The sequence below is a fragment of the Streptomyces canus genome (assembly GCF_001514145.1).
Lineage (GTDB): Bacteria > Actinomycetota > Actinomycetes > Streptomycetales > Streptomycetaceae > Streptomyces > Streptomyces canus.
This window is the reverse complement of the sequence record NZ_KQ948687.1, coordinates 1-54,423: the sequence shown is the minus strand read 5'-3', so window position 1 is coordinate 54,423 and position 54,423 is coordinate 1. Positions and strand designations below refer to the sequence as shown.

The 54,423-nt window shown below is 69.1% G+C and carries 56 protein-coding genes and 9 pseudogenes (1 of these 65 only partly in view); 35 read left to right on the top strand and 30 right to left on the bottom strand.

Translation table 11 applies throughout. The features are described from left to right. Window positions 1-270, bottom strand: a pseudogene (locus AQJ46_RS49140) (IS701 family transposase); its annotated part reaches 430 nt to the left of the window's first position; the annotation flags it as partial. A 260-nt stretch (window positions 271-530) separates the two neighbouring features. Here AQJ46_RS49140 and AQJ46_RS49135 point away from each other — a divergent pair. Beyond that, window positions 531-1,091: an HAD family hydrolase gene (locus tag AQJ46_RS49135; protein WP_225887647.1), complete on the top strand. Its 561-nt coding sequence runs from the start codon at window positions 531-533 to the stop codon at window positions 1,089-1,091. Between the two features lie 170 nt (window positions 1,092-1,261). On the opposite strand, the gene AQJ46_RS49130 is transcribed toward AQJ46_RS49135, so the two are convergent. Continuing rightward, window positions 1,262-1,633, bottom strand: coding sequence for a winged helix-turn-helix transcriptional regulator (locus tag AQJ46_RS49130; RefSeq protein WP_059211869.1), 372 nt, complete (start codon window positions 1,631-1,633; stop codon window positions 1,262-1,264). A gap of 72 nt (window positions 1,634-1,705) precedes the next feature. Between AQJ46_RS49130 and AQJ46_RS49125 the strand changes: the two genes are divergently transcribed. Further along, window positions 1,706-2,185, top strand: a complete 480-nt coding sequence (locus tag AQJ46_RS49125; protein ID WP_059211868.1) for an ester cyclase — start codon at window positions 1,706-1,708, stop codon at window positions 2,183-2,185. A 217-nt stretch (window positions 2,186-2,402) separates the two neighbouring features. Here AQJ46_RS49125 and AQJ46_RS49120 read toward each other — a convergent pair whose 3' ends face one another. Continuing rightward, window positions 2,403-3,500, bottom strand: coding sequence for an NmrA family NAD(P)-binding protein (locus AQJ46_RS49120; protein ID WP_059211867.1), 1,098 nt, complete (start codon window positions 3,498-3,500; stop codon window positions 2,403-2,405). Between the two features lie 664 nt (window positions 3,501-4,164). Here AQJ46_RS49120 and AQJ46_RS49115 point away from each other — a divergent pair. Beyond that, window positions 4,165-5,043: an alpha/beta fold hydrolase gene (locus AQJ46_RS49115; RefSeq protein WP_059211866.1), complete on the top strand. Its 879-nt coding sequence runs from the start codon at window positions 4,165-4,167 to the stop codon at window positions 5,041-5,043. Window positions 5,044-5,540: 497 nt separating this feature from the next. On the opposite strand, the gene tnpA is transcribed toward AQJ46_RS49115, so the two are convergent. Continuing rightward, complete coding sequence (tnpA, locus tag AQJ46_RS49110) at window positions 5,541-5,942, bottom strand: IS200/IS605 family transposase (protein WP_079072827.1); 402 nt, start codon at window positions 5,940-5,942, stop codon at window positions 5,541-5,543. A 79-nt stretch (window positions 5,943-6,021) separates the two neighbouring features. Between tnpA and AQJ46_RS49105 the strand changes: the two genes are divergently transcribed. Further along, window positions 6,022-7,236 (top strand): RNA-guided endonuclease InsQ/TnpB family protein, encoded by a 1,215-nt coding sequence (locus AQJ46_RS49105; RefSeq protein ID WP_059211864.1) that lies wholly within the window; start codon window positions 6,022-6,024, stop codon window positions 7,234-7,236. A 732-nt stretch (window positions 7,237-7,968) separates the two neighbouring features. Here the strand turns inward: AQJ46_RS49105 and AQJ46_RS49100 are convergent. Together AQJ46_RS49100 and AQJ46_RS49095 are read right to left on the bottom strand one after the other, a co-directional pair. Further along, window positions 7,969-8,814, bottom strand: coding sequence for an RNA polymerase sigma factor SigF (locus AQJ46_RS49100; RefSeq protein WP_059211863.1), 846 nt, complete (start codon window positions 8,812-8,814; stop codon window positions 7,969-7,971). Between the two features lie 195 nt (window positions 8,815-9,009). Then, entirely contained in the window at window positions 9,010-9,456 is a 447-nt protein-coding gene (locus AQJ46_RS49095) for an ATP-binding protein (RefSeq protein WP_059211862.1), read from the bottom strand. 950 nt (window positions 9,457-10,406) lie between these two features. On the opposite strand from AQJ46_RS49095, the gene AQJ46_RS49090 reads away from it, so the two are divergent. Further along, window positions 10,407-10,577, top strand: a complete 171-nt coding sequence (locus tag AQJ46_RS49090) for a hypothetical protein (protein ID WP_057613752.1) — start codon at window positions 10,407-10,409, stop codon at window positions 10,575-10,577. Window positions 10,578-10,821: 244 nt separating this feature from the next. Here AQJ46_RS49090 and AQJ46_RS58160 read toward each other — a convergent pair whose 3' ends face one another. Further along, window positions 10,822-11,253, bottom strand: a complete 432-nt coding sequence (locus AQJ46_RS58160; protein ID WP_318656751.1) for an SDR family oxidoreductase — start codon at window positions 11,251-11,253, stop codon at window positions 10,822-10,824. Here AQJ46_RS58160 and AQJ46_RS49085 point away from each other — a divergent pair. Then, window positions 11,161-11,364: pseudogene (locus AQJ46_RS49085) on the top strand (transposase); the annotation flags it as partial. The gene AQJ46_RS58160 and the pseudogene AQJ46_RS49085 sit on opposite strands and share 93 nt — an antisense overlap. 505 nt (window positions 11,365-11,869) lie before the next feature. On the opposite strand, the gene AQJ46_RS49080 reads toward AQJ46_RS49085, so the two are convergent. Further along, window positions 11,870-12,478, bottom strand: a complete 609-nt coding sequence (locus tag AQJ46_RS49080; protein WP_059211860.1) for a superoxide dismutase — start codon at window positions 12,476-12,478, stop codon at window positions 11,870-11,872. A 244-nt stretch (window positions 12,479-12,722) separates the two neighbouring features. Here AQJ46_RS49080 and AQJ46_RS49075 point away from each other — a divergent pair. Beyond that, window positions 12,723-13,109: pseudogene (locus tag AQJ46_RS49075) on the top strand (SbtR family transcriptional regulator); the annotation flags it as partial. A 60-nt stretch (window positions 13,110-13,169) separates the two neighbouring features. After that, window positions 13,170-13,394, top strand: a complete 225-nt coding sequence (locus AQJ46_RS49070) for a hypothetical protein (protein ID WP_107117503.1) — start codon at window positions 13,170-13,172, stop codon at window positions 13,392-13,394. Window positions 13,395-13,924: 530 nt separating this feature from the next. Here the strand turns inward: AQJ46_RS49070 and AQJ46_RS49065 are convergent. Further along, on the bottom strand, window positions 13,925-15,064 hold the full coding sequence (locus tag AQJ46_RS49065; RefSeq protein ID WP_059211858.1) for a PucR family transcriptional regulator: 1,140 nt from the start codon (window positions 15,062-15,064) through the stop codon (window positions 13,925-13,927). An 87-nt stretch (window positions 15,065-15,151) separates the two neighbouring features. Here AQJ46_RS49065 and AQJ46_RS49060 point away from each other — a divergent pair, with 87 nt between their 5' ends. Beyond that, window positions 15,152-16,207 (top strand): ferredoxin reductase, encoded by a 1,056-nt coding sequence (locus AQJ46_RS49060; RefSeq protein WP_059211857.1) that lies wholly within the window; start codon window positions 15,152-15,154, stop codon window positions 16,205-16,207. 7 nt (window positions 16,208-16,214) lie between these two features. Then, window positions 16,215-17,333, top strand: a complete 1,119-nt coding sequence (locus tag AQJ46_RS49055) for a fatty acid desaturase family protein (protein ID WP_059211856.1) — start codon at window positions 16,215-16,217, stop codon at window positions 17,331-17,333. A 308-nt stretch (window positions 17,334-17,641) separates the two neighbouring features. Here the strand turns inward: AQJ46_RS49055 and AQJ46_RS49050 are convergent. From AQJ46_RS49050 to AQJ46_RS49035, 4 genes and pseudogenes are all read right to left on the bottom strand, one after another. Beyond that, window positions 17,642-18,843 (bottom strand): annotated as a pseudogene (locus AQJ46_RS49050) (permease). A gap of 112 nt (window positions 18,844-18,955) precedes the next feature. Further along, window positions 18,956-19,882 (bottom strand): hypothetical protein, encoded by a 927-nt coding sequence (locus tag AQJ46_RS56425; protein ID WP_059211855.1) that lies wholly within the window; start codon window positions 19,880-19,882, stop codon window positions 18,956-18,958. 103 nt (window positions 19,883-19,985) lie between these two features. Next, window positions 19,986-20,429, bottom strand: a complete 444-nt coding sequence (locus AQJ46_RS49040; RefSeq protein WP_059211854.1) for a hypothetical protein — start codon at window positions 20,427-20,429, stop codon at window positions 19,986-19,988. Between the two features lie 238 nt (window positions 20,430-20,667). After that, window positions 20,668-21,366 carry a TetR/AcrR family transcriptional regulator gene (locus tag AQJ46_RS49035; RefSeq protein WP_225887646.1) on the bottom strand — a complete coding sequence of 233 codons (699 nt, stop codon included), beginning with the start codon at window positions 21,364-21,366 and terminating at the stop codon, window positions 20,668-20,670. 121 nt (window positions 21,367-21,487) lie between these two features. On the opposite strand from AQJ46_RS49035, the gene AQJ46_RS49030 reads away from it, so the two are divergent. Together AQJ46_RS49030 and AQJ46_RS49025 are read left to right on the top strand one after the other, a co-directional pair. Then, the gene (locus tag AQJ46_RS49030; protein WP_063803960.1) at window positions 21,488-22,183 is read left to right on the top strand and encodes a class I SAM-dependent methyltransferase; all 696 of its coding nucleotides are present in this window, start codon (window positions 21,488-21,490) and stop codon (window positions 22,181-22,183) included. An 86-nt stretch (window positions 22,184-22,269) separates the two neighbouring features. Next, complete coding sequence (locus tag AQJ46_RS49025) at window positions 22,270-22,986, top strand: DUF2218 domain-containing protein (RefSeq protein ID WP_059211853.1); 717 nt, start codon at window positions 22,270-22,272, stop codon at window positions 22,984-22,986. A 346-nt stretch (window positions 22,987-23,332) separates the two neighbouring features. Here the strand turns inward: AQJ46_RS49025 and AQJ46_RS49020 are convergent, their stop codons facing one another. Together AQJ46_RS49020 and AQJ46_RS49015 are read right to left on the bottom strand one after the other, a co-directional pair. Further along, window positions 23,333-24,433: a sensor histidine kinase gene (locus AQJ46_RS49020; protein WP_059211852.1), complete on the bottom strand. Its 1,101-nt coding sequence runs from the start codon at window positions 24,431-24,433 to the stop codon at window positions 23,333-23,335. Continuing rightward, a complete protein-coding gene (locus tag AQJ46_RS49015) occupies window positions 24,430-25,110 on the bottom strand; it encodes a response regulator (RefSeq protein WP_059211851.1) in 681 nt (226 codons plus the stop codon). Before AQJ46_RS49015 ends, AQJ46_RS49020 begins: the two co-directional genes overlap by 4 nt. 180 nt (window positions 25,111-25,290) lie before the next feature. Here AQJ46_RS49015 and AQJ46_RS49010 point away from each other — a divergent pair, with 180 nt between their 5' ends. Next, window positions 25,291-26,529, top strand: a complete 1,239-nt coding sequence (locus AQJ46_RS49010) for a DUF418 domain-containing protein (protein ID WP_059211850.1) — start codon at window positions 25,291-25,293, stop codon at window positions 26,527-26,529. A 110-nt stretch (window positions 26,530-26,639) separates the two neighbouring features. On the opposite strand, the gene AQJ46_RS49005 is transcribed toward AQJ46_RS49010, so the two are convergent. Together AQJ46_RS49005 and AQJ46_RS49000 are read right to left on the bottom strand one after the other, a co-directional pair. Beyond that, window positions 26,640-27,167: a DUF4396 domain-containing protein gene (locus tag AQJ46_RS49005; RefSeq protein WP_059211877.1), complete on the bottom strand. Its 528-nt coding sequence runs from the start codon at window positions 27,165-27,167 to the stop codon at window positions 26,640-26,642. A gap of 385 nt (window positions 27,168-27,552) precedes the next feature. After that, window positions 27,553-28,947 carry an MFS transporter gene (locus AQJ46_RS49000; protein WP_059211849.1) on the bottom strand — a complete coding sequence of 465 codons (1,395 nt, stop codon included), beginning with the start codon at window positions 28,945-28,947 and terminating at the stop codon, window positions 27,553-27,555. A gap of 100 nt (window positions 28,948-29,047) precedes the next feature. On the opposite strand from AQJ46_RS49000, the gene AQJ46_RS48995 reads away from it, so the two are divergent. After that, window positions 29,048-29,668, top strand: coding sequence for a TetR/AcrR family transcriptional regulator (locus AQJ46_RS48995; RefSeq protein ID WP_059211848.1), 621 nt, complete (start codon window positions 29,048-29,050; stop codon window positions 29,666-29,668). 323 nt (window positions 29,669-29,991) lie between these two features. Continuing rightward, window positions 29,992-30,948, top strand: a complete 957-nt coding sequence (locus tag AQJ46_RS48990) for a hypothetical protein (protein WP_059211847.1) — start codon at window positions 29,992-29,994, stop codon at window positions 30,946-30,948. Window positions 30,949-30,980: 32 nt separating this feature from the next. On the opposite strand, the gene AQJ46_RS48985 is transcribed toward AQJ46_RS48990, so the two are convergent. From AQJ46_RS48985 to AQJ46_RS48975, 3 genes are all read right to left on the bottom strand, one after another. Next, window positions 30,981-31,388: a hypothetical protein gene (locus AQJ46_RS48985; RefSeq protein WP_159064235.1), complete on the bottom strand. Its 408-nt coding sequence runs from the start codon at window positions 31,386-31,388 to the stop codon at window positions 30,981-30,983. A gap of 316 nt (window positions 31,389-31,704) precedes the next feature. After that, complete coding sequence (locus AQJ46_RS48980) at window positions 31,705-32,298, bottom strand: metallopeptidase domain-containing protein (protein ID WP_263972922.1); 594 nt, start codon at window positions 32,296-32,298, stop codon at window positions 31,705-31,707. Window positions 32,299-32,672: 374 nt separating this feature from the next. Beyond that, window positions 32,673-33,074: a winged helix-turn-helix transcriptional regulator gene (locus AQJ46_RS48975; protein WP_059211876.1), complete on the bottom strand. Its 402-nt coding sequence runs from the start codon at window positions 33,072-33,074 to the stop codon at window positions 32,673-32,675. A 55-nt stretch (window positions 33,075-33,129) separates the two neighbouring features. On the opposite strand from AQJ46_RS48975, the gene AQJ46_RS48970 reads away from it, so the two are divergent. Then, the gene (locus AQJ46_RS48970) at window positions 33,130-34,065 is read left to right on the top strand and encodes an alpha/beta hydrolase family protein (RefSeq protein ID WP_059211844.1); all 936 of its coding nucleotides are present in this window, start codon (window positions 33,130-33,132) and stop codon (window positions 34,063-34,065) included. Between the two features lie 82 nt (window positions 34,066-34,147). On the opposite strand, the gene AQJ46_RS55925 is transcribed toward AQJ46_RS48970, so the two are convergent. After that, window positions 34,148-34,660 carry a hypothetical protein gene (locus tag AQJ46_RS55925; RefSeq protein ID WP_159064233.1) on the bottom strand — a complete coding sequence of 171 codons (513 nt, stop codon included), beginning with the start codon at window positions 34,658-34,660 and terminating at the stop codon, window positions 34,148-34,150. 1 nt (window position 34,661) lies between these two features. Next, the gene (locus AQJ46_RS58140; RefSeq protein ID WP_225887644.1) at window positions 34,662-35,294 is read right to left on the bottom strand and encodes a hypothetical protein; all 633 of its coding nucleotides are present in this window, start codon (window positions 35,292-35,294) and stop codon (window positions 34,662-34,664) included. A 380-nt stretch (window positions 35,295-35,674) separates the two neighbouring features. Here AQJ46_RS58140 and AQJ46_RS56760 point away from each other — a divergent pair, with 380 nt between their 5' ends. Together AQJ46_RS56760 and AQJ46_RS48955 are read left to right on the top strand one after the other, a co-directional pair. Then, window positions 35,675-36,268, top strand: a complete 594-nt coding sequence (locus tag AQJ46_RS56760) for a hypothetical protein (protein ID WP_208617121.1) — start codon at window positions 35,675-35,677, stop codon at window positions 36,266-36,268. A gap of 435 nt (window positions 36,269-36,703) precedes the next feature. Then, the gene (locus AQJ46_RS48955; protein ID WP_225887643.1) at window positions 36,704-37,198 is read left to right on the top strand and encodes a hypothetical protein; all 495 of its coding nucleotides are present in this window, start codon (window positions 36,704-36,706) and stop codon (window positions 37,196-37,198) included. A 239-nt stretch (window positions 37,199-37,437) separates the two neighbouring features. Here AQJ46_RS48955 and AQJ46_RS48950 read toward each other — a convergent pair whose 3' ends face one another. The 3 genes and pseudogenes from AQJ46_RS48950 to AQJ46_RS59300 all read right to left on the bottom strand — a co-directional run. After that, window positions 37,438-37,764, bottom strand: a complete 327-nt coding sequence (locus AQJ46_RS48950) for a DUF1048 domain-containing protein (protein WP_059211841.1) — start codon at window positions 37,762-37,764, stop codon at window positions 37,438-37,440. A gap of 1 nt (window position 37,765) precedes the next feature. Then, window positions 37,766-38,122: a DUF1048 domain-containing protein gene (locus AQJ46_RS48945; protein WP_059211840.1), complete on the bottom strand. Its 357-nt coding sequence runs from the start codon at window positions 38,120-38,122 to the stop codon at window positions 37,766-37,768. After that, window positions 38,119-38,211: pseudogene (locus tag AQJ46_RS59300) on the bottom strand (PadR family transcriptional regulator); the annotation flags it as partial. The pseudogene AQJ46_RS59300 and the gene AQJ46_RS48945, both read right to left, overlap by 4 nt. Window positions 38,212-38,656: 445 nt before the next feature. Here AQJ46_RS59300 and AQJ46_RS58135 point away from each other — a divergent pair. Continuing rightward, on the top strand, window positions 38,657-38,842 hold the full coding sequence (locus tag AQJ46_RS58135; protein WP_225887642.1) for a hypothetical protein: 186 nt from the start codon (window positions 38,657-38,659) through the stop codon (window positions 38,840-38,842). A 214-nt stretch (window positions 38,843-39,056) separates the two neighbouring features. Here AQJ46_RS58135 and AQJ46_RS48935 read toward each other — a convergent pair whose 3' ends face one another. Continuing rightward, on the bottom strand, window positions 39,057-39,389 hold the full coding sequence (locus AQJ46_RS48935; RefSeq protein ID WP_059211839.1) for an ankyrin repeat domain-containing protein: 333 nt from the start codon (window positions 39,387-39,389) through the stop codon (window positions 39,057-39,059). A gap of 229 nt (window positions 39,390-39,618) precedes the next feature. Between AQJ46_RS48935 and AQJ46_RS48930 the strand changes: the two genes are divergently transcribed. The 5 genes from AQJ46_RS48930 to AQJ46_RS56420 all read left to right on the top strand — a co-directional run bounded on the left by AQJ46_RS48930 (window position 39,619) and on the right by AQJ46_RS56420 (window position 44,034). After that, entirely contained in the window at window positions 39,619-40,044 is a 426-nt protein-coding gene (locus tag AQJ46_RS48930; RefSeq protein WP_059211838.1) for a hypothetical protein, read from the top strand. Between the two features lie 246 nt (window positions 40,045-40,290). Continuing rightward, window positions 40,291-41,442: a DNA topoisomerase subunit B gene (locus AQJ46_RS48925; protein ID WP_079072821.1), complete on the top strand. Its 1,152-nt coding sequence runs from the start codon at window positions 40,291-40,293 to the stop codon at window positions 41,440-41,442. Between the two features lie 465 nt (window positions 41,443-41,907). Beyond that, entirely contained in the window at window positions 41,908-42,180 is a 273-nt protein-coding gene (locus tag AQJ46_RS48915) for a hypothetical protein (protein ID WP_059211836.1), read from the top strand. 37 nt (window positions 42,181-42,217) lie between these two features. Further along, complete coding sequence (locus AQJ46_RS48910) at window positions 42,218-42,760, top strand: hypothetical protein (RefSeq protein WP_059211835.1); 543 nt, start codon at window positions 42,218-42,220, stop codon at window positions 42,758-42,760. Next, entirely contained in the window at window positions 42,757-44,034 is a 1,278-nt protein-coding gene (locus AQJ46_RS56420) for a hypothetical protein (protein ID WP_059211834.1), read from the top strand. The genes AQJ46_RS48910 and AQJ46_RS56420 overlap by 4 nt, the downstream gene beginning before the upstream one ends. Window positions 44,035-44,046: 12 nt before the next feature. On the opposite strand, the pseudogene AQJ46_RS59295 reads toward AQJ46_RS56420, so the two are convergent. Then, window positions 44,047-44,391: pseudogene (locus tag AQJ46_RS59295) on the bottom strand (IS1380 family transposase); the annotation flags it as partial. A 262-nt stretch (window positions 44,392-44,653) separates the two neighbouring features. On the opposite strand from AQJ46_RS59295, the gene AQJ46_RS58680 reads away from it, so the two are divergent. The 3 genes and pseudogenes from AQJ46_RS58680 to AQJ46_RS59285 all read left to right on the top strand — a co-directional run. Further along, window positions 44,654-44,776, top strand: a complete 123-nt coding sequence (locus AQJ46_RS58680; protein WP_263972921.1) for a hypothetical protein — start codon at window positions 44,654-44,656, stop codon at window positions 44,774-44,776. Beyond that, window positions 44,761-45,294: a LacI family DNA-binding transcriptional regulator gene (locus AQJ46_RS59290; RefSeq protein ID WP_079072820.1), complete on the top strand. Its 534-nt coding sequence runs from the start codon at window positions 44,761-44,763 to the stop codon at window positions 45,292-45,294. The genes AQJ46_RS58680 and AQJ46_RS59290 overlap by 16 nt, the downstream gene beginning before the upstream one ends. Continuing rightward, window positions 45,204-45,784, top strand: a pseudogene (locus AQJ46_RS59285) (LacI family DNA-binding transcriptional regulator); the annotation flags it as partial. The gene AQJ46_RS59290 and the pseudogene AQJ46_RS59285, both read left to right, overlap by 91 nt. A gap of 225 nt (window positions 45,785-46,009) precedes the next feature. Here the strand turns inward: AQJ46_RS59285 and AQJ46_RS59280 are convergent. Both AQJ46_RS59280 and AQJ46_RS48885 read right to left on the bottom strand, forming a co-directional pair. Beyond that, window positions 46,010-46,234: pseudogene (locus AQJ46_RS59280) on the bottom strand (hypothetical protein); the annotation flags it as partial. After that, window positions 46,171-46,839 (bottom strand): hypothetical protein, encoded by a 669-nt coding sequence (locus AQJ46_RS48885; protein WP_159064230.1) that lies wholly within the window; start codon window positions 46,837-46,839, stop codon window positions 46,171-46,173. The gene AQJ46_RS48885 and the pseudogene AQJ46_RS59280, both read right to left, overlap by 64 nt. 209 nt (window positions 46,840-47,048) lie before the next feature. Here AQJ46_RS48885 and AQJ46_RS58110 point away from each other — a divergent pair. From AQJ46_RS58110 to AQJ46_RS48855, 7 genes and pseudogenes are all read left to right on the top strand, one after another. Next, window positions 47,049-47,255, top strand: a pseudogene (locus AQJ46_RS58110) (hypothetical protein); the annotation flags it as partial. A gap of 484 nt (window positions 47,256-47,739) precedes the next feature. Continuing rightward, a complete protein-coding gene (locus tag AQJ46_RS48880; RefSeq protein WP_059211829.1) occupies window positions 47,740-48,237 on the top strand; it encodes an SRPBCC family protein in 498 nt (165 codons plus the stop codon). Then, window positions 48,230-49,849, top strand: a complete 1,620-nt coding sequence (locus AQJ46_RS48875; RefSeq protein WP_059211874.1) for a phytoene desaturase family protein — start codon at window positions 48,230-48,232, stop codon at window positions 49,847-49,849. Before AQJ46_RS48880 ends, AQJ46_RS48875 begins: the two co-directional genes overlap by 8 nt. A 15-nt stretch (window positions 49,850-49,864) precedes the next feature. Further along, window positions 49,865-50,344, top strand: coding sequence for a hypothetical protein (locus AQJ46_RS48870; protein ID WP_059211828.1), 480 nt, complete (start codon window positions 49,865-49,867; stop codon window positions 50,342-50,344). A gap of 74 nt (window positions 50,345-50,418) precedes the next feature. After that, window positions 50,419-51,303, top strand: a complete 885-nt coding sequence (locus tag AQJ46_RS48865) for an SDR family oxidoreductase (RefSeq protein WP_107117504.1) — start codon at window positions 50,419-50,421, stop codon at window positions 51,301-51,303. An 11-nt stretch (window positions 51,304-51,314) separates the two neighbouring features. Continuing rightward, entirely contained in the window at window positions 51,315-51,803 is a 489-nt protein-coding gene (locus tag AQJ46_RS48860) for an MSMEG_6728 family protein (RefSeq protein ID WP_059211826.1), read from the top strand. 55 nt (window positions 51,804-51,858) lie between these two features. Further along, window positions 51,859-52,713 (top strand): oxygenase MpaB family protein, encoded by an 855-nt coding sequence (locus AQJ46_RS48855; RefSeq protein ID WP_059211825.1) that lies wholly within the window; start codon window positions 51,859-51,861, stop codon window positions 52,711-52,713. Between the two features lie 14 nt (window positions 52,714-52,727). Here AQJ46_RS48855 and AQJ46_RS48850 read toward each other — a convergent pair whose 3' ends face one another. Next, window positions 52,728-53,666: a serine protein kinase RIO gene (locus AQJ46_RS48850; protein ID WP_059211824.1), complete on the bottom strand. Its 939-nt coding sequence runs from the start codon at window positions 53,664-53,666 to the stop codon at window positions 52,728-52,730. Window positions 53,667-54,179: 513 nt separating this feature from the next. Here AQJ46_RS48850 and AQJ46_RS58665 point away from each other — a divergent pair. Continuing rightward, on the top strand, window positions 54,180-54,311 hold the full coding sequence (locus AQJ46_RS58665) for a hypothetical protein (protein WP_263972920.1): 132 nt from the start codon (window positions 54,180-54,182) through the stop codon (window positions 54,309-54,311). Window positions 54,312-54,423: the final 112 nt, after the last annotated feature.

Genomic DNA, 54,423 nt, shown 5'->3' with positions numbered 1-54,423 from the left:
CCACCAGCACCGCATCCTCGTCGCCCAGATGCTCCAGCACGTACTCACGCACGTCACCACGCACGCGGTCGGCATCCCACGTGGCCCGGCCGAGCAGGTGCTGCACGCCATCCGAACTCGCCTCCCCGGCCCACTCGGCGATCGACCAGCAGTTCTTGCGCGGCAGGTCGGATAGCATCCCAGTACCAAGTCCCTTACCCGGCACCGGGGTTCAACCCGCGTGAAACGACCGCTATCTTGCCCATCAGGGCCTCGAACGCCTCCTGCCAGCGGGCAGGGTCTACGCTGCGGCTCGCGGCCACCGCACTATCCTGAAGAGTCCTCACACCTCACCAAGACCACGCAGTGGCATCCTGTTCCGCGACGAACGGCGAGATCACGGAGTCCTGCTGGTACTGGCGCCTGGACCCGCTGGGTTCTGAGGCGGGGATTGCCGGACACCGGCAATGCGCAGAGATCCGCCACGCATGCATGCTGATGTCTGCTGGCAGAAACGGGGGGCGTCAATGGAAGCAACCACAACCCGCAGTGTGGCGCGTGCACGCATGGGATCGGGCCTGGCGGTGACGGTGCTTCTGCTGCCTTTCGGCGGCTACGGGCTGGCCAGGGCGGGGGTAGTCCCCGAAGGCGCACCGATCGTGCTCGGCCTGCTGTCCGTGATCGCCAGCTCCGTCCTGCTACCGGCCCTGTGCGAGGAGCGAGCCCCGTTCCGGCACTCCTCGTCGCACCTGGCTGCGCACACCTTGACCGGCGAACGGTCCGTCGACCTCAACCGGATCACCACCGTGTGGCTGCTGACAACCTTCTCGTACGGCAAAACGTACCGGACCCTGTTGGTGCGCGACGCCCACGGTGTGCGACTGGGTATCACGACCGAGAGAAGCCGCAGGAAGCTGCGCCGAGCGATCGAGAAGGCGGACGCGAACGCCGCGCGAGGTGTCCCCAGACCCCGCGTGAGCCGTGCGGCCCGGGCACATCTGGGCCTTGCCCCAGGGCGAGGGCTCGTCGTCCACACGGTTCTCGCCTTCCTGCTTCTGACAGTGTCCTTGAGCCTGTACCTGGTTGCTGTGCTCCGACTCGGCGGGCAGTAAGTCTTCCCCGTAATGGCTGATGAGCGCACACGGCCACTGCCACGACGACTCAACTCGTGATCACGATCTACGGCTGGAGTACTGGAAGTTTCAGGACACAGCTGTGCGGGTGTCACCAGGAGCTGTGTCACTTTCCCTCCGCTCAGAGCCGGGCAGTCGACGGGCCCTGGTTACCGATCTTCGATGGGGAACGCGCCAGTGCGGGGAAGGTCCTGTTCGGCCCAGGCGCCCATGGCGGCCAGCACGACCTCGAGTCGCGTGCCTGCCGGGGTGAGTTCGTACTCCACGCGGGGCGGGACCTCCGGATAGGCCCTGCGGGTGACCAGCCCTAGGAGTACGAATCGTCGCAGCCGTGAGGACAGGGTCTTGGGGTTGATCCCCGGAAGCCCGAGGCCGAGGCCGTGCAGTCGGGCGCGCAGCTCGGTGAAGCGTTTGGGTCCGGTCAGTGGCTCCCGCACGATAAGCATCGCCCAGGGCCCGTCCAGCACGGTCAGGAACCGGGCGATCGGACATTCCGGCAAAGGGTGATCCAGCACACTCACGCTCTCCCCAATAGTTCATTTGAGGGAACTGATTCCCTCAAGGAATTGCCGGAACAGCCCACACCCCACACCATGCAGGACCTCATGACCGCGATCAGTACGGCCAACACCGCGAGCGAGATGATTCACTCGGCCACGACCACCGCGTTGCGCATCGCCGCGCGCAACCTTGAGCTCTACGACACCGGCAACGTCGCCGGGGCGGACGAGGTGTTCGCCCCCGAAGTGATCGACCACAACCCTGCTGCCGACGCCGCCTCGGGCATCGACGGCATGCGAGTACTGATCGCCGCGGTGCGCGACGGATTCACCGACACGCAGCACCGGATCCTGTTCCAGCAGGAGCTTCCCGGCGGCTGGGCGGTAGTCCACTGGCGGATGACCAGGACGCACACCGGAGACGCCTTCGGGTTCGCCGCCAAGGGCAACCCGGTCGACATCACCGGCACCGACATCGTCCGCATTGTTGCCGGCAAGATCACCGAGATCTACCACGTCGAAGAGCTGCTCAAGCTCACCCAGCAGATCAGCACCGGCGCGCAGCCGGCCTGAAGGTCGAGACCTTCCCGGACCCCGACCCCCGAGCCCTGACCGGCAACCGCCGCCTCGACGCGGTGCACTCGTCCCAGGGGCCAGTCTCCGGGAAAGGCATGACGGCGGACACGAGTGGGGGGCCGGCCATCGGGGCCGGCGGTGTCCCCCTCCCCCAAGATCGCGAACATGCAATTCTTCGCTCAGCGTCTACCGAGTCGCCATACCGCTCGCCCGTCTACAACTTGCCAGTCCTCATATCGGCACTGCTCTTGAGGATCGCAGAGTCGAGGCTCCAGTTCTCCCGTTGGACCCTCTCCCAGAGACTACCTTTACCGAGTTCCCTTCCCAACTGGTCCTCCCGGCGGAACCATTCCTCAGCGCTTCTGATCCTGTTGGGGTGGATTTCGTCGAGCAAAGCGTAATCTCTGGTGATGATTCCATGCTTCCATGTATTCCAGAAGCCAGTGAAATTGTCCCGGAAGCTCATGGTGCTTTTATCGTTGGGATCTGCGTTATAACCGGCAGGCTGATCAGCAATGCCCTTCACGTCCGGCGCGTTCCAATATGTTTCCAGATCCGTGTCGACGTACTGCGCCGGATGCCCGGTGACTTTCTCGAACGCCGCAGCCATGTCGGCATAGGTGATGTGTTCGATGGCGACTTCGAGGTCCATGCCATTCGCGCGCCCCGGATGGTCGAAGAGCCAGCGAACGTAGAAGCCGCAGTCTTCGAGAGCCACGTGAGGAACAGCTCCCTCGCCGAGTGGTACTCGCCAGGTGACGACACCGTCCTCAACGGTGGGCGTCATGGGCGTGAGCGGTGAGATGACCATCTCAATGTAGGGACCTGACGTGAAGACCGCTGCACCCATCCGGTCCCTGTTCTTTTCATTTTGAAACAACACCCATTCGGCCATGCGGCCCTTACCGTCATAATGACCGGTGCGGAACCTCGAGTCGTAGCCGGACTTCTTGAGGGTGTAGTCGAGATTTCCGTAAACGAAGAACTTGATTCCTTCTTCAATCGCTATCTCGTAACTGCGGATCGCCCAGTAAGTCTCCGTTTTCTCACCGGTGTTGAACCCGTCGATGTTGATGAATACACCGTCACAGTCGCGGAAGCCTTCCCGCAGCACGTCCTCGTCGGCGAACGAGCCTTCAAGGAGGGAGACGTTGCCGAGCGCGAGGAGCGCTTGGGCTCGGGGAGAGTTGGAATCGCGGGTGAGAACCCGGACGGAGTATTTCTTGTCGGCGACAAGAGCGCGGACGATGGGCATCCCTTGAGCCCCTGTACCGCCGATCACGAAGATACTGGAGGTGGTGTGAGAAGACATGGAACACGACTCCGAGGTTGACTACGTACGTGATCAGTACGCGATGGACACGGTGCGTTCGAGGCTGATCTCTACATCAGCCCGGCGATCGAGTTCCCTCTGGAAAACCGATCGGTTTCGAGCAGGGTATACCGATCGGTTTCCGAGTGGCAAGCATCTCGGGCGGTAGCGCCTCGAGGACCTCGCGACCCTGGGTGCGGATGGCGCCCGTCACGGTCGGCCGGGACAGGTGCAGGTCACGGGCGGCCTGAATGACCGGAGGCCCGCCCCCCTTCACCCGGCGCCCGGCCGCCGCCCGCAACCCGGGCAAACGCACGTCGGGCCAGGGCCGGGCTCTTCGCAACGGGTTGAACCCATGCAGCCAAACAGCCCACTTCGGACATACGCGCAGACAACAACGCAGAGCTGGACCACCCCCAGCAGCCCTGGAACGCGAACTCGGCGACCACTGCACGGATGACACTTTCGCGCCCCCGCCGTGCACCGACCCTGTTGCTGCGGAAGGCAACCTCAGCCTTGCACGCGGAAACCGATCGGTTTACGATGATGGAAACCGGTCGGTTTCTCGCTGAATCCAAGGGCTGGTCCGTGGTCACGCCCCCTTCGGGCGGGCCCTGTCCGAATCACCCGTCCGCAGCAGTTCACACAAGGGGAAACTGACGAGATGCCCAGCTCAGAGCCACGTCCCACGATTCACATCCCGGGAACCACCAGCCACACCATCGCCCCGCGCGCAGGACACCGCAGCGACGAGGGGACCCTGCGCTACCTCAGAGCGGGCACCGGCGCTCCCGTGGTCCTGCTACACACCGTGCGCACCCAGGCCGAGCACTTCCGCGCCCTCATCCCCCTGATCGCGGACCAGTACACCGTGTACGCCCTCGACCTGCCGGGGATGGGCTACTCCGAGATCGTGCCCGGTGCGTCGTACGACGAGCCGGCCATGCGCGCGGGCGTCAAGCGGCTCCTGACCGAACTCGACCTCCATGACGTGACCCTGGTCGGGGAGTCCATGGGGGCGGTGCTCGCCCTGACCACCGCGGCCGACCTGCCCGAGCGGGTCCGGCGCGTCGTCGCGGTGAACACGTACGACTTCCGCGGCGGTATCGCCCGGTCCAGTCTTCTCGCCCGTGTGGTGGTCAGCGGTGTCCTCACTCCGGGGGTGGGCCCGGTGGTCGCCGGGGTGCAACCCAAGGCCGTCGTCCGCAGGATCCTGCAGGGCGGGCTGGGCGACAAGACCGCGCTGCGGGAGGACTACCTCGACGAACTCCTCCAGGTGGGCAGCCGCCCCGGGTACCCGACCGTCGCCAGGGCCGTGTACCAGAGCCTGCCCAGTCTCATCGCCGCCCGCGCGCGCTACCCCGAGATCAAGGCACCCGTCCACCTCGTCTACGGGGAGCAGGACTGGTCCCGGCCCTCGGACCGGCAGGCCGACAAGGAGCTGCTGCCGGCCGCCGATTTCACGCAGGTGCCGGGAGCGGGCCACTTCATCGCCTTGGAACGGCCCGACCTGCTGGCCGACCTGCTGAACGCGGTGGCGTGACCGCCGCCCGACGTCCTGGCACGCAAAGGAACGGTGCAGAACCGAAGCGCCGTCGAAATTACGTGGCAGTGGGTCGCATCGTCGGCTCGCTCAGTGTCGATGAAGGCCTCCGCGCATGGTGACGTGCCACCAGGGCCGTCGGGGGTATCGGTGGGACGGTCGAAAATGCCGGTCATGGCAGATCGCAGTCCGGTTCTCCGGATCATCACCTCGGCGGCACGGGAGTCCCTGAAGCCGCTCGGCCTGGCCCAGCGCGGGTGGTCGCGGCTGTGGATCGATGATCACGGGTGGTGGCTCGGGGTTGTGGAATTCACTCCATCACGGACCGTCGGCAGCGGTCTGCACGTCGGTGCGATGTGGCTGTGGCAAGACGTGGACCACCTGGCCTTCCATCCCGTGATCTTCGCAGGGAATCCCGGCGTTTGTGCCGGGAGGGAATGCGATCCCAGGACAGGAGGCGCGCAGCGCCGGAGTTCTCTGCGTATGCGGGGTGATGGTCAGGCGGGCCGCTTCTGGTTCTCGATGTAGTCCTTGACGACCTGGAGCGGCGCGCCGCCGCAGGATCCTGCGAAGTACGAAGGTGCCCAGAGGTGGCCGTGCATGATCGCCCGGTTCATCGTGCCGGTGTACTCCTGCCGCAGGTACCGGGAGGAGACGCCTTTGAGGCTGTTGACGAGCTTGGACAGGGCGACCTTCGGCGGGTAGTGCACAAGCAGGTGGACGTGATCGCCTTCGCCGTTGAACTCCCGCAGCTCTGCTTCGAAGCTCTCGCAGACGTCCCGCATGATCTCTTCGCAGCGCGTCAGCATCTCGTCATTGAAGACGCCGCGCCGGTACCTCGTGACGAAGACCAGGTGGACATGAAGGTTGTAGATGACATGACGGCCCCCTGCGAAGATCCGGGTTTGGCTCCCAGCGTAGTGACATAGACCAAGCGTCGTATGATCACGCGAGCTGACTAGGGAGGGGGTGGGCCGGATGATCCGTGCGTACAAGTTCCTCATGCGGCCCACTGTGGGCCAGACGGCTGCGCTCACTGAGATGCTGCGGGATCACTGCTCGCTCTACAACGGCGCGTTGCAGGAGCGCCGGGGCGCCTACCGGCACACCTCGAAGACGAGCCTCACGTACGGGCAGCAGTCCGCGCAGCTCAAGGAGATCCGCTCGTTCGACCCCGAGCGTCAAGGCCGTTGGTCGTTCTCGTCGCAGCAGGCGACGTTGCGCCGTCTCGACAAGGCGTTCGCCGCGTTCTTCCGCCGGGTCAAGTCCGGTGAGACGCCCGGCTACCCGCGTTTTCGTGGGGTGAACTGGTTCGACACAGTGGACTTCCCCAAGGACGGGGACGGCTGCCGCTGGGACTCCACCCCGCACGGCCCCGTGACCCGCGTCCGCTTCCAAGGCGTCGGGCACGTCAAGGTCAACCAGCACCGTGCCGTGGTCGGCGAGGTCAAGACCGTCAGCGTCAAGCGCGAGGGCCGCAGGTGGTTCGTCGTGCTGACCGCCGAGCAGGACCAGCCCGATCCGCTGCCGCCCACCGGCAGCGTGGTCGGCATCGACCTGGGCATAGCCAACTTCCTCGCCGACTCGGACGGCGGCTTTGTGGAGAATCCGCGCCACGGCCGCAGGGCCGCCGCGAAGCTCGAAGCAGCACAGCAAGCCCTGTCCCGGTTCCCGCGCCGCAAGACCAAGGACCGTACCAAGAACCACCAGCGGGCGGTGGAGAAGGTCGCCAAGCTGCACGGCAAGGTCCGCCGCCAACGGCTCGACCACGCACACAAGACAGTGCTCGGCCTGGTCCGTGAGCACGACTTCATCGCGTACGAAGAGCTCACGATCCGCAAGATGAGCAAGGCTCCCGCGCCGAAGCCAGACCCCGAGACGCCGGGCATTTTCCTGCCGAACGGGGCCGCCGCCAAGGCCGGGCTGAACCGATCGATCGCCGATGCCGGATGGGGGGTGTTCCTCGCGATCTTGAACGCAAAGGCTGAGAGTGCCGGGCGGGAAGTGATGGCCGTGGACCCCCGCAACACCTCCCGGCGGTGCCCCGAATGTGGGCACACTGCCAAGGAGAACCGGCCCACACAGCAGAAGTTCCGCTGTCAGGCGTGCGGCCACGACGCGCACGCGGACACGGTGAGCGCGATCAACGTTCTACGGGCCGGGCTGGTCCGTCGCGCCGCCCAACCGGCATAGCGAGAAGCCCCCTCGTTCACGAGGGGGAGGAGTCACGTAGGCGCAGTCCGGACCGGCCTCGAACTGTTTCGCACCGAGGACCAGTTCACGCCGCTGGCACTCGAACTCAGCCGACGGGCGGTGCGAACGTGACCGCGCTGAGGGAGAAGTTCCCGGCTTTGCCGAACGTAGCCCGATACCTGACGTCCAAGCCGGTGCGGCGGGGATTTTTCTGGGACAGCTTCGACGCCGGGATCGCAGCCGCTCTGGTTGGGGGCCCGGACGCGGCCCGCGATCACTTCGAGCGAGTCCTTCAAGAGGATCCGCTGGTCCCGTGGATGCTCGAAGCCCAGGAGAAGGCACGTGAGCGTGGAGCGTGCCCTACTTCCGGGTGGAGCTGGTACTGCCGACGATCGAGGACGGGTTCGCCGACTATGAGCGCCGAACCGGGCAGCGTGATTGAGCCGTCGCCGGCGCCATGATGATGGCCGGCCGCCAGATTGTTCTTCGACAGCGCCGTGTACGCCGGTCAGCGGGCGCACTCCTGGACGGAACTGGAGCGCTGCGCTTCAAGATCCACGAAGGTGCGGTGTTCCTCGCACCGTCATCTCCCGGTGCTGCTCCTGTTTGCCGTGCCCCCGGTCTGAAAACCTGCGGGACGGTGCCGCGAGGGATCAAGTCCGCAGCCTGGTAGCCGGGTTCGAGTCACTCACTGATCCGTGCGGAGCCGGCGGGCTGCGCTACCGGCTCTCCTCAGTGGGTGGTGAGCATACCTTCGCGCAGTCGGGCGAGGGTGCGGGACAGGAGCCGGGAGACGTGCATCTGGGAGACGCCCAGGCGTTCGCCGATCTGCGCCTGGGTGTATTCCTCGACGAACCGCATGTGGATGATCTGCCGGTCGCGCTCGCCGAGTTCGGCGATCAGCGGGGCGAGGGCGTGGAAGTCCTCCACGAGCTCCAGGTCTGTGTCCTGGGTGCCGATGAAGTCCTGCAGGGCGGCTTCGCCGTCTTCGCTGCCGCTGATCGTGGCGTCCAGGGAGGAGGAGTTGTAGCCGTTGGCGGCCAGACGGGCCTCGCGGACCTCGTCCTCGGGCAGGCTCATCAGCTCCGACAGCTCCTTGACCGTCGGGGTGCGGCCCAGTCGGCTGCGCAGTTCCTCGGTGGCGCGGGCCAGCTGGACGCGGGCTTCCTGCAGCCGGCGAGGCACGTGCACGGCCCAGGTGGTGTCGCGGAAGAACCGCTTGATCTCGCCGACGATGTAGGGGATGGCGAAGGAGGTGAACTCCACCTCGCGGGACAGCTCGAAGCGGTCGATCGCCTTGATGAGGCCGATCATGCCGACCTGGGCGATGTCCTCCATCTCCTCCGGCCCGCGGCTGCGGAACCGGCCGGCCGCGAAGCGGACCAGGGACATGTTCATCTCGATCAGCGTGTTCCGCGCGTACTGGTGCTCCGGGGTACCTTCTTCCAGTACGGCCAGCTGCTGGAAGAACAGCTTGGACAGTTCGCGGGCGTCTTTGGGTGCCACCCGGGACGGGTCAGCGACCTCGGGCAGTTCGGCCGTCCGGGTCTGTGCTGCCGCCATGCTCGTGGGCGCCATGCTGTTCCCCTCCAGGTCGTTCCCGCCGCCGCGGCCAGCCGAAGCGGCTGACGACGCACCGCCTACCCTCGCATCCCGCCCCCACTCCCCCACTCCCCCATCATCTCGGTCTGCCAGTGGCTGCAGGGGAATCCCCCGCCGCCGTCACCCTGCGCAGGCGAGGGAAGGCAGTGGGGGCAGGGGGAACGTCGGCCACTACTGAGGGCGGAGCCCGGTGAGGGCACCGCCCAGGTCGTCGGGCAGAGCGATGCGGGCCGTGATGCGCTTGCCGACCGGCTCCCGCTGCACTTCGAAGCCCTGCGCGACGGCCATGACGATCTCCAGGCCGTGCTGCCCGACCCTGCCTGCATCAGCGGCCCGGGCCACCGGCAGCACCGGATCGCTGTCCCACACGACCACTTCCACCACGGCGCCGACGATCCGCAGCTCCATCAGGACCGGCCCGGGAGCGTACTTGCGGGCGTTGGTGACCAGCTCGCTGACCACCAGCTGCGTCAGGTCCATCACACGTGCGGCGACCGGCAGACCGTGCTCGGCCTGGACGCGGGCAAGGAAGTCCACCGCCCGGTGACGTGCCTCGGCGATGCAGGATCCGTCACGGTCCAGAGCAACGGTGTCCTGTATCGGCTGGGCGCCAGGCATCACGCTGCCCTCACCATCGGAGACAGATTCCCTCGAGTCCACCCTTGTTCCACCCCCGTTCCCACGCCTGCACGTACCCGGCACTATGCCGCACATGTCCCGTGGGAACTGGGCAATGGGCCGCACACACGTTTGCCGTACCACCAGGGACGGTGTCGGCGCACGATCGTGTCGGCGCCTTGAGCCCCCATCAGCGAGCACACTCGGCGAGGACACGGTGACAGACACCCACGGAGCAGCCCGGTGGCCCGGCCCACTGTGGATCGGCCACACCGCCGTCGACGGCATCCCTGTGGTCACCGTGCGCGGCGAGATCGACCACCCGTCAAGGACATACTCAACCAAGCCCTGCTGTCCTACAACGGCGCGACGCCGCCGGGGACCGTGCTGGACCTCAGTGGCGTGACCTTCATGAACTCCAGTGGTATCAACGTCCTCATCGCCGCCCACAAGAGCTTGAGGGGCTCTTCACCGACCATGGGACGGCGAAGAGCCTCCAAGGGCTGTAGGCCCAACCCTTGTTGTGCCGGGTGGCCCCCGCGTCCACGCTCACACCTCACGGTCCGTACAGGCGCAGTCGGGCGGCCAGGTCGGTGCCGCAGCCGACTCGGGGATGGCTGCGGCACCGTCCCGCCCAGCCCAGCGGCGCGGCAGGAGGAACACGCCCCGGGGCCTACCGTGCCAGTGCCCCGCCCTCCAGCCACCAGGCTGCGCCGATCGGGTGGACCGCAGCAGACCCGCGGGCTCGTCGGACGTGCGCCAGAAGGGCGTCGAACGTGTCACCTCCCGCCGGTGCCGGCAGCCACGCTGCGTTCAATCCGGTCCCCGCGGTGAGGTGAACGTCGTGGAGAAACTGAGTCCAGTGCCCGCATGAGCGGTGGAGAAACCAGGGAAATCGAGCGTATGTTCTCGGATTCGCCGGGCACGAGGAGCGGCGGAGGTTGATAACTATGGTTCCCCTGCTTGTCGTTCTTCTGCTGGCTCTGATCCTCTTCGGCGCGGGTTTCGCGCTGAAGGCACTGTGGTGGCTCGCGGTCATCGTGCTGGTCGTCTGGCTGCTGGGCTTCGTCATGCGCTCCGCCGGCACGGGCGGCCGCAAGGGCCGCTGGTATCGCTGGTAACCCGCTACTCATCAGCGCCATGGCTGTGGGCTCCGGATGTATCCGGAGCCCACAGCCATGTCCCGGATCGCGACATCTCATCGGGCAAACACGGTAGTTACCACCCTCCCGGGAACCGGGCCTCATCTGGGGCCCGGTGAAGCAGTGGAACCTGCGCCTCCAAACCACCGGGCCCCGCTACGAATCGGCCTGGTGCCGCATCAGGCAGCGTTCGCCTTGTCATGAGGCATCGCTCGGCGGTGTGTCAGGCGAGGGGGCCGAGGGTGAAGCCGCCGTCGGCGACCATTTCTGAGCCGGTGGCGAAGCGTGCCTGGTCCGAGGCGACGAAGAGGATGAAGGCGGCGATCTCGTCGGGGTGGCGTTGCGGGGGATGGCGAAGTCGTCGACGGGGACGAGTGCGGTGCCGTCGGCGCCGCCGCTCCTGTCGGAGGACGACCTCGCGGAGCGCCGCCGCCGCGCGTCCGAGTTGGCCTCGACTTACCGGAGCGAGTTCCTGTGACTCGCAGGGCCGGCAAGCCCGGCACTGGTCGACAGGGTGAAGTTCCCCGCTGAGCTGGACAGCCAGGCCAGATCGCTGGGACCCCTCGTCTACACCCCGACCAACGGCTCCCGGCTCAACCGTATAGAGGCCCAGTTCACCACCCTGGGCTACTTCGCACTCGATGGCACCGACCACGCCACCCACGAAGCGCAGGGCAGCGTGTTCCGCCGCTACATCATCTGGCGGAACGAGCACGCCGCCGACGAACTCCCGCGCTCGGTCGTCAACCGGGTGAACGTTGCCTGATGCGGCACCAGCCGTCGGCCACTTCCTCGTGCCGGTCCGCCGTCCCGGGCACGGACCGGGTCCAGGACGTCTTCCAAGGCGAGCCGCAGGACCCGTCCGAGTCGCCGCACCGTTGGCGGCCCTGGCATGGTGGGTCCCGCAGTTTCGGTTCGATGTTCGGCAGTTGCTTGTCGAAGACCTTCTCGCCGACCGGGGTGAGTCCGTGCCGTGATGGTTCGTCTTGCCGACGTCCAGGCCGAGGAAGTCGCCATCTCCAACGGAGCCTCTCGAGCCCGGTGACACCCTCCAGGTCATCCGTTCGACAGGGGGCACCATTCATGCCGGGCCCGGAGGCCAGCAGCCCTCTGGCGGGACCGTGAAGAAGACAACGGGTGGATTGATCTGACCCAGTCGGCAGTCGTGGTCTGGTTTTCGGCTCTAGTTCTCCGGACATTGGGCGACGACGCAGAGCGCGGGCCGGGAAGCGCGGCGGCTCCGCGGCCCGCTGGTGGCTGGGTGGTGCTGCTCAGGCGCCTGCTGCTGCGGTGTAGCGGGTGGTGACGTCTTCCCAGTTGACCAGGTCCCACAGCTTGGTGACGTAGTCGGGGCGGACGTTCTTGTACTGCAGGTAGTAGGCGTGCTCCCAGGCATCGAAGACCAGCAGCGGGGTGCTGCCCTGGCCGACGTTGCCGTGATGGTCGTAAACCTGCTCGACGATCAGGCGCTTGCCGAGGGGCTCCCAGGCCAGCACGCCCCAGCCGGAGCCCTGCACGGACGCGGTCGCGACGGTGAGCTGCTTCTTGAACTGCTCGAAGCCGCCGAGGTGTTCGTCGATGGCGTCAGCGAGGACGCCGTCGGGACGGTCGCCGCCGTCCGGGGAGAGGTTCTGCCAGAAGATCGAGTGCAGGACGTGGCCGGAGAGGTTGAAGGCATAGGTCTTCTGCAGTCCGACCAGGCCGGTGGGCGTGATCTGGTCCTTGTCGCGGATCTCGGCGAGCTGCTCGAGGGTGTCGTTGGCGCCCTTGACGTAGGCGGCGTGGTGTTTGGCGTGGTGCAGTTCCAGGATCTGCCCGGTGATGGCCGGCTCCAGCGCGGCGTAGTCGTAGGGCAGGTCGGGAAGCGCGTAGGTGCCCATCAGGCACGTCCCCTTTCCGGGTGAGTGATCGTCCGGGACACAGCCTATGCCTCTATTGCGAATAACTTGCAACAACGAAGAAGATGCATCAGCATCATCTGTGGCGGGGTCGGCCCGTCAGTCTTCGGTGTCTGAGCGCCTTCCGTCCGTCGGCGTGTCCTTCCTGGAGAGTGATCGTCTTCTCACCCGGCACCCGCCGGTCCCGGCCGGCCCCGCTCGCTCACCGCCTGTCTAGGACATGGAGGTCTACCACCCCCAGATCGAGGCATGCGCCGAGGCCGGCCCCCCTCTGCTGGCCAGTGCCGACTCCTCATTCGACGCACTGCGCCAGTGGATCGACCTCTTCGTCGACTTTCTGGCCACCAAGCACGGACTCGCCGACGCCCTGCAGTCCGACGGCGACCGCTTCGCCACGCTGCGCGCCTACCTCGTCGACCGCTTGGAGCCCGTGAGTGCCCAACTGCTCGACTCCGCGGTCGAGGCCGGCGACATCAGGCCAGGCATCCAGCCCTACGAACTGATGCGCGGCGTCGGCAACCTCTGCATCGGGCGCGACGACGACCCCCGCTACGACCCCCGCCGCTTGATCGACTTGCTCCTCCAGGGCCTGCGGCAACCTGGACAGGCCTGATCGCGACCCGACCACCCTGCCGGATCACCGTTCACGCCCCGGGTGCGGCAAGCAGCTCGCGTGGTCGTGCCGGACTGCCCTTACCACCAGCTCGGCGAGGAGCGAGTGCGGCGGCCCCTGGACGATACCCATCTGAGCACCGCGGAGTTCACCACCCGGGTGCTCGTCGAGCAGGCCGAAGCCGAGTCCTGCTGGATCTGTCGCACTCCGCACGGTCCGGCCGAGGCGTGGGGCCTCGACCAGCTCCGGCAGGCCCTCCTGACGGCCGCCGGCACCGTAGCCTGACCGTCTCGCACCAAGCTCAATCCACCGGTACTGGCCTTTCCGTTGGTCCCCAAGGCCGTACTCGGGGTGGACGACTTCGCCACCTCGCGCGGCCACTCGTACGCCACCGTGATCACGGACGGCGAACGCCGTCGGCCCATCGACGTCCTGCCGGGACACGAGGCGGATCCTTGGCAGCGTGGTTGGCGGCCCGCCCGGGAGTTCAGGTTATCTGCCGGGATCGCGTCGGCGCCTGTGCCGAGAGTGCCGCGCTCGGAGCCCCGCACGCGCTCCAGGTCGCCTACAGGTATCACGCTGCAGAACCTCGGCCAGGCCGTCGAGAAGTACGTTGCCGCGCAATGCGACTGGCTGCGTTCCATCGCACCACAGCCGGACCAGGCAGCCACCGGGGAAAACGTTGAGTGAGGGAAGGGGCCTCCGTGCCGTCGCACGTCACCTGGGCTGGGGGGCGGCACACCGTCCAGCGGTGTGCGCACCGCCCGCTGGCGGCAGCTGCCGGACGCGGTCGTAGACGAGGGTCGAAGTACGCGTCAGCCGCCCCGAAGACCGACCGCCAGCGTCAGTTCAAGGACCCGGTGTGGCGATGCGAGATCCGGAAACAGCTCCCGCAGCTGCGACATCCGGTACCGGACGGTCTGAGGATGGACGAACAACGCCGCCGCCACCTCGTCTCGTCTGCCCTGGTGCAGCAGCCATTCCCGCAACGTCTCCTCCAGCCGCCGTGCGGTCGCGACAGGCAAGGTCCGCAACGGTGCGAGGGCTCGGGCACGCAGGTCTGCGAACGCGTCCACGTCGGCGCTCAGCACCAGCTCGGGCAGATGGTCCTCGGTGTCGCGAATATCAGAGGAGAGCAAGCGCGCGCGTACGGCTCGTGCGTACGAGGCGGAGGCACGCGTCCATGGCCGGGCCGGGCCGACCACGGCGGTGCGGTCGGTCAGCTGCCGCAAGAGATGTGATCGGTCGGCATCGGGGACGAGCAGCGCGCCGGTGGCGTCCGGCAGATCGTCGAGGACGAGGGTGCTCGGGTCGAGCGCGCGGTAGGCAGGCCGGGCCTGGGCGGCGGGCAGCAGGACCGCGGTCAGCGAAACCGGAGGCTGCCACCCGGCCCGTTGAGCAGAGGCCAGCAGCACGTCCGGGCTCGCGCCGGCGAGGAGGTCGCGGGCCAGGTGTTCCAGGTGGCGCTCCTGGTCCCTGCCCCGGGCGGCCAGTTCGTCGGCGTGGCCCGCGGCGCTCGCGGCGGAGAGTTCGTCGATGTAGGCGAAGGTCAGCTCGGCGAACTTGGCGACCTCCGCGGCGGGCAGACCTGCGGGTACGGCACCAGCTGCCAGGCATCGCCAGGCCACGCGGGCGCCGACGCGGTAGGCGCTGAGCAGGGCGTCCATCGAGCGGCCGTCGCGCACCTCGCCGCGGCCGAGCTCATAGGCTGCGTCACCGGCGTCGCCGCCGGTGGCGTTCCCGCTCGCGAGGTCCAGGTAGTGTCCCAGAGCGGTGCGGACGGCTCGGCGGATGGTGGCGCCCATGTGGCCCGACAGGGCGTTGGCGTAGGGAGGGACCTCGTCGATGATCGCCTGGACGACCTCGTCGGCGGTGCTCTTCAGCGCGGCCCGGAGTGCGGTGACCGTCGTCTCATCCAGGGCCAGTTCGCTGGCCCTCCGGATTGCATGGCTCACGTTTCTATTCCCTGCGAACAATTCAGCCAGCCAGATTTACGTCCTGCGGTCAGGACTTTACGCCTTGAGGCGCAGCAAGCTGGAGTCATGACGAGTACAGCGCTCCGCAGCAGGGCGTGGAAACTGCTGGAGATGGTCACGACGCCGCTGCTGCCGTCGGACTACCTCGACCTGGTCAGCCCGCTGCGTGCGGGCGCTGACCTACGGGGGCGCATCGAGGCCGTGCACCCCGAGACGGGGGACGCCGCGACCATCGTGATCAGACCGGGACGGGGCTGGCGCGGCCACACAGCCGGTCAGTACGTGCGGATCGGGGTCGACGTCGACGGAGTGCGCCTGTGGCGTGCCTACTCCCTCACTTCGCCGACAAACCGGCAGGACGGCCGCGTCACGATCACCGTGAAGGCGATCCCGGACGGCAAGGTCAGCAACCACCTGGTCCGCGGGGCGAAACCGGGCACGCTGATCCAGCTCGACCAGCCGACCGGTGACTTCGTGCTGCCGCAGGCCAAGCCCGCCAAAGTGCTCTACCTGACGGCCGGCAGCGGCATCACGCCCGTGATGGGCATGCTGCGCGACACCGAGTTCGACGACGTCGTCATGGTCCATTGCGCGCCACAGCCGCAAGACGTGATCTTCCGCAACGAACTGCACGACCTGGTCGCGGACAAGAGGCTGCGGCTCACCGAGGTGCACACCGACACGGACGGTATGCTCGACATCGCCCGTCTCGACGAACTCGTGCCCGACTGGGCCGAGCGCGAGACCTGGGCCTGCGGGCCCGCGGGCCTGCTCGACGCCGCCGAGAAGCACTGGAGCGAGCACGGCGTCCAAGAGCGCCTGCACACCGAACGCTTCCGCCCCAGCATCGTCGTCGCCGGCGACGGCGGCGAGGTCACGTTCAGCGCCACCGGCAAGACCGTCGACGCGGACGGCGCCACGCCGTTGCTGGACATCGGCGAGGAGGCCGGCGTACTCATGCCCTCCGGGTGCCGCATGGGCATCTGCTTCGGCTGCGTCACACCGCTCAAGGCGGGCGCCGTTCGCGACCTGCGCACCGGCGAGATCACCGAGGCCGAACCGGGCGTCCTCATCCAGACCTGCGTGTCCGCCGCGGCGGGCCCCTGCGACATCGAACGGTAGGAGCACCTTGACCGCCATCGACCCCACCGCCCACCTGACCGCGCAGCAGATCGAGGAGCTGGGCCGCGAGCTGGACGCGATCCGCGACGAGGTGATCACCGGCCGCGGCGAGAAGGACGCCGCCTACATCCGTAAGGTCATCTCGGCGCAGCGCAAGCTCGAGCTGGTCAGCAGGGGCGTACTGCTGTTCTCGATCTTCCCGCCCGCGTGGCTGCTCGGCACCGCCGGGCTCTCCGTCGCGAAGATCATGGACAACATGGAGATCGGCCACAACATCCTGCACGGCCAGTGGGACTGGATGCGGGACCCGAAGATCCACTCCACCACCTGGGAGTGGGATCACGTCTCGCCGTCCGAGCAGTGGAAGCACTCGCACAACGAGCTGCACCACACGTACACCAACGTGATCGGCAAGGACAACGACCTCGGTTACGGCATCATGCGCGTCGACGAGGACCAGAGGTGGCACCCGATCCACCTCGGCCAGCCGCTGTGGAACTTCATCAACGCCTGCTTCTTCGAGTACGGCATCGCCGCCTACGACCTGGAGCTCGGCAAGAACCTGCACAAGCGCCGCCGCAAGAACCCGGAGTTCCGCGCGCGGGCCAAGGCCGTGGGCCGCAAGATCCGCAAGCAGGTGCTCAAGGACTACGTGATCCACCCACTGCTGTCGGGGCCGTCGTTCCTCCCCACGCTCGCCGCCACGTTCACCGCGAACCTGGTCCGCAACATCTGGTCCCACTCGGTGATCATGTGCGGGCACTTCCCCGAGGGCGTGCAGGTCTTCGAGCGACGCTCCATCAAGGGCGAGACACGCGGCCAGTGGTACCTGCGCCAGATGATGGGCTCGGCGAACATCAGCGGCAGCAAGGCCATGCACTTCATGACCGGCAACCTCTCGCACCAGATCGAGCACCACCTGTTCCCGGACCTGCCGAGCAACCGGTACGCCGAGGTCGCGGTGAAGGTGCGCGCGCTGTTCGAGAAGTACGAGCTGGAGTACGTCACCGGCCCGCTGCCCAAGCAGGTGTTCTCCGCGTGGCACAAGGTCTTCCGGCTGTCGCTGCCGAACAAGAAGACCAAGGTCAATACGCCGGAGCGCGAGCGGGAGCTCGTCGCCGCCTGATTCCCGGTGTGGGTTCAGATCTCTCGGCCGTACTGGTGGCGCCGCCGGGTTCGGTGAGATCCGTTGCGGACGGTGGGGCGAGCGCGACGCCAGACCGTACGACACGGGGTCCGGCATGACCTGCCGAGGTCGGTTGGTCAGTCGGGTGCTTACGCGCACTCGGTTTGCCGACGGGCGGGCTGGGTGGAAGGCATGGGCTGTGACGCGGACGCTGCCGGAACCGATGCTCCTGCGCTGCTGCGGGGGTGGGCGGGTGAGCCGAAGTTATGGACAGGGTTTTGTCTTGTCCGTTGTCCGTGAATGAGCCCTCAGTGGTGTCCGCCCTGGGGGTCCGCTCCGTGGTGCATGTGGTCGGCGTGGTCGTGGCCGGTGTCGGGTGAGCCGCCCATCGTGCGGAGCATGGCCATGCCGCCGGTCCGCCAGAACCGCACCAGGAGCACGGCGGCGAGGAGGAGGAAGACGATGTTGAGCCAGGTGGTGTAGTTCCAGCTGATGCCTTCCATGGGGACCTTCGCGTCGGCCAGGTCGGGGATCAGGCCGAGGCCGCCGAAGGCGAATTCCACGAAGGTGCCGAGAAGGAAGGCGGCTGTTTTGGCGCCGTAGTACTTCCGGTAGATGTTGAGGATCGGCAGGATAAACAGGTCGGCGAAGATGAACGCCACCACGCCGCCGAAGCTGATGCCGCCCTTCCACAGCACTACCGCCAGCGGCACGTTGCCGATGGAGCACACAAACGAGGCGACGGCCACAGCGGGCCGACGATGGGCCCCACAGTTTGGCGGCGAGCGGGTGGCCGTCGAAGAAGAAGGTGCGCCAGAACGAATCCGGGACCCATGCAGCGATGGCGCCGGCGATGAGCAGGCCGAGGACGAGGTCGCGCAGTATCGCCGCCCATTCCATGACGAATACGTGGCTGGTGGCGCCGCGGCGAGCGCGGCGGAGGAGCGGCCGCCGGAGCCGCCGGTGAAGCCCTCACGGGAGAGGAGCCAGCGGATGAAGGAGCCTTGGCGCTGGACGGACATGTCCATCGCGGCGTGGCCTCCATCGACCCGGCCAGCCCCTGTTCTGCATGCTCGCGGGCCTGACGCAGGAGCCTGTCGCGCAGGAACAGCCGGAACAGAGCGGCCAGCAGGATGATCATGATGGGGCCGCCGACGAATTCGGCGGCGGTGAACTGCCAGCCCATCAGCAGCGCGAGAATGACGCCGAGCTCGACGACGAGATTGGTGGAGGCGATCTCGAAGGCCATCGCGGCGGTGAAGTTCGCGCCCTCGCGGAACAGCGAGCGGGCCAGCGCCACCGCGGCGTAGGAGCAGGACGAGGACGCAGCTCCCAGGCCTGCGGCGACGGCAAGGGTGCGAAGCCCGGCGTCGCCGAGCAGGGAGACGACGGTGGACTTTCGGACCACGGCCTGGACGACTGCGGACAGCGCGAAGCCCAGGATCAGGGCCCAGGTGATCTCCCAGGTCATGGAGCCGGTGATCGACAGTGCGTGCAGTACGGCGTGCATCTGAGAAGCCTTCCTCGCACGGAACGGCGTACGCCCGGCGGACACGTTATGAGGGGGCCGGTCTGTCTGGACGGGTGCGGGGCGCCGCCGCCAGGACGGCGCCCCACTCGGGTCAGCCGACGTGCAGAGTCAGGGCGGCGGTGTGGAGCGTGCCGCCGGTCTGGAACTGCAGGAACAGCCGCCAGTTGCCAGAGGTGGGCAGTTCGGCGTGGAAGTTCAGGTCCGGGCCGCCGTCGTCGCCGGTCACCTTGGTGGTGGGGTGGAGGTGGGCGAACGCGGCGTCGCCTTCGTGGAAGGCAGTCAGGTGGGCGTAGGTGTCCAGGTAGGGCTGCAGGTCGGTGACGGGCTTGCCGTCCTTGGCGATGGAGACGGTCAGCGGGTGCGCCATGCCGGCCATGGGCTCGCCCTTGACGGTGACGGTGTACCTGTCGACCTGCGTGCTGGTAGCGGGGGCGGGCAGCGGGGTCTTGGACGCGGTGCCGGGCACGGTGACGTTGCGCGAGAGCACGAGGTCCTTGTCCTTGCCGGGCCCGCCATCGGGGGTGAAGGAGGCGAACAGGCGCCAGGAGCCCGGTGCGAGGGAGGCCAGATCAGCGGTCCAGGTGCCGTCGCCGGCCATGGTGGGGTGGATGTGCTGGAAGCCGGTCAGGTCGGAGCGGATGGCGTAGAAGTGCATCCGCTTGGTCTGGTCGAGGGCGAAGCCGGTGACCGCCTTGCCGTCCGGGGCCGTGACCGTGAATCGGTAAGGGGTCTGCTTGCCGGACGGCAGGGTCGCGTCCTTGGAGGTCAGACGGTAGCCGCCCTGGGTGTCGGACAGGCCGTTGCCGGAGGCCATGTGGTCCATGCCGGGCATGTCACCCATGGCTTGCGACGCGCTGGACGAGGAAGAAGCGGAGGACTTGCTGCCGTGGTCCATGCCGGGCATGGACGAGGAGTCGCCAGAGGAGCCGCAGGCGGCAAGCGTCAGCGCGAGAGCGGCTGCGGCGCCGGCCGCTGCGAGGCTGCGGCGGCGGGCGGTAAGGCGGGAAGAGGTGGCCATCGAGGTGAGTCTTTCCGGGTGGGCGCACCACGCCGGTGGTGCGCGGAAACGAGCAGGACGCGGGGCCGGCTCCGGCCTGGGGCCGGGATCCGGTGCGCGCCTGTCACGTCCGCGCGATACACACCTGAAGCAGGAGATCTCGCCCGCTGTCCGGTGGCCCACGCCTTCCCGTCCAGTTGGCTGCCGCCGGCAGGCGGGTCAGCATCCACGGGGTAAGCACTGCGGCGCCTGCCACGTCGAGCAGGCCGGGCGCGGGCAGGGGGGTCCGCTCGTGGGCCGGGGTCGATACGCACAGCGCCCCGGGCATGCCGGAGAGGCCGGCAGCCCGGACGGCGAGGCCGGGGGCGGGCGCGGCGGGCGCATGGGTAGCGAGCAGTGCGGCGTCGTGGCCGCCGGTGATCGGCGAGAGCGCCATCGTGGGCATGGCGCCGTGGCAGCCCTCTGCGGCCGTGGCCGGGGCGCCGTGCATGAGGAACAGGCCGAACAGCACCGCGCACACCGCCAGCAGCCGGGCGATGCCCCGCCTCCCTGCGTGTCCGCTGCCCACGTTCCGTCCCTTCCTGTCTCATACCGTTCGGGGTGCCGCCTGCCGTCGCCCACACCATACCCAGGCGGGGTATAAACCGCATCGCGTGCATCGCGTCAGCGGCCGGGGCCCGACGGGGTGCCACCAACCAAAGGGCAAACGGGATGATCTTGAATTCCGGGTAGGCGAGCCAGCAGACATACGACGCCCCTCCCGCAGGGGGAGTGTGCCTGCCGTCAGGATCGCGCCTTGTTTCTGCTTACGTGTCGGTCGATTGGCGAGCGTGGGCGGCGTGACGCCCGGGGCCATGCGGCGGGATGGACGATGAGCCGCCCGGCGTAGCGGCGTGTTGCGGAGACTGGGCGGCCCCCATGGCATCGGGCGCCGGCCGCGAAGTGCGCAGGCCGGCCAGCGTGACCGCGACCAACCGGTGAACCGCAGCCTTGGAGGGCAGGCCGCCTGCGGCGCCCAGGGCGTGCAGGCAGTAGGTCGCGAGCTCGCCCGGGGCGACGTCATCGCGGACGGCCCCGGCCTGCGCGGCTTCGGTGATCAGGTCACGCACGAGGGCGTTCAGGTGCTGCTCGGCGTGGGCGAGGTGCTCGCCCCGGTGCACCAGCGCCGCGAGTTCGGTGTGCTGGGGGCGCTCGTGGGTGATGTCCGCATAGGCGTGGAGGACGGCTTCGAGCCGCTCGCCGGGGGTGCCCGCCTGTTCGCGGATGCGGGTGAGGTGTTCGAGATGCGCACTCACGTGGCGTTCGTGCCACGCGGCCAGGATCGACTCGACGTCCGGGAAGTACTTGTACAGCGTTGCCCGGCCGATGCCGGTCTCCTTCGCGATCTGCGACATCGTCACCGACGCCAGTCCGTGCTCGGCCACCAGCGCCGCGGTGGTCTCCAAGGTCGCTTCGCGGACCGTGCGGCGGTGCTCGGCGATCGTCTCATTCCACAGCTTCGGCACCTATGCAGTGTACGCAATGACATTGCTTAGACACTATCGATTGACAGAGACAAAGTGTCTCGATAAAGCTGTGGGCGTCGCGGCGATCCGTCGTTCCACGCGACGGAGAGGAGTGCTTCTCATGGCACCGCTCGCTGACGAGCCGACGCCCGATCCCGAGGTCCGCAGCATCGACGCCGCCCTGCCCGGCCCCCACCACACCCCCGGCCGTCAGGGCGCGGCCGACGCCGCTTTCCGGCACGAGGAGCTGTACGCGAGTCCGCCGCCGTGGGACATAGGCCGCCCCCAGCCCGCCTTCCTCGCCCTCGCCGACGCGGGGCTCCTGCACGGCCGGATACTGGATGTGGGCTGCGGCACCGGCGAGCACACGCTCATGGCCGCACGGCTCGGACTGGAGGCCACCGGCATCGACCTCGCCGTCAACGCCCTGGATCCTGCGGCGAAGAAGGCAGAAGAATGCGGCCTGACGGCGCGGTTCCTGCGCCATGACGCCCGGCGCCTTGCCGACCTCGGCGAGCAGTTCGATGTCGTCCTTGACTCCCTGGTCTTCCACGGCTTCCGCGGCCAGGAGCGCGCGGCCTACGTCGAGAGCCTGCGCGCCGCGGTGAAACCCGGCGGGCGTTACTTCATGCTCTGCTTCCGCGACGAGCCGCCGACCCCGTCCGGGCGAGTGCACCGACTGACACCACACGAGATCCGCACGGCGTTCGCCGACGCCTGGCAAATCGACGCCATCGAACCCATCACGATCCACAGCGCCCTACCTGCCTGCACCGACGGCATCCGCGGCTGGCGCACCGCTCTCACCAGGAACTGAAAACCTCCGCAGAGCGGGCCCCACTCGTGCGCGAAAACCCGATGGTGCCCGCGCCGACGCCGCCCTGCGGCTCAGAAAGGAAGGTCATGCCGGCCGTCGAAGCCCACATTCCCACCGAGCGTGCCAGCCGGTATCTCGTGCAATTCTGCCGCCACCTCGGCCAGATGAGCCGGATGCGTCACCAGCCCCCCGCCCGCCACAGAGGTGGTGACATGCCGCCGAGCGTGCAGCATGTCGACTACTCCGACACGCACGGCGTGATCCGCTTCGATGAGGGCCAGTTCACCCTGCAGGCCACCTCGGACACGCTGAGCCTGCGCGTCGACGCCGGCAACGAGGACGCTCTGCAGCGCCTCCAAGACGGCATCACCGCACGCCTTGAGAAGATCGGCCGACGTGACCAGCTGACCGTGACCTGGCAGCGGCACCAAACGTCTCCAGGCCCACCCGGCGCAGGAGCCGGCCCATCCTCCTCCGCTACCGAAGCCGGGCCAGCACAGCGCCCGGTCCGCGGCAGGACCATAGGACTGATGGCGGTCGGCGCCGTGGCCGCCGCCGTGCACCTGGGCCTGGGCGGAGCCGCAGTGGCGGCATCGGCGTGGAACAGCTGGGCCGTCAACGCAGTCGTGGCGATCATCCTGCTGAAGGTGGTGTTCGTGGCCGGCCACGTTGTTCTGGGCCGCTTCGCCATCCGCCACGGCAAGCTGCTCCGGCCCCGATGGACGTTGCGGCACTCCTCACAAAAGCATGTCCCCGCGACTCCTCCTGCGGCTGAGGTCGCACCAGGCAAGGAGTACACCTGACCGTCTTGGGAATCCCCGCTCCCCTACCGAGTCGCGTCGCGGACCGGGTGCTGCTCATGGCCCGGGCCAGCGGTGTCCACCGTTAGGTCCAGAGTGGCCCGCTTCGGCGCGCCGTGGTGTTTTCGCCTGGAGAGGACGCCGTAAGGCGGACCTTGGGCAGGGCTCTTCGTCGTCCGTTGTCCATGCCGAACGCCGATGGTGCGGGCTCCGTCGAGATCCTCGATCAGCCGGTCGGCCGCCTCTCCGGCGCCGTCGCCCAGACCCTTTGGGAAGGGGGGCCCTGTGTGACAGCAGCGCCTGGACGCGTCGTTGCCAGCGGGGCCAGGAGCGCGGGCGGGCGCCTGGGTCAGCCCTGTTCGACGGGTAGGTGCAGGCGGAGTTGGTAGCCGCCTCCTGCGGTGGGCCCGGCGGTGAGGGTGCCGCCGAGAAGTTCCGCGCGCTGGTGCAGACCGATGAGGCCGTGATGCGCGCCGGGCAGCGGAAGGGCGGGGTGTCGGGGCGCGGTGTTGATGACGGTGGCGCGGAGGGAGCCGTCCTGGTGGTGGATGTGGATGGTGGCGGTAGCTCCGGGGGCGTGTTTGCGTACGTTGGTCAGGGCTTCCTGGACGGTGCGGTAGACAGCCCGCTGTACGGGCGGTGGCAGCTCCTCGGGCAGGTCGGTGCGCAGGTCGGCCTTGATGCCGCTGGTGTCGACCAACCGTGGCAGGTCGCTCAGGGAGGGTTGCGGCGTCAACTCCATGGGGCGGCTGCCGCCGGCGCGCAGTACGCCGACCATGTGCCGCAGTTCGTCCAGGGTCTGCACGCTCAGGCCCCGGATCGTGGCGGCGGCTTCCTTCGTCTGCGGATCGCGGCTGCCGACCTGGAGCACTCCGGCGCGTACGGCGATCAGGCTCACCTGGTGGGAGACCACGTCGTGCATCTCGCGGGCGAGTGCGGCGCGCTCCTGTGCCAGCACCCGCTGGGCCAGCAGCATGCGCTCGTGCTCGCGCGTCTGGGATATCTCGGCGAGCCGCAACGACAGTTCACGCCGGGCCTGGACGAGTTGTCCCAAAAAAACCGGCGCGGCCGCCGTCGCCAGACTGTAGGTGAGCGTGATCAGGTCGAACGGATCGCTCAGGTCGGCGAACTCGGGTGTCGACCACGACCATGCCGTGAGGTCGCACACCGCGACGGCCAGGGCGCAGCAGGCCAGCGGTAGCCGTCGGCGGGTCAGTGACGCCAGCGTGTACAGCGCGGCCAGGGTGGCGAAGACCGCGTCGGTGAACAGAGTGGTCGGCAGGGTGAGCAGGAAGGTGAGCCAGGGCAGGCGGCGACGCAGCGTGAGGGAGGCGGTGGCGAGCAGGGCGCAGGCCATGCGGACTCGCTCGTCTGTGTCGACGTGAACCCAGACATCCGTCAGCGACACCGCGACCAGTGCGGCGTCCAGCAATGCGGGGCGGATCCTCATCTGCCGTACTCCTGTTCCTGCTTCCGTTCCTGGAGAGGCCGGAGCAGGCCCGCGCGGTCGGCGAGAAGTGCGGCCTGGACGCGCGTGCTGACCTCCAGTTTCGCGAGGAGGGCACTGACATGGTCCTTCACTGTGCTGGTGCTCAGGTGCATGCGACTGCCGATGTCCGTGTTGGACAGCCCCTCGGAGACGAGGACTAGGACATCGCGTTCACGGTCGGTCAGCCGTCCGACGAGCTGGGCCGCCGGTCCCGACGGTTCGCCTGCCAGGTAGCCGTCGACAACCGTGCGCGTGACCTTGGACGACAGCACGACACCGCCGTCGGCCAAGGACCGTACGAGATGGGGCAGTTGTTCGGGGTCGGTGTCCTTGAGGAGGAAACCGGCGGCTCCCGAGCGCAGGGCGGTCGCCACGTACTCGTCCATGTTGAAGGTGGTGAGCATGGCCACCACGGGCGGGTCCGGCAGTCGGCGGAGGTCGGCGAGGACCGTCAGGCCATCGACGTCGGGCATGCGGATGTCGAGGAGCACGACCTCGGGGCGTAACTCCCGTACCGCACCGACCGCTTGGCCACCCTGGACCGCGGCCACGACCTCGATGTCGTCGGCGGTGTTGAGGATGTGCTGGAAGCCTGTACGGATCAGGGCCTCGTCGTCGACCACCACTACCCGGATCATCTGTGCCCCGTCCGTGCTCGGACCACCACTGGACTCCTACGACGCCCCAAGCCGGTGCGAGGTTCCTTTCGTCCTGTTTCACCCGCTGCCTGGCGGGGGTGGTCCCGGCCGGTCGGCGGGGACCGGTCCGGCCGCCTGCCGGATGGTCCGGCACCCAGCCCGCCCCCGACTCTGAAAGGCATGACACAGGACACGTCATCGGGCTTGCCCGAGGCGCCCGCCCAAGCCGCAGCCCGTTCCACAACCACCGCCGGTCTCCCGCTTGCGACTGGACGGCTCATCGGCATCGACCTGGCCCGCGGTCTTGCGGTCTTCGGTATGTTTGCCGCTCACGTCGGCCCGGATCCCGCCATCGGCGGCCCGCTGGGCTTCGTCATGGAGCTAGCGCGGGGCCGCTCCTCCGCGCTGTTCGCCCTGCTCGCCGGGTTCACCCTCGTCCTCATCACCGGGCGCCCGCATCCGCACACCGGCCGGGCCGGTCGGCAGGCGGTCGCCAGGGTCCTGATCCGTTCGGTCGTCCTGATCGCCCTGGGCTTCGCCCTGACCGCCCTGGACACCGACGTCGACGTGATCCTCGCCTTCTACGGTCTGGTCTTCCTCGTCGTGCTCCCCTTGTACCGGCTGCGGGCGCGGACGCTGGCGGTCACCGCCGCGGAAGCCGCCCTGCTGATGCCTCAAGTGCTGTTTCTGGTACGGAAGTCGATCGAAAGCGGCAGCTGGGGGGACACCGTCATCGCGGCTGACCCGCTGACCCGCGTCAGCGGTACCGACGGCCTGATCGAGCTGCTGTTCACCGGCGAATACCCGGTGCTCACCTGGGCGCCGTTCATGATCGCGGGAATGGCGGTGGCACGCCTCGACCTCACACAGAGCCGGGTCCGTGCCCGTCTCGGCCTCACCGGTGGTGCGCTGGCCGCGCTCGGCTACGGCGGTTCCTGGCTGGCCCTGCACCTGATCCCGCACGCGCGCGGCGCCATCGCGGCCGCCACGGACGGCGATTCAGGAGCCTCCGCCTGGTGGTCCGACACCGTCGGCTACATCATCGACGCCACCCCGACCGAGTGGCTGCTGGTCGCCGCACCACACAGCCAGACGACGTTCTCCATCCTCGGCAACACAGGCGTCGCGCTGGCCGTCGTGGCTGGCTGCGTCACCGTTACGAGGCGGATGCCACGCCTCACACGCCTGGCCACGCCCGTGACCGCGGTCGGCATGATCGCGCTGACCGTCTACGTCCTGCACATTCTCGCCATCCGGGGGATCGGCATGGAGGAGGAGACCGGCCCGGCACTGATCGCCCTGGCCTGCTTCATCGTCGGCGCCATGGTGCTGGCGGTCGCCTGGACGCGCCGATTCCGCCGCGGGCCGCTGGAGCGCCTGCTCTCCACCACAACAAGGCTTGCCAGCCGACTCAAGTGAGACCAGGCAAGCCGTGGAATGCGACTGGCACTGCGCTGAGACATACGCGCGGCCGCCGACTGTCCGGGGCCCGCGCAAGGGCCCCGGACAGTCGGCGGCCGCAGAAGAGATCAGTGGTAGGCGTGTACGACGGTGTGGCCCTTGCCGCGGCCGATCATCCACTTGTTCAGCGGCGTGGTGACGAGGAAGGCCACCGCGAAGCCGCCCAGCAGCGCGCCCCAGAACAGTGCCTCGTCCAGGTGGGCGTCCATCGCACCGGGGGTGAGGGCGATGATCGCGTTGTCGACCAGTTCCATCACCACGATGGAGACGGTGTCGGCGGCCAGCGCCACCTTGATCGCGCTCTTGAAGTCCAAGCCGGCCCGCACGACGGCGAACAGCGTGAGCGAGTAGCCGAAGAGGAAGGCCAGCCCGATCGCCAGGACCATGGTGGGGACGTTGCCCCACAGCAGGGCGGTACCGATCGCCATACCGGCGATCTCGCCGATGGCGCACCCGGTAAGGCAGTGCAGGGTGGCCTTCGCCGCCGTGCTCCAGGACGCCCCGGCATGCCCGCCGTGATGCTCTGCACGGCCGGCGTGCCCGTCGTGCGCGGCATGGTCGTGCCCGGCGCTGGCGTGGTGAGCGGTGTGGTCCATGACTTTCAGCCCCATCCCGTCCAGTGTGGTCCGTTCGCGGCCCTCACCCAATCATATACCCCCCAGGGGTATTCCTGTGTGGTTCTTCGCTGCGCCGATCCGGCGCAGCGCAGCGGGAGCGCGTGCGGTGTCGCTGCGCTTCGCGGACCGTTCCCGGGCTGGCAGGGATGTCCCGGCCTGCGGCGGTCATGCCGGTAGGGGGCGGGCGCGCTGGGTGCCCGCCCCGAGCTGCCGGCCTCGGTCAGTTCTCGCCGAGCAGCTCGTTCGTCTGGCTGATCTCGGCGCTCTGCGAGGTGATGATGTCCCCGGCCATCTTCTCGGCGGGGGCGTAACCCCCGTCGGGCCTGCGTACCACCCGCCGGGCCTGTCCTGGAGAAGGGCGTGCTTACTGCTGTTTGGCGGGAATCAGCCACCAGACGATGACGGCGGAGATGGTGGCCAGGCCCGTGGCGACGAGGAACGCGTCGTCGAAGCCTGAGGCGTTCTGGGCACCGTGGGCGGCGATACTTGTGGCGGCGGCACTGGAGACAGCCGCGGCGCCGGCCGAAGCACCGAACTCGTGGAAAGTGCTGACGATGCCCGATGCCACCCCGGCCTCGTGGGGGGCGACCGTGGCGAGCGCGGTGGCGGAGGCGACCACGAACAGCGCCCCCAGTCCCGCTGCGGCCACGCTCACGCCGGTCACCATCGCGGCGGTTCCCGACCACAGCACCGGGACGAGGAACCCGGCGGCCGCCACCGCGAGCGCGAGCACTGCCAGCAGCCGTGCCCCCAGGTGCCCGATCACCCGGCCGGCGGCCGCGGCGGCGGCCATGGTCAGCAGCGCCACCGGCAAGAACAGCACGCCGGTCAGCAGAGCACCGTGGCCCTGGCGGTTCTGCAGGTAGAAGGAGCCCAGGAAGAAGGCCCCCACCATCAGCGCCGTGGTCACCGCGATCACGAAGGCCCCCGCCACCACCGGCCGACGGCCCAGCAACCCCAGGTCCACCAGCGGTGCCGCCGCCCGGCGCTGCCAGAGGGCGAAAGCCGCGTAGCCGGCTGCCGCAGCGGCGGCCAGGACCACGGTGACGAGGTCGAGCCAGCCGTGGTCACCAGCACGGATCAGGGCGTAGATGAGGGATCCGGTCGCGGCGGCGACCAGGACGGCGCCGGGCAGGTCAAGGGATCCGGTGGCCGCGCGGGGCAGGCTCGGCAGGATCCGGGCGAGCGAGACGAGGACGGTCAGCCCGACGGGGACGTTGACGAAGAAGACCCAGGCCCAGCCCGGACCTGCCGTGATCAGCCCGCCCAGCAGCACCCCAAGGGCTGCGCCCCCGCCGCCGAGCGCCGACCAGATGCCCAGCGCGCGGTTGCGCTCGTCACCGTCGAACAGCCGCACCACCACCGACAGAGCGGCAGGCGAGAACATCGCGGCGCCCGCCCCCTGGGCGATCCGGGCGCCGAGCAGCAGCGGGGCGCCGGTGGCCAGTCCAGCGGCCAGCGACGCGGCGGTGAACACGGTGAGCCCGGCCAGCACGACCCGCTTGGGCCCGAACAGGTCCGCGGCCCGCCCGCCCAGCAGCATGAGACTGCCGAACGTGAGGGCGTATCCGCTGACCACCCAGGTCAAGGCCGCGCGCCCCAGGCCAAGTTCGGCCCCCATGTCGGGCAGGGCGATCGCGACGACGGTGATGTCGAGGATCAGCATCAGCTGGGCCAGCCCGAGCAGCCCCAGGGCCGTCCAGCGCAGCGGATGCGGTGCATCCGATGCGCGTGTGGTGGTGGTTTCCGCGTCGCTCATGACACTCCCCCTCACTAAGTCGTACAGGACTGTTCAAGTTATACGTCCGGGGGGTATAAGGCAAACAGTGCTGTACGACTTACTGGGGTACGGTGAGCGCATGGGCAGCAAGAACTCCACGGCCACCAAGCGCGCCGACGCGCTGCGCAGCATCGACGCGATCGTGCAGGCCGCCGCCGAATGCCTCGGACAGAACCCGGAGGCGAGCCTGAGCGAGATCGCACGCGCCGCGGGCGTGGGCCGGGTGACGCTGTATGCGCACTTCGCCTCCCGGGCGGAGGTGGTCGACGCGGCGATGAGCCGCGCCATCGACCGCGGCAACGAGGTCCTGGACACGGTCGACCTGAGCGGTGACCCGCTGCTCGCCCTGGCCCGCTACATCGAGGCCGGCTGGCACTTGGTGGACCAGGCACGCGCACTGCTCGCCGCCGCACAACGGGAATTGTCCGCAGAGCGCATCCGCGTACTGCACGCCGGGCCCTCCGCCCGCGTCGAGGCCCTTCTCGCCCGCGGCCGTGCCGAGGGCGCCTTCCGCACGGACCTGCCACTCGCCTGGATGGTCAACGTCCTGCACGCGGTCATGCACAGCGCGGCGGAGGAGATCCGCGCCGGCCGCCTGACCTCCGAGCACGCCGGCCACCACATCACCGCCACGGTGCTCGCCGCCTTCACACCGCCCGGCCAGCCAGTGCCCGAGGCCGGCGGCGGCGCCCCCCGGTAGCCACCGGACACGAGGATCTGCAACACGCTGGCGCCCAGATGCGTGATCAGGCGCTATGTCGCACAGTGGAATTGAGACAAGCTCACACCGCCGTCTCTTCAGTTGCGAGCGTGGGTGCACCCGTGTGCGCTGCGAGGTGTCTGCCAGCGCCGCCTCGGACGCCCCGCCGTAGAGCCTCCGGCGCACTGTGCGACGTGCGCGTGCCCCTGCCCCTACGCGCCCCCTGTCCCGCGCTGCCGTGCGTGCCGTACGCGCCCTGCGGTGGCCGTGCCGTTGCGCAGGCAACCTCGCCGACTTCAGGAATTCAGGAAGGTCGAGCGCACATGAATGCCTTTCCCAAACCCGTCATCGATGCCATGGCCGACCGCGCCATGCGCCTGCACCACATGCTGTGGCACCTGACACGGGACTCGTGGGCAGTTCTGACTCCGGAGGAGAAGGAAGTCTTCAGCGACCACGGCTGGGTGCCGCCCCGCCCGTCCCGCGGGCCGAGGGACACGGCAACCGGGAACAGGCCGGTGGAACTCGACAACGGCTCGGGCGAGGACTTCCTGTACATGCACCGGGAGATGATCGCCGAGGTCAACCACATCCTGGCCGAGACGGGCGACCCCCAGCACCCGCATGTGCAGGGCTGGATGACGATCCCGGCCCCCGACGACCCAGCCTTCCCGGTCCCGCCGGCGTACGAGCTGCCGGGCGACCCCGGCAGCACCCAGGGTCTCCTGGACGTCAAGTCGCAGGCGGGGTACGACCAGATCCACGCAGTGGAGACGCAGGTCACCGACCCGGCGGTACTACGCCAGATCACGCTCGGCCGCCTCGGCGCCGCCGTCGAGTTCTTCATCCACAACGCGCTGCACATGCGCTGGTCGGCACAGATGCCCGAATACCGGCCCGGCGGGGACGCGTTCAACGTCGACCCCAAGTGGGACGACTCCGCCTACAACTGGCTCGGCGACACCTACTCCTCCCACGTAAATCCGCTCTTCTGGAACATCCACGGTTGGGTGGACGACCGGATCGACGACTGGATGGCCGCCAACGACCTGCAAGGGCCGGTGCCATGGAGCTTCGACCCGCCCTGGAGCGGACCTGAGGGCGGGCACGGCCACGGGCATCACCCCGTGGTCCATCTCGCGCTGCGGGCCCGGCCGGGCAGTGCTGAGGCCGATGAGTTGCAATCGAGTCTGAGTGCCATGGAGTCGACGGTCGAGGACCTGAAGCGGGCGGGCGTCCGGGAGCCGGCCCGCTTCCCGATCCATCACGGCGAGCTCTGACCGCTCGGCGCCGGGTCAGGCGGCGTCCCGCTTCACCGCGGGGAGCTGGCCGTCTGACCCGCCCGGGCCAAGCTGGCACCACTGCCGTGGTCCGCCGCGCGCAGCACGGCCCCGGCGAGCGTCATCCGCTGGTTGATGCCGTTCTCCCAGTGGCGCAGAACCCTGCAGTCGTACTCATAGTGGAAGTCGGCGATGGAGGTGCCGGGCCGGCCCTTGCCGGTAAGAGTGAGCGTCACCGGCGAGTCCCCCGACACCTGCCCGACCATGTCCATGCTCAAGGAGTCGGTGAACACCAACTCACCGCTGATATGCCCATCGGCGCCGACCTCGAGCCTCAACTCCAGCTCCGCGAACTTCAGCTTGTTGAAATCCCCAACCATTTCTTGTCTGTTGAGGAAACTCCGGTACGTGTAGGTCCCGGTAACCTCTGCTGCTGTCATGAGGTCCTCCCCCGAGGGGCCGTGACTGACAGTGACTGATCTTTGCAAACGGTGGCTGATCCGCACGTTCGGCATCCACACTGGTACCGCTCCGGCCGGTGCCCGGGTCCCGGCCAGCGCCCGTAGTCGGCGAGGCCGGGCAGTTTGGGCCTGTCAGCGGCCGAGTCATGCGAGCACCACGTCGGAAGCCGAGTGGCAGCGATTGCAGCACCAAAGCCAGCTACGCGGCGCGGGCCTGGAGCGCTGTTCCTGCAAGCACTCACCACTACGGCGTTTCCTGCGAAGTCCGAGCCGTCCGGCAAGGCTCCCGGCGAGGTCATGGCCGCCGCGTCACGCTGAGCCGTGCTGTTCGTGTGCCGACGTCGATGCTCAGCGCCTTGACCCGGACCAGCGTTCCCGTGGCACTGGCAGGATGTCCACGGAGAAACTCGTCGCCTGCCCGCAGATCCTGATGCCCGTTCGTTGTCGGGAGGAGAACCGACTGGTTGCCGTTGAACTCGTGCACCAACACGCAAGCCTGGGAAATCGCCGCGTCCCACTCTTGCTTGACGCGGAATTCGAAGACGTACGGGCCCACGCGGGCACAGAGGTAGCCGGCGAGACCCCGGCTGCGGAGCGGTCGTAGGTCTACGACCCTGTCGGACTCGGTGGCCCCCGCCTGCCAGACGCGCGAGGTGTCGAGCCGGCCTCGGCCCTGCATGTTGGCGGCGTTGAGACCGGGGCCGATCCGCCAGATCGGTTGCCCGTTGCCGTCCAGTTCTGTGTAGACGGGGTGTGGCGTCATAAAGGGACCACGGTTACTCATGACGTCCCAGCTGTCCCGGTACTCCACGCCTCCGGCCCGGGAGTGGTCGAGCGCATACACGTGTCCCATCTCCTGCCCGACAAGAGCCGGGGACAGCGATGACATACCGCTGCCGTCTCTGCCGTCGCCGGAGACGCCACCCAGCCCCGCCCCGCCGAAGAGGTCCGTGGGGGGGATGCGTGATGACGAAGACACCGTCCGCGTAGGGCGACAGATTCTCGTTAACGCGGCGAAGGCCGTGTCCACCTTCCCCGGTGTCTCGGTGCCCAGTACGAAGTTGGTGTGCAGGACCAACCGCGGGCCGGTCGGTGGTGTCGCGGTCGTCGAGCGTCGACGTCCCGCACTGAAGTTCACCCTTGCCGGTGGCAGTCGGCTGATCGCTGGTGCCTGATGAACCCCACCCGTGACACGGAAGCGAGCCCTGCCATGAACGCCACCCCTGAATCCGTCACCACGTTCGCCCGGCGGCCCAACCGCCCTCAGTCGATCGACCTGGCGTCTGCCGACTCTCGGAAGTCGACGACAGCTTCGCCGTTGGTTCGCGCCCACTCGGTCAGCATCACGATCGGCTCCTGGAGTGTCTGGCCGAGCGTGGTCAGGCTGTACTCGACCCGCGGCGGCGCTTCGGCGTACACCTGCCGGTCGACCAGGCCGTTGCCTTGCAGACGGCGAAGGGTCTGCGTCAGTACCTTGCGCGAAATCCCGCCGGACAGCGCGACGAGTTCGCTGTGTCTCTTGGGTCCGCCGGTGAGAGCGAACAGGACAACGACGGACCACTTGTTGGCGATGATCTCGATCGCCAGCCGTGCGGGGCAGTCGGCGAGGAACACCGTGCCCGCTTCCAGGTCCTTTGCCGCGCTCACCAGGTCGGCTGCGGTCATGTTCACGAGCTGAAGGTTACCATTTGGTACCTATCGGCTTCCTAACGTCGACGCCATGGAACTTCACTCCGGCCAAAGCCGCCCCACGGCCACGCTCAACCGTCAGGTCATCGCCGTCAAGCCCATCACCGTTCCCACCACCGACCGCGGCATCGACCTGCAGGTCAAGCTCACCGCACCGGTCGACGGGAGAGACCTGCCCGTCATCGTCTTCTCCCACGGCAACGCCTGGTCGATGGACGGCTACGAGCCCCTCGTCGACCGCTGGGCTGCTGCCGGGTTCGTCGTGGTGCAGCCCACCCATCTGGACTCCCGCCGCCACGGCATCGGCTTCGACGATCCCCGTTTCGCCACCATCTGGCGCGTGCGCATAGCCGATCTGCACAGTGTCCTGGACGGCCTCGGTGACATCCTCGACCAGGTCAGCGGTCTGGCCGCGCGCGTCGACCGCGATCGCGTCGCTGTCGTCGGGCACTCCTGGGGAGCACAGGGCGCCGGAGCCCTCCTGGGCGCCCGCGTCCTCGACACCGAGGGCAACCCGGGCGAGGACTTCTCCCACCCCGCCGTCAAGGCGGGCGCGCTCATCGCGGCGGCCGGTGCCGGGGACGCCCTGACGCCCTTCGCGCTCACTTATCTCCCTTTCGCGCGCCCGGACTTCTCCGGCATGACCGCCCCCGCCCTGGTCATCGCCGGCGGAAAGGACCAGTCGGTGATGACTACCCGCGGACCCGAATGGTTCACCGACGCCTACCACCTCAGCCCGGGCCCGAAGCGACTGCTCACCATCGCCGAGGGCGAGCACCTCTTCGGCGGAATCTCCGGCGAGGCCGCCAAGGACACCACCGACGAGGACCCCGCCCGCGTCGTCCTCGTCGCCGACGCCGTCTCCGCCTACCTGCACGACGTCCTCAGCGCCGACGCACAAAGCTGGCAGGCGCTGCAGGACCAGATCAGCCACAGCACCGGCGCCTTCAGCACGGAGAGCAAGTAGGTGCTTCGTGGCCTGGCTCGCCATCTGACAGGTCGTTCTGGAGTCTCAGGCCAGGAGATGGCGGGACCGGGAGTGTCATGAATCAGGTGGCGCCTTCGACCACACGTTGGTTTGACATCAGCGGCGGGTGAGGGGGACGACGCTCGTGGCGTCGTCCCCCAGTTCGTGGTTGCGAGCCGGGATGGCATGGGTGGCGAACGTACTCAGTTCGCGCCGGAGCCGTTCGAGTTCGTCGTCCTTGGCCGCCAGGACCGACAGCAGTAGCCGGTGACGCTCCCTTGAGGAGGGTGACCTCGGTGTTGGTGCGGGCGAGCTTGCCGGTGAGCCGCTGGTTGAGCTCACGCAGTCGGGCGATCCGGGCTTCTTTCGGGTCGGGTTGCTGGCCCGCCGCCCTGGCGGCCGCCCGTCGCTGTTCGAACTCGTCCTTGAGGTGGGTCCAGGTCCGATAGAGGGACGCGCGGGAAATGCCCGCCTCGCGGGCGAGCGTCTTGGCGTCGCAGGCGTCGCCGGGTGGGATCTGCCCGGGCAGGAGCCGGTCGATGGCCGCGCGGATACGACGCTCGATCTGGTCGCGTTGCTGGTGGCTCACTGCCATGTCATTCGGCCCTTCGGGCTGCCGTGTCGATCTCTTCGAGAATCCGCATAGACCGCTCGTGCTCGGACCGCAACCGGTCCTTCTCTCCGGCCGGGATCCGAGAGCTGGCCAGCAGGACGGCGCCGTCGTCGGCTGCGGTGCGCCAGACCGAACGGTGAACGAGGTGGTGGGTGGCCTGCGGGCAGCGGGAGCTGTCACACAGGACGGTCAGCGGTGCTGCCGTGGACCTGGTGCCGGCGAGCATGAGACACAGTGCTTTCGCCGGGTCCTCGAACCAGCAGTAGTTCGCCGCGGACAGGTGCAGGACCGACGCCTTCCTCATCAACAGCAGCGCGATCTGCCGGTCGGTGACCACCTTCGCCGGGCCCGGCTCGTGGTCGGACAGTTCCTTCTCGACGGCGCGGAAGGAGGCCAGCAGCGCGTCGGCTCCCGGGCCGGGCATCTGGCCCTGTTCGAACTGGCGGTATGCCTCGACGGTCCGCTTGAGCTTCTCTTTCGCCTCCTCCTTCTTCCACTCGTGGCGGAAAACGGCCTGGGCGCCGCCCGGCCTGCCGGCGTATCCCTCGCTGGTGGCCACCTGCAGGTGCTTGAAGTGGACCTTGGTGGCCGGCAGGCCACCGGGACGGGCGGCCATCTAGACAGACAGCGTCCGCCGCAGGCGGCGGGGGTGCACCGGCTCGCCGGGGATCGGCTGCAGGCCCATGTGGCGTCCGGCGGGAGAGCGACCCACTGCCGCAGCCAGGTCATGGCCCCGTTGGACTCGAAGCCGGGGAACGGGCCGAACAACGACTGTCCGGGCCGGGCGTCGGTGAGTTGCTCGGCCAGGGCGATCACGCGGGAGACCTCCTCGATGACGAGCCACTCGTCGACCTCGCCGCCCCATAGGCGGCCCTTGACGATCTAGCTGACCAGCCGGTGCCGGGCCAGGCCTGTGCCGTCGGCGTCGTCCGTGCGGCGGCAGCCGACCGTCAGCTCCATCAGTTCGCTGGACCGCATCCCCGTCAACGCTCGGCGGTGCGAACACAAACCGATCACCAGAAGGCCCTGTTGCCGCAGTCCTTCGTGCCCGCACGCGTGGAGCCCAACTCGCCGTCCCTGCCGTGTGACTGCCTCGCGCACAGGTCCGGCAACGCGACGGTCCGGCCGGACCGCACCCCGTGCCATGCCTCCGACATGACGGAGGCGGAGCGGCAGGTCATCCGGGCCGTGCTGCCGGTTCCTGCCTGGTTGGAGGGGGACGTCCGACAGGCCATCGCCCGCCACCTGGGCTGGGGCCGTCACACTGTGCAGCGGTACGCCCGCGCCGAGCACTGGCACCAGGTGTCCCCGGGACGCCACCGTCGAGGCAGCCGCCTCGACGTCCACTACCCCTACCTCTCCCGACGCATCGCCGAGACCCGAGGTGGCATATCGCTCACCGCCCTGCACAGCGAACTCGCCGAACGCGGTCGGCAGGGAAGCTACTCCACACTGCGCGACTGGGCGCGGCGCTGCCTTCACCAGCCCCGCCGGACCCCACAAAAGCCCTCGGCACTGCCGACCGCACGGCTGGCCACCGGCTGGCTCACCCGCCGGCCAAGCTCGCTCCACGAGAATGAACACCGGTAGCTCAAAGCGGTTCTGGACACCTGCCCCGAGCTGGCCACCGCGCACCAACTCGTCCGTAACTTCGGTGACATGCTTACCCAGCAGACCGGCATCCTCCCGCCCGCCTGGATCGACAAGGCCCCTGCCCGGCCTGAGCGGCGTCGCCCGCGGGCTCACCAATGATCTCGACGCCGTCACCGCCGGGCTCACGCTCCGCTGGAGCTCGGGCGCCACCGAGGGCGCCGTGAACAGCGTCAAAAGATCAAGAGGCAACTGTACGGGCGCGCCGAATTCGACCTCTTACAGAAGATGATCCTGCTCGCGTGACCCACCGCTCCGGCTCATGCGCCCCGCAGTTGAGCATTGTCATCAGCGGTTGGCCACCAGTAAGTTCGATCCCCCTTTGTTCGAGCGACGGGGAATACGGGGCCTGGGGTGGCACTGCTGGACACACTGGTGACAACAGCCGCTGGGGCGCTGTCCGCCACGATCGGGGTCCTGGTCGGGGGCATCGTCACGCACCGGGCCCAGGACCGTCAGTGGCTGCGGGACAAGCAACTGCTCGCCTATCAAGAACTGATCAGCCACTACGCCAAGTTCACGATGATCATCAGCCGCGCCCATGCCGATCGGCAGGGATGGGACTACGACTGGAGCGAGTGGAGCGCGGCCCTGACCCGCGCCAGCCTGGTCGCCCCCGCGGCCGTCGCGGCGGAGATCGACAACTTCGGCAAGGCCATAGGCGCCTTCCTGGACAAGGTGGCGCGTGACCCGGCACGCGACCCGGCGCGTGATCCGTTGAGCCAGGAAGAGTTCGCCCAGGCCAACAGGGCGCCCGCCCAAGCGCAGGTGCAGTTGGTCAACGCAATACGACGGTCACTGAGCAAAGATCAAAAGGCACTGCCCTTCTGGATAGGCGGGTCCCTCGCGGGCAGTCCCGACGACACCTGATAGACGAGGCACCGCCGGAAAGCCCGACCGTCGCCCACGATCGCACGGCGCATCCCGACGCTTATCAAGGAACCGATCACGCCCATCACCGACAGTGACGGCTCCCCGTGATCGCTGCCAGAGCCCGATGGAAGCCGCCCCAGCCAGTCAAAACCTGGAACAGCAGCTCGCTCCCCTGCGATCACGCGCCATATAGCCGCCCGCCGCACAGGAACTGATTCCGCAACAGTGGGCAGGTGTTACTTCTCAGCCGTACCGGGTTCCCTGATGAGGGACTCCTGGTAGGCGTCCGCATGGGTGGAAGAGTCCCTGACCAGGTCATCGCAGAACGCGGCGACGTCGTTGCCGGTGAATTCCAAGACCCCTTTGCCCGCGGCGACGCCCTCCTCGAAGAAGTCGACGATCCCGGGGAGCAGGGGTCCGTCAGGCAGGTCGATCGGTCCGACCTTGAACAGGTACTTCTGAATCTCCTTGTAGACGATTCGGTAGTCCTGCGGGAGTGCCTTGACTCGGGCCATGTGTGCCCGCCACTGCTTCTTGCCCTCGATGATGTCCTGAATGCTCACGTCAGTCTCCCAGCCTGCTCAGCTTCTTTGCGACGTTCCTGTTCAACTGCTCGCGCCATCGGTCGCGATAGGTTCGAGCCCCTTCTCCACCGGCCAGCGCGGTGCAGAAGCCCGGGATGTCGTCGCCGAGCACCTCCTGGACGCTCTGTCCGTCCGCCGCTGCCATTTCGAGCAGCCCCAGGGCGGCGTCGAGGATCGGCATCAGGTTGCGGCCGGTGAAGTCCCCATAGGGGAAGAGGTGGGCGATGATCTGCCCCCACGCCGCCTGGTAGTCGTCCGGCAGGGCCTCGGCGCGGGCTTCGAACGCCCTCCAGTCCCTGGTGAGATCGCTTCCCGTGACCTTCTCCCAGAAATTCATCTCCCGCCCCCCTTGAGCCCGTCAATGCGTGATGAGACGTACTGCCACTTCGCCCAGAACTTCGTGAGCTCCTCGCGTCCGGCCTCGTTGATCGATCGTGGTGAAGTTCCAGAAGCGTGCCTGCTACATCCGCACTGCTGTCCGGAATACTCGGTCCATGCCGCTCATCCGTGACATCACCCAGGCCAACGGATCCAACAGACCGGGTGCAGCATGGGGCTGTCCGGTCTCGAAGATCCTCAATGCGGACGCGGACAGCTCCGGGCCTCTCCACCTGACGCCGCCGCATTGACAGCGGCGCGGGCGCGCCGGCACGGCAGACGCGGCAACAGGTGCGCACGCTTGTCGGCCGGGTTGTCGGCGCGGATGTGAGACGGGTCCACGGAGGCGTTGTCGCTTCGTAACCGCGGTCGGGCCCTCGTGGTCGGCCCTCTGGTCGGGGTCGGCTGTTGCCATGTCCGATACACGCGGCGCCGGGCAGGCCAGCACCGCACCGGATGGGAAGAGAGCAGACCCGTTCTGATCGGCGCGAACGTGGGTAGCGGGGACCGGATGGCGTCGGCCGTGCTGGCGCAGTACCGGATGGCCGCCACAGAACACATGCACCAGGTGATCGCCCCCTCGGTACGGATCGAGCGGACCCGGCGGCTGGCCAGGCTGCGCACCGAGGGGCTGGTTGACCGCATCACGCTGCCGCAGGCCGGAAGGATGAAGGTGTAGTTGCCCAGAGCCTACGGTGTGCAGCTCGCCTCCGAGTGGCCCGAACTGCGCGGGCACCGGCCTTCCAGGACCGTGCCCCATCCGACCGCCGTGCGGCTGAGCGCGGGCCACACGCTGACCGTGATCGAGACCGCGCTCGCCTTCCTCGAGGACGCCCGCCGCCGCGGCGATCTGTGCGAGCACTTCCTCGCCTTCACGAGCATCGCCCGCACCCTCATCTGTCACCGGCGGCCCGCTGAATGTGGGCCCGCAGCAGCTTTACCGCCAGGTCATGGCCGCAATGATCGGCCATGACCATGGGGGTGTGACCGTCTGGATCCGCGAGCTCCGGGTCAGCTCCGAAGGCCAGCAGCACAGCAGTGGTATGCACAGCCAACGGCCGGCCACTCTGGAGGGAGCCATCGCCCTCGACGTCGATCGCGTGCGTCAGCAGCGTCATGTTGCTGAAGACCTCATTGGGATCGGCACCGTCGACCAGCAACCGGGCCAGGGTCTCCGCATCCTCGTGCTCGACCGCGTGATGGGCGGGCGTCCAGTAGTCCCTCACCAAGGTATTCAACCGCCACCGCAGCCCGTCTGCCAGCGACTATCTACACCGCCAACCTGGCCGATGGCGGAGCCGCTTTGGCCATCGCGATCCTCCTGAATCACGACACCTTCCCGCCCATGACGCCCCGTATAACACCGCGAAGGTCCGCATCGGCCCGCGTAGGCGGAAGCCAAGTCGTTGTGGACCGGGCCGGGCGGAATCGTCGCCTCCATGGTGGAGTCGAGCAGTGGGCTGGTGGGAGAGAACGCGGAACGGCATCGACGGGCTGCGCCGACGCTTCGGCGGGCGGTCCGTCACGGATGAGGACGAGGGCACCGGGGCAGAGAGGCAGCGACCCTCTCGGCTGACCGATGCCGCGGTCGCACTGCTGCTGGCGATGGCCGATGCCGCGGCCCTGGCGGGAGTGGCTCTGTTGATGTTCATCGTCGGGATGTCGCACTCGGGGCCGCCGGGACGTACGACCGCCGCGAGCGAGGACGTGTCGCCGCTTCAGCTGGCCGTGGTCTGGTTCGTCCCGTGTGCGCTCGCCGTGTCTTGCTATGTTCACGCACGGCTGCGCATGCCGATCACCAGCGTCGTGCAAGGCCTGTTCTGCGTCATCGGCACCACGCTGGCCATCGGCGAGACGAACATGCTGCTGTCCTTCACCTGAGCTGCGCGACCTTCTGAATCAGGGCCCTCAGCGGCTCCCGTAACGGGGTCGTACGGAGCATCGGCGGGGCCCCGGACACCCTTTGGGGCGGTGAGCGGCCCCCGGGCCGACCGCTCGTCGGCCTGCTGTCACCGGCCCGTCCACGGCTTCAGCGAAAAGGCTCTGACCAGGTGTTTTCCTGAATCCAGCCTAGGCTGGGCAGGTCCACCGGAAGCCGTGGGAGGAGTCTCCTTGAGTGGAGAAGGCGTGGAGTACGACGTTGCCGCGATCGAGGTCCTGGAGGGGCGGGAAGCCGTTCGGAAGTGGCCCGGGATGTGGATCGGCTCGGTCGGCGAACGCGGGGTGTTGCAGATGGTGTGGGAGGCCGTCGGCCGGGCGGTCAACCAGTCTCTGCCCGGCCGCGGCGGCACCATCGCCGTCACGCTGACACGTCACGGCGGCGTGCGCGTTGCCGACGACGGGCCGGGGGATCCTTTCGAGGCCACCGGGGACGCCGGCGGCCCGGCCCTCGAAACGCTGCTGACCAGCCTTCGTGCCGGCCCCGATGCCGGTGGCCGGCATACCGTGGCCGTGGGTCACCCCCGCGTGGGGCTCGGCGTTGTCAACGCCCTGTCGAGCCGGCTGAGGGCCGAGGTGCGGCGCGAGGGGGTCCTCCGAGCCCAGGAGTACGCGCGCGGTGTCGCATTCGCCCCGCCCGCCACCGTGGGGCCCGCGGCCGGAAGCGGGACGACCATCGCCTTCTGGCCCGACACCGAGATCTTCGAGACGACGCGCTGCTCGTTCGCCGTGCTGGCCGAACGCTTCCGGCAGGTGGCCTTCCTCAACCCGGGCCTCAGCATCACCCTCACCGACGAACGCCCGGCGGGCGAGGCTCGGGCGGTCATGTTCCGGTACCCGGACGGAGTGCGGGACTTCGTCGCCGCTCTCGACGCGGAGGCGGGGTCGCTCCTCCCCCAGGACGTCACCGCATTCGAGCGGGAGGATCCGCGGATGGCAGGGACGATGGAGGTGGCCTTCCTGTGGAGCGGGTCCCGCGAGGAGCGGATCCACAGCTTCGCCAACAGCCTGGCCACCCGCCAGGGCGGCACGCACGTGGACGGCTTCCGCGACGGAGTGGCGGCCGCGGTCACCGCGTACGCGCTGAGGCGGGGGCTGCTGACGGCGGCCGACCCCGATCTCGACGTGGCCCGGATCGGCGAGGGCTTCACGGCCGTCGTCTCGGTGAGGCTCGACCGTCCCGAATTCCTCGGCGCCACAGTGGGGTTGCTGGGCAACACCGCTGTGCGGGCCTGTGTCGGGGAGGCCGTCCAAGAGCACCTCGGCATCTGGTTCGAGGAGCGGCCCGAGCGGGCGGCGGAGATCGTCGCCCGGCTTGTCCGCGGCCTCCACGAGGACTGAACGGCAGCGGACAGCCCCGGCCTTCTGCGCCGGAAAGCCGCGCGAAAATCTCGTACGATCCGACTGTTTGCGCCACTTGGAAGAAGATGAGAGTCGCCAAGGCGATTCGGGCGCGGGAATTGCCATAGGTTGACCGGCTCCAGCAGGGCGCTCTCTCCGCCAAGAGGCGGGGTCTACGCTCGCTCGCGGAATTGCAGGGCGGGGATTTCCGAGGGGGCCGCGATGAAAGCATCACTCATGCGAGGGATCGCGGCGGCCTTACTGTGCCTGGCCGTGGGGTGCGGAACGGGCGACGACTCGTCCGCTTCACCGCCGGAGCCGTACGCACCGACGACATCGTCCGGTCCCACGATCCAGCCCCCGCCGGCGCCGCCCGCCCCAGCGCCGGAAACCTCGTCGGACACGCCCGCCGAGCCCGGTTCCGGTCCACGCACCCCCCTCGCGGGGCAGGTACCTGAGGCACTGGTGGGAGAGTGGGACGGCGACGGCGAGGGCAGCGCACGGGCGACGAAGATCGAGTTCTTCGCCGAGGGATACGTTGCGGTGCATTACAACAATGGCCAAGTGCTCCGCGGTCCTGCGGTCGTGGAGGGCTCGGCGATGACCCTGCACATTCCCGGTGGCCCCCTGTACGTCAGGAATTGGTCGATCACCCCGTTCGACGGGGGTTACGGCTACACGTTCGAGAACCTATTGCTCGACGGCGTGAGCTACGTACGCCAAATCAGCGGGGGATGACCGGCTTTCCGGAGAATCGAGGAGCTGGGGGCAGTTGATGAATCTCCGCGTACTGTCATACGGCGTCCGCAGAGCGTTGATGGTCTCGCTGACGCTGGGAGTGGCGGGAGTGTCTACGGCCTGTGCCACGGAACACGAGGAGCCCAGCCCGCCGCCGAGCCCGACCGTCTCCGCCGCCCCGGCGACTCCCACAGGGACCGGAGCCGTTCCCGCCGCTCTTGTCGGCGCCTGGGAGAGCGCGCAGCCAGGTTCCAACACCACGCTGGCGTACCGCTTCACGGCCGACGGCAGGTACGCGTACGCGGGCGTGCTGACCTACCCCCTGTCCGCGGCGTCGAACGAGTTCTACCTCCTGAAGCGCAGCACCGCGGGAGCCGTCGAGGTCGACGGTCGGACACTGACCCTGCATCCCTCGTCCGCCACGACGACGAGAAAGGATCCCGCGCACCCCGGCGACGACTACACCGACCGGCCGGATCCACTGACGCCCCAGCGATTCGCCTGGTCGCTGGCCGACGAGGTGTTCACCCTCACCGACGAAAAGGGGCTCCGCTTCGTCTTCCGGCGAGTCGACTCGTGACCGCCCCGACGCCCCCGGCGCCCCGCACCCGCTTCAGTCTGCGCATCCGAGTCCAGATCGGGTTGATCCTGGTCGTGTCACTGGCCACGCTGGTCTGCACCTGGCAGTTCAGCCAGGCGGGCGGCGCATATCAGGACGCCGTCCGAGAGGACGTCAAGCGGCAGGCGGCCGTGCAGGAGGACGTACGCCACCTCTACGCGGACGAGGCCCCGCCGGCCTTCCTGGTGGCCGCGGAGGAAGCCCGCGCCGAAGCCCTGTCGGCGCTGGGCAAGGACAACTCTCTGGCCGTGTCCGAGCACGCGTTGGCCTCCCGCACCGCGTTCAGCCTGCGCCAGGCCGCTCCGCCGGAACTCCTCGTCGGCAACGACACCTACCTGACCCGGAACCTCGGTTACGACGTGCCCCGTCGGCTGGCGAACGCGCAGGAACGCTCACCCGACATGTATGCGCTCAATCCCGACGCGACTTTGCGCGAGGGAGACCGGTGGGCCTCGTGGGGGTTGGTCTCGGCGGGGATCGCGGGTGCGGCCGTGATCGCCGCCGCCGTCGCGGCCGGTGTGCTGAGACCACCCGCGTGGCGACGCCCCCCGCCGCCCGGCGTTCGCGTCCTGCGAGAGCCGGAAATCATCCCGCAGCCGGCAACCGCTCCGCCCGATGACCGCCGGACGGTGTGGTGCCACCTCGTCGTCTTCTGCCTGCTCTTCTTCCTTCCGCTGGGGCAGCTCGCGGCGGCAGGCAGCGAACAGCGCGCCCAGGCCCAAGCGGCCCGCAGGGCAGTTCAGTTGACCACCGACATCGCGGCCAGCGGAGAACGGTCCGCCTTCCTCACCCGCAGCGTCCAGGCAGCCCACGCCGCCGACATCCGGGCCGCCGTACGGACGACACTGGCGCTGGAGACCCAGCAAGCGCGGGACACCCGGCCCGAGTTGGAGGTGGCCCGTGCCGAGACGGCTGTCGCGGCTCAACTGCGGCGCATGGCCGAGTACATGGGCCGAGCGCCCGTCCGCGCCGACGGAGTCGACCCGGCCACGGTGACGGCGCTGAGCGCGGAACCCGAGCAATGGCCCGCCATGACGGCCGAACAGAACCGCCAGGTGACCCTGGGCGAACAGGCGGGCAACCGCGCCCTGCTGCTCGCCGCCGCCACCGCAATCGGGATCGTGGCCGAGTACCTCATGGCGGCGGCGATCGCCGCCCGGCGCCGTCGCTGGCTGAGGTGGCCCGCTGCCGCCGCCGTGCTCTCGGTCGCCCTCGCCGCCATGGCCTTCGTCTGAGTGTCCGACGCTGTGTGTCCCGCCATCCGAGTCGGTCCGGATCAGCGTGCTGATGTGGTCGGCTGCGGTGTTGCTGCACGCGTTTCCGGGCCATAGCAAGGCGGCCACCGGCTCCCCGGCGCCGCCGCTACCGAGGTCGACAAAGCCCATCAGCGGGTGGTGCCGTAGGCCTTCTTCCAGGTCGTGGCGGCATCCTGCTTGCCGGAATGGGCCAGCACAGGAACACCGTCCAGGTCCCCAATCACCTGCCCGCCGGCAATCGGCTCCTCAGCACCGGCCAACTTCCCCATGGGTGCGCGCACTTCTGACGACGCTGGCCCTGAGCGCTGTCGGGGCCCTCGGGCCGGCCGCGACGAGGGGTGTCGGATGCCTACAATCGCGAAAGCGCGAGGCTAGGTCTCGCATAGTCGCAGCAGGCGCACTTCGCGCAGCCGGACGGGGGTCGCGGGGCCGGCTGCTTCGAATCGAACCTTGACGGGTCCGGCGGGTCGGTCCGCTTCGAGCGGGAACACCTGGGAGATTTCCTCGCCTTCGCGGTCCGGCGGGGACGTGATCGTGCCCAATGTCCCTCCGTCGACCAGCACGCGTGTGGGCCGCCACCGGATGGTGGTCCTACTGCTTGTCGGACCCGGACGGCGCGGCCACCGCCGCCCAGCCGGCGGAGCGGCTCGTCGTCGCCGACTTCGAGCTCATGGTCCGTGAATCGACTCTGGGAGGGATGGCCACATGGGGCGGAGCGTGACGACGCGCACCGTGGCCGAAATGGCGGGGGTGTCCGCCAAGACGGTCTCCAACGTCATCAACGGCACCGGCTCCTTCAGCCCCGAGACGGAACACCGGGTCCGTGCGGCCGTCGAGGAACTCGGCTACCAGATCAACCCGTTCGCCCGCGGTCTGCGCTCGCGGCGCACCTGCACCATCGGACTGGTCCTCCCAAATGTCCACCAGCCGTTCAACGCGGAGCTGGCCGAACAGGTCATCAGGGCGGCTTCGGAGACCGGGGGACCGAAAGTGGTGGTCGAAACCACCTGCGGGAGCGCCGACCGGGAGCGGACCGCCCTGTCCACGTCGTACCAGGAACTCGTGGACGGAATCAACACTTGCCGCACGCCCTCACTCCCGAGGAATACCTGTCGCTGCCCGTCACCCAGCCCACGGTCGTCCTCCGCGAGCGCGCCGCCGACGCGGCCGGGCACATCCTGGACCACGTCGAGATCAGCGAGGAACAGGGCGCGCACGCGGCCGTCGCCCACCTCCTGACGCAGGGCCGTCGCCGTATCGCCGCCATCTGTCAACAGGGTGAGCCACGAGCCAACTCCCGGCGCCTGCACGGCTACCGCAGAGCCCTCGCGGAATCGGGAGTGGCCTACGACGACTCCCTGGTGATCGGCGTGGCCGATCCCGACCTGTGGTCATCAGGGGCCGGTGCGGTGACCCGACTGTTGCGCACCCGCGTCCGCTTCGACGCCCTGTTCTGCCACAACGACGTCGTCGCCATCGGCGCACTGTCGGTGCTCGAACGCAGCGGCCTCGCTGTCCGGACGAGGTGGCGCTGGCGGGCTTCGACAACATCGAGGCATCCTTCACCTCGCCGCCACTGACCACCGTGGACCCTCAACGTGAGTCGATCGCCCGCCTGGCGGTGGAGCTGCTGCGCTCGCGCATGGGCCTGCCGGACTTCCGCGAGCTCCCCGGCCGCAGCGAGAGCGCCGGGTTCACACTGCGCGTGCGCGGCTCCTCCACGCCGTGAGGTACGGGGGTAATCGGGCGCCTGGAACATTTCCGGGGCAGGTGCCACCACGAGGGTTGGCCTAGGGCAACACCGCAGGCCACGGCGGCGTTCGCATCGGTGACCGGACTGGTAAGGGTCCGCGCTACAGCGGGAGTTGTTCGCCGAGTTCCTGCATGGCGGCAGAGGGCGGGCGAAGGTGCGGGGGTCGACTGCTTCGGTGGGGGCGCTCTTGGCGTACAGGCCTTCGGGCTCGGTGTCGGGGTCGTGGAGCAGGAGCCAGAAGACGCGGCGGCATGAGTGCCCAACCAGATCGCGGCGTTGTACCAGCAGATTCCCTGGTCCGGGCAGAAACGGCGGTCGAGGAGGCCCGCACCGGGCCGTTCCTTCCGCGTTCCGTGGTCCGGCTACCGGATGGAAACGTGGTTGAGCAGGTGCTGAACCAGTCGCAGCGCCCGCTCGGTGTCCCACAGCCGTGGGGAGGCCAGCGGACCGCTCTCGGCGATCAGCTCCTCCACGGGCAGGTCCACAGCGGAGGGCAGGGTGAGCAGCAGCTCTTTCAACAGCGCACCGAAGTGCTCACCGACCGGTTCGGCCTCGGCCTGGTGAAGCCTCTCCCGCGCCGCTTCCACAGCGGCCACGCGGGCACGGACAGCCGCCGAGTCGACCACAGCCCCGGGCGGTGGGGCGAAGTCCATCACTTCCAGGATCCACTCGGCCACGACGGCATCGCCCGATGCGGCCTGCCACTCACGGGCACCATCGGCTTCCTCCACCCGCGTCACGATCTCGGCCACCGCACGGGCAACCGGCCGGGCCTGCAGCGCCAGCGAGCGGCCCGCCCAGTCGTCTCCCGCGTACTCGGCGAGCGAGGGGTCGCTGCTGATGTCGCTGTCCACCTGGATGAAGTCGATGTCGATCCGCTCCCAGGCCTCGGAGTGCTCCCACAAAATCTCGGCCGGGTGGTAGGCGTGCTCATCCATGTACCTCCACCAGGCCGCACGCCCGACCGGACTGTCCAGCACGGGCAGCACGATCGCGCACCGGTAGCACACGATGTCGACGGGATACTGCATGTCCTTCTCCACTCCCCCGGCATTGAGCTGCCCGCCGGGTCCGTCACCTAGTTGACGCCCGCGGCGGAGCTGGGATCCCGAGATCGTAGGTGCTGAGTTCCTCTCCGGTGTCGTCCACGATGCGGCCGGTGTATCCGCGCCGGCTCGAGAGGCTCTGGTCCGGCTGCTTCGGGGGGTGATCCGGCGGTTTCGGTGATCCGGCGGTTTCGGTGATCCGGCGGTTTCGGTCCAACGTCCAGTGGCGCGAGGTAACCGCCGAGTTCGGACCGCGGCCCACGGTCTACGGGCGCGTGCGCGTCCAGCGGGACTCCGGTGGCTTCTCGGCTGTTCCGGAAGGCGTGATCGCCGAGACCGTCCGGGGTGGACAGACGGACCTGTCCCCCATCAGCGTGGACTCCGCCTCTGCCCGCGCTCACCCACGGAGCCGCCGACGCGGGCGGTGCGCTCTAAGATGCGGCCGTTCTTGCCCCAGCCGCTCAGCGTGAGCCACCCGTCGTCCAACAGCCCTGCGATCAAGTTTTTTGAGGCGGGTGCGGCCCGGCCCGGCCAGGTCATCGATAGTGCACAGGGTCAGATCGCCCAGGCCGTCCTTCACCCGGGCGGCGCGGATCCTCGACGCACGGCGCGTGGCACCGACCTGCCCGCCGCTCTGATGGAGCGGGCCGCCACCAGCGGATTCCTCGACGCCAACGCACTGCTGCGGTCGTGGGGAGCACACGGCCCCTGTGTATCGTGCCCGACCGCGGCCGGTGAGCTGATTCCCTGGCGATCACACATCCGGGCAGGCGATGCCACGTGGGGAAGCCCGGTCCCGGGGACGCCGGTTGGACTCGTCCAGCTCGGGGCACTCGGGGCACCGCCGACAGGCAACCCGGTCCAGGCAGCCCTTTGGAGGTATCCATGGCCGTTCGCCACCGTCTGATCAAAGTCAGTCCGAGCGCTGTGTGGGCTGTCCTCGCCGATGGCCACCGGTACGCGGAGTGGGTGGTGGGGACCTCCCATTCCGAGCCGGTTCGCGGGCAGTGGCCGCACCAGGACGCGGCGATCCGCTTCCAGGTCCCGCTCGGCCCGCTCAAGCTGGTCAACGAGACGGTCGTACGCCGCTGCGAGGAAGGGGTGAGCCTGGAGCTGGAGGCCCACGCCGGACCGCTGGGCACCGCACGCATCGCGATCGAACTGCGGCCGTGGGGCGAGCACTGCCTGGTGATCGTGGACGAGCACCCCCTCCAGGGCGCGGGCGGCCGACTGCACAACGTCGGCTTCGAAGCGCTGATCCAGATGCGCCACCGCACCATGCTGGCCCGCCTCGCCCGGCTGTGCGAGAACGAGGTGCGAGAGGCCCGGGAGGCTTCGCGACAGGCGTCGGTGCAGGGTGTGGCGGGAGCCGGGCATGCCTGACGCCGTGGTGATCGGAGCGGGCCCCAACGGCCTGGTCGCCGCCAACCTGCTCGCGGACGCCGGGTGGAGCGTCGAGGTGCTGGAGGAGCAGCCGGAGCCGGGCGGCGCCGTCCGCCACGACCACGGCGTCGATCCCGCGTACGTCAGCGACGTCTTCAGCGCCTTCTACCCGCTCGCGGCCGCCTCTCCGGTCCTGACCTCGCTGCGCCTCAACCGGTACGGGCTGCGCTGGAGCCACGCGCCCAGCGTGCTCGCCCACCCGCTCACCGACGGCAGCTGCGCCCTCCTGGACCGTGACATCGACACCACCGCCGCGTCCCTCGACGCGTTCGCACCGGGAGACGGGGCCGCCTGGTGGCGACTGCACGACGTCTGGGAGGCTCTGCGTCCCGACATCCTGGACGCCCTGTTCACTACCTTCCCGCCCGTGCGCGCGACGGCACGGCTGGCCCGGCGGCTACGGGCCGCGGGCGGACTGCGCATGGCACGCACCCTGGTCCTGCCGGTACGCCGCATGGGCGAGGAGGAGTTCCGCGGCCAGGGCGGCCGGCTGCTGCTGGCCGGCAACGCCCTGCACGCCGATCTCGCCCCCGAGTCGGCGGGCAGCGGCGGCTTCGGCTGGCTGATGGGCATGCTGGGACAGACGTACGGATTTCCCGTCCCGGTCGGCGGCTCCGGCGCCCTGACCAAGGCCCTGGCCCGACGCCTGGAGGCTCAGGGCGGGCGGATCCACTGCGGACAGCGCGTCGAGCGGATCGTCGTCCGCGGCGGGCGAGCCGTCGGCGTACGGACGGCGGCCGGTGACGCGGTCGTGGCGCGCCGGGCGGTGCTGGCGGACGTGTCCGTGCCCGCCCTGTACGGCGATCTCCTCGACCCCGAGCACCTGCCCGCGCAGCTTCAGGAGGACCTGCGCCGGTTCCAGTGGGACTTCGCCACCTTCAAGGTGGACTGGGCGCTGGACGGCCCGGTGCCCTGGCAGGCCGAGCAGGCGTCCCGGGCGGGCACCGTTCACCTCGCCGACGGCCTGGACGAGCTCACTCGCTTCGCCGCGCAGATCGCCATGCGGGAGGTGCCGGACCGCCCCTTCCTGCTGTTCGGCCAGATGACCACCGCCGACGCCACCCGCTCCCCGCAGGGCACCGAATCGGCCTGGGCCTACACCCATCTCCCCCACGAGATCGGCGCCGACGCCGGCGACGAGGGCATCACCGGCCGCTGGGACACCGAGGACCAGGAACTCATGGCCGACCGGGTCGAACGCCAGGTGGAACGCTTCGCGCCCGGCTTCCGCTCCCTGATCCGCGCTCGCCGCATCCTGGCGCCCCCGACCCTGGAGTCCCTCGACGCCAATCTGCACGGCGGCGCCATCAACGGAGGCACGACCGCGATCCACCAGCAGTTCGTCTTCCGCCCGGCCCCCGGCACCGGGCGCCCCGAGACCGCCGTCCCCGGCCTCTTCCTGGCCTCCTCCGGGGCCCACCCGGGCGGCGGCGTCCACGGCGCACCGGGCGCCAACGCCGCCCGGGCAGCACTGCACCGCCACCGGCCACCCGGTCTGGCCCGCGCCCAACGGCTGCTGACCCGCCGCGACCGCACCGGAACCAGCCGCTGACGCCAAGGAGAACCCGTGAACCACGTCCAGGAAGCCCCCGACAGCCCCGAAAGCCCGGACGGCCCCGACCGCGACCACCGGCGGCCGCCCGGGGTCGACGACAAGACCGTCGAGGCCCTCGGCGCGCTGTCCAAGGCCCTGGAGACGACCGAGCGGGCCAGAGGAAGTCTGTACGCGTTCCACCAGCTGACCGGCGGCGCCGACCTGGAGCTGGACCGTGCCGTCCGGCTGCTGCGCGAAGCCGGTCACCCCGAATGGGCCGAGAAGGTCCGCGCGGAGATCCTGGGGCGCAACGTCATCCCCGGGCACTGGACGTTCCAGATCGTCGAGGCCTACAACGCCACCTACTACCGCCCCTTCCAACAGCTGGAGTCGACCGCGGTGGCGGAGCTCGCACAGGGCCGCGACCACCTGTACGAGGCGGAAATGAAGGAAGAGCGCCGCACCCCCGGCCACCCCGACCACACCGCGTGCCCACCGGGCCCGGAGACCTGAGGCGCATCCGAACACCCCGTCGGCACGGAAGTGTCGGACAGGACGCAATGTCCGACGGAAAGGAAGGTCAGCCCGTGCGCAGCAGCCCGCTCGCCGGCCGGACGGTCGCCGTCACCGGAGCCGCCCGCGGTCTGGGCGCGGCCATGGCCCGCGAGATCGCCCGCCGCGGCGCCCGGGTCGCGCTGCTCGGCCACGAGAAGGCCGCCCTGGACACGGTGGCCGCGTCCCTGCCCGGCCCGGCGCTGGCCATCGAGGTCGACGTCACTGACCCGGCCGCGCTCGACGCGGCGGCCGCCGCCGTGCGGGCCGGTCTCGGCCCGCCCTCGGCCGTCGTGGCGAACGCGGGCATCGCGGAAGGGGGCCCGTTCCTCGCCTCGGATCCGGCTGCCTGGAGTCGCGTCATCGACGTCAACCTCACCGGCAGCGCCCACACGGCCCGGGCGTTCCTGCCGGACCTCCTCGACACGGCGGGCTATTTCCTCCAGATCGCCTCGCTGGCATCGCTGGGCGCCGCTCCGCTGATGAGTGCCTATTGCGCATCCAAGGCGGGGGTCGAAGCCTTCGCGCACGCCCTGCGGGCGGAGGTGGCGCACCAGGGCGTCGCCGTCGGCATCGGCTACCTCAACTGGACCGACACCGACATGATCCGCGACGCAGACCGGTATGCGGTGCTGCGCGAACTGCGCACTCACATGCCCCCGCCGGCCCGCATCGTGCACCCGGTGGAAACGGTCGCCGCACGCCTGGTGAACGGTCTGGAGCGGCGCCGTACGACCGTGTACGCGCCGGCCTGGCTGCGGCTGGCCCAACCGGTGCGCGCGGCCCTGCCGCCCTTGGTGATGCGGGTGTCACGCCGGGCGCTGCCCCGTCTGGAGGCCGAGGAACCTGTCCAGTACACCGGCCCCCTCGGCGCAGGAGGCCTCGCCGACCGCGCGGCCCGCGCGGCGCGCAAGAAGTGATCAGGTGAGCCATGCAGACCTTCCTGCCGCACCCCGACTTCCGGGAGACGGCCCTGCTGCTGGACCGGCGCCGGCTGGGCAAACAGCGGGTCGAGGCCCTGCAGGTGCTGCGCGGCCTGACCGTCCCCGGATACGGCTGGCGCAGACACCCGGCCGTACGGATGTGGACGGGGTACGAGGAGGCACTCGTACGGTACGGCCTGGAGATCTGCCGGGTCTGGCGCGCACAGGGGCACCAGGACAGCTGTGCCGCCTCGCTCGTCGCCGGCCTGGCCGCGCGTCGGCCCGGCGCCGCGGTGCGCGAGCAGTCGCAACTGGCCGCCGCCGGCGAACTGCCGCCCTGGCTCGGCGACGAGGCCTTCCACGAAAGCCACCGCTCGGCACTCGTCCGCAAGGAACCGGAGGTGTACGCCGCCCTGTTCCCCGGCACACCAGCTGATCTGCCCTATGTGTGGCCCGCGTCGGACCGTGAGCCGCAGCAGGCGCCCGCCTGCCGGTGACCCGAATTCACCGGCAGGCGGACACTGGAAAGCAGCAGGAGAGGGGAGGCCGATCATGCTGACGGCAGTCCGTGAACAGTTGGGCCAGGCCCTGTTCCGCCGCGTCGCGGGCCCCGACGGAAGGGCGAACCGCGCCCGCATCCATGACACCCCGGGCCCACGCTGGTTCGCACCCGACCGCCCGATCCGCACCGTCCACGGCGATGCCTCCATGTTCATCGGCGGGCTCAGCGCGCTTCTCCTGCAGTCCCTGCACCCGCTCGCCATGGCGGCGGTGGCCGGGCACTCCGGCTACCGCGGCGACCCGTGGGGCCGCCTCCAGCGCACCAGCACCTTCCTGGCCGTGACGACCTACGGCACCGCGGAGGACGCCCAACGGTCCGTCGACCACGTCCGCGGCATCCACGACCGCATCCGCGGGACGACCACCGAGGGAATGCCGTACCACGCGGCCGACCCGCACCTGCTCGCCTGGGTTCACGCCGCCGAGACGGACAGCTTCCTGCGCGCCCACGAACGGTACGGAGCCCGCCCGCTGGACCCTGCCGGCTACGACGCCTACGTCGCTGACACCGCACGCGTCGCCGAGGCCCTGGGCGTCATCGCGCCACCCCGCGACCGCCGCGAACTGTCGGAGCGCCTGGCCGCCTACCGCCCCGAACTGCACGCCACCCCGGAAGCCCGAGCCGCCGCCCGTTTCCTCCTCCTCCGACCCCCACTCCCCCTCGCGGTGCGCCCGTTCTACGGCGGCCTCGCCGCCAACGCCGTAGCTCTCCTGCCTTCCTGGGCCCGCGACATGCTGTGGCTGCCACGCCTGCCACTGGTGGACGACCTCGCCGTACGGCCCACCGGCCAGGCCCTGACCCGCACCATCCGATGGGCCATGACCCCGCCGCGGACCCGCGGCTAGCAGGCCCTCGCGCTTCAGAAGGCGTGCGCCATCAGCTCCGCGAACAGCGCGTGCTCATCGACTTCAAGGCCCCGCGAGCGGAACCAGCCGCAGATGTTGGCGCAGTCCCGTTGGAGGAAGTCCATCCCGTTGAGGTTGCCGACCAGATCGACGATCTGCGGCAGGTCGATGATGACCAGCCGCTCGCCCGCGGCCAGGATGTTGTACGCCGAGAGGTCGCCGTGCACGATGCCGCTCTGCACCATCGTCGCGAGCGCATCGGTCAGCTGCTCGAAGTACACCGCCAGCAGCTCGCGTGCGGGCCGAACCTGGGCGAGCCGGGGCGCGGTCGCGACGGCGCCGTCCTCGTCGACGACGGTGATCCACTCCATCAGGATCTCGGTGCCGTCGATCTGGACCGGGTAGGGAACCGGCAGCCCGAGATTCCAGAGCCGCACCAGCGCACCCCACTCGGACACCGCCCACTCGCCGGCCGCGACCTGCCGGCCGAAGGTGCTCTTGCGCTTGAGGGCCCGCTCGTCACGTGAGCGCTTCATCGAACGGCCCTCGGTGTAGGCGGCGGAGCGGTGGAAGGACCGGTGCTCGGGAGAGCGGTACCGCTTGGCCGCCATGACCACACCGCCGGCGGCGTCGAGCGGGTCGGCGCGCTCGACGAGGTGGACGTCGGCCTCCTTGCCGGTCTTGAGGACGCCGAGCTCGGTGTCGATCGCGCCCTGCGAGGTCACCACCCAGTCCGGGAGCGGCTCGGGGCCTCGGCAGAGGGGTTCGACGCTGAGCCAGGTCGACCAGCGCTGACCGTCGGCGAGGTCGTCGTAGGCACGGAAGTCGAAGACGAACCGGTCGTCGACATCGCCCAGGTCGTTTGACGGCGGGACGTATCGGTTGGCGCCGGCGCTGAAGGCGTCAGGAAGTGCCGGGTACTGAGGGTGCTGAGAGAGATCGTCGTGAGACATCGCTGGAGGTGCTCCATGAGGTAAGAGAGAGGCGGTCTGCGGGCAGGCCGACGACAGTCGTGATCACGGTCGTGCCTCCTCTCTTGGAGCACCGGGCAGCTCCCGGTGGCTCGCCCATGGTGAGGGTCGGACATGGGGCGCGGCAACCGAATAAAGCCGGCCCGCGTCGAGCGGCCCCAGCAGTGCCGTCGGCTTCGGGCGTGATCCGGCGGACCGGGCTCGTCCTGTCGCTCATCGCAGGACGCTCCGCTGCATGCCGTCGTGGTCGACACCCCGGCGGGCAGAGAGTGCTGTTCCTGCGGCCCGACGGCGACGACCGTGACGCGGACAGCGGCGTCCTGATCACCCCGGCCAACTGCTTTGCTACCCCCGCCGTCACTCGGGGGAGCGCCATGGCCACGTACATCTGCACCATCTGCAGTGCGAATAGGGCGCAGGCCCGCCAACTCCGCGTGCCCGCCTGGTGTCAGGGGTCACGATCCGTCAGGCGTCCCCGTCGCGGGCGCGCCACAGGTGGGACCCGCAGCGGTCGGCGTCGCGACCACCACCAGCACCGCGCTGGCCGACGCCCTCGACGACACCCCCGTCTTCACCGGCTGCCGCGACCGGATCGCCTGCCGCCTCGGTCGGCGCCGGCCTGATTGATCCGCACCCGCGCAACGGTCCGTCCGAGCCCTGACCAGAGCGGTGGTGGCCCGCACGGCGACAGCGCCCCAACCGGGCAAGCCGGTCGGGGCGCTGTCACTCACTCTGCGGG

What these genes read in the sequence shown, in the direction of transcription:
- AQJ46_RS49115 (WP_059211866.1), top strand. Translation starts at nt 4,165, where the DNA reads ATGCCCAGCTCAGAGCCACGTCCCACGATTCACATCCCGGGAACCACC.
- AQJ46_RS49010 (WP_059211850.1), top strand. Translation starts at nt 25,291, where the DNA reads ATGACACAGGACACGTCATCGGGCTTGCCCGAGGCGCCCGCCCAAGCC.
- AQJ46_RS56425 (WP_059211855.1), bottom strand. Translation starts at nt 19,882, where the DNA reads ATGGCCACCTCTTCCCGCCTTACCGCCCGCCGCCGCAGCCTCGCAGCG.
- AQJ46_RS49080 (WP_059211860.1), bottom strand. Translation starts at nt 12,478, where the DNA reads ATGGGCACCTACGCGCTTCCCGACCTGCCCTACGACTACGCCGCGCTG.
- AQJ46_RS48975 (WP_059211876.1), bottom strand. Translation starts at nt 33,074, where the DNA reads ATGACCGCAGCCGACCTGGTGAGCGCGGCAAAGGACCTGGAAGCGGGC.
- AQJ46_RS49090 (WP_057613752.1), top strand. Translation starts at nt 10,407, where the DNA reads ATGGTTCCCCTGCTTGTCGTTCTTCTGCTGGCTCTGATCCTCTTCGGC.
- AQJ46_RS49005 (WP_059211877.1), bottom strand. Translation starts at nt 27,167, where the DNA reads ATGGACCACACCGCTCACCACGCCAGCGCCGGGCACGACCATGCCGCG.
- AQJ46_RS49060 (WP_059211857.1), top strand. Translation starts at nt 15,152, where the DNA reads ATGACGAGTACAGCGCTCCGCAGCAGGGCGTGGAAACTGCTGGAGATG.
- AQJ46_RS48990 (WP_059211847.1), top strand. Translation starts at nt 29,992, where the DNA reads ATGAATGCCTTTCCCAAACCCGTCATCGATGCCATGGCCGACCGCGCC.
- AQJ46_RS48850 (WP_059211824.1), bottom strand. Translation starts at nt 53,666, where the DNA reads ATGTCTCACGACGATCTCTCTCAGCACCCTCAGTACCCGGCACTTCCT.
- AQJ46_RS49095 (WP_059211862.1), bottom strand. Translation starts at nt 9,456, where the DNA reads ATGCCTGGCGCCCAGCCGATACAGGACACCGTTGCTCTGGACCGTGAC.
- AQJ46_RS59290 (WP_079072820.1), top strand. Translation starts at nt 44,761, where the DNA reads ATGGGGCGGAGCGTGACGACGCGCACCGTGGCCGAAATGGCGGGGGTG.
- AQJ46_RS49030 (WP_063803960.1), top strand. Translation starts at nt 21,488, where the DNA reads ATGGCACCGCTCGCTGACGAGCCGACGCCCGATCCCGAGGTCCGCAGC.
- AQJ46_RS49120 (WP_059211867.1), bottom strand. Translation starts at nt 3,500, where the DNA reads ATGTCTTCTCACACCACCTCCAGTATCTTCGTGATCGGCGGTACAGGG.
- AQJ46_RS49125 (WP_059211868.1), top strand. Translation starts at nt 1,706, where the DNA reads ATGCAGGACCTCATGACCGCGATCAGTACGGCCAACACCGCGAGCGAG.
- AQJ46_RS48945 (WP_059211840.1), bottom strand. Translation starts at nt 38,122, where the DNA reads ATGAATTTCTGGGAGAAGGTCACGGGAAGCGATCTCACCAGGGACTGG.
- AQJ46_RS49015 (WP_059211851.1), bottom strand. Translation starts at nt 25,110, where the DNA reads ATGATCCGGGTAGTGGTGGTCGACGACGAGGCCCTGATCCGTACAGGC.
- AQJ46_RS49000 (WP_059211849.1), bottom strand. Translation starts at nt 28,947, where the DNA reads ATGAGCGACGCGGAAACCACCACCACACGCGCATCGGATGCACCGCAT.
- AQJ46_RS48985 (WP_159064235.1), bottom strand. Translation starts at nt 31,388, where the DNA reads ATGACAGCAGCAGAGGTTACCGGGACCTACACGTACCGGAGTTTCCTC.
- AQJ46_RS48875 (WP_059211874.1), top strand. Translation starts at nt 48,230, where the DNA reads ATGCCTGACGCCGTGGTGATCGGAGCGGGCCCCAACGGCCTGGTCGCC.
- AQJ46_RS48910 (WP_059211835.1), top strand. Translation starts at nt 42,218, where the DNA reads ATGAATCTCCGCGTACTGTCATACGGCGTCCGCAGAGCGTTGATGGTC.
- AQJ46_RS48970 (WP_059211844.1), top strand. Translation starts at nt 33,130, where the DNA reads ATGGAACTTCACTCCGGCCAAAGCCGCCCCACGGCCACGCTCAACCGT.
- AQJ46_RS48885 (WP_159064230.1), bottom strand. Translation starts at nt 46,839, where the DNA reads ATGCAGTATCCCGTCGACATCGTGTGCTACCGGTGCGCGATCGTGCTG.
- AQJ46_RS48995 (WP_059211848.1), top strand. Translation starts at nt 29,048, where the DNA reads ATGGGCAGCAAGAACTCCACGGCCACCAAGCGCGCCGACGCGCTGCGC.
- AQJ46_RS58140 (WP_225887644.1), bottom strand. Translation starts at nt 35,294, where the DNA reads ATGGCCGCCCGTCCCGGTGGCCTGCCGGCCACCAAGGTCCACTTCAAG.
- AQJ46_RS48860 (WP_059211826.1), top strand. Translation starts at nt 51,315, where the DNA reads ATGCAGACCTTCCTGCCGCACCCCGACTTCCGGGAGACGGCCCTGCTG.
- AQJ46_RS55925 (WP_159064233.1), bottom strand. Translation starts at nt 34,660, where the DNA reads ATGGCAGTGAGCCACCAGCAACGCGACCAGATCGAGCGTCGTATCCGC.
- AQJ46_RS49105 (WP_059211864.1), top strand. Translation starts at nt 6,022, where the DNA reads ATGATCCGTGCGTACAAGTTCCTCATGCGGCCCACTGTGGGCCAGACG.
- AQJ46_RS48855 (WP_059211825.1), top strand. Translation starts at nt 51,859, where the DNA reads ATGCTGACGGCAGTCCGTGAACAGTTGGGCCAGGCCCTGTTCCGCCGC.
- AQJ46_RS49025 (WP_059211853.1), top strand. Translation starts at nt 22,270, where the DNA reads ATGCCGGCCGTCGAAGCCCACATTCCCACCGAGCGTGCCAGCCGGTAT.
- AQJ46_RS48880 (WP_059211829.1), top strand. Translation starts at nt 47,740, where the DNA reads ATGGCCGTTCGCCACCGTCTGATCAAAGTCAGTCCGAGCGCTGTGTGG.
- AQJ46_RS49100 (WP_059211863.1), bottom strand. Translation starts at nt 8,814, where the DNA reads ATGGCGCCCACGAGCATGGCGGCAGCACAGACCCGGACGGCCGAACTG.
- AQJ46_RS49020 (WP_059211852.1), bottom strand. Translation starts at nt 24,433, where the DNA reads ATGAGGATCCGCCCCGCATTGCTGGACGCCGCACTGGTCGCGGTGTCG.
- AQJ46_RS48980 (WP_263972922.1), bottom strand. Translation starts at nt 32,298, where the DNA reads ATGTCATCGCTGTCCCCGGCTCTTGTCGGGCAGGAGATGGGACACGTG.